This is a genomic window from Streptomyces violaceoruber, from assembly GCF_033406955.1.
GTDB classification, from domain to species: Bacteria; Actinomycetota; Actinomycetes; order Streptomycetales; family Streptomycetaceae; genus Streptomyces; species Streptomyces violaceoruber.
This window is the reverse complement of record NZ_CP137734.1, coordinates 2,345,942-2,403,612: the sequence shown is the minus strand read 5'-3', so window position 1 is coordinate 2,403,612 and position 57,671 is coordinate 2,345,942. Positions and strand designations below refer to the sequence as shown.

Here is a 57,671-nt window from a genome sequence, read left to right as displayed (position 1 = left end):
TTCGCGCTGTCCTTCGACGATTTCATCATCACCAATTTCAACGCGGGTTCGACCGTCACCTTCCCCATGTTCGTATGGGGATCGGCCCAGCGCGGAACGCCCGTTCAGATCAATGTCGTCGGTACGGCCATGTTCGTGATCGCCGTACTGTTCGTCCTGGTCTCCATGGTCCTCGGCAACCGCCGAAATCGCCGCAAGGCATGAAGCACCTCGGTTTGTCTTCGTAGGGAGTTGAAATCATGGCCACTGGTGCCATGAGCCGCAGCAACGACTGGACGAAATCCCTTTCCGACGCCCAGCCGGTCCCGTACTGGCTGGACGACCCCGGCCGTCCCCGCCCCGAGGCCGCCCTCACCGGCACCGAGACCTGCGACCTGCTGGTCGTGGGCGGCGGATACAGCGGGCTGTGGACCGCGCTGATCGCCAAGGAGCGCGACCCGGGACGGGACGTGGTACTGATCGAGGGCCGCGAGGTGGGCTGGGCCGCCTCCGGCCGCAACGGCGGCTTCTGCGCGGCCTCCCTGACCCACGGGCTGTCCAACGGCCTCACCCGCTGGCCGGACGACATCCACCGGCTGGAGGAGCTGGGCGCCCGCAACCTCGACGCGATCGAGGCGGCGGTCGCCCGCCACGGCCTCGACTGCGACTTCGAGCGCACCGGCGAGATCGACGTCGCCACCGAGCCCCACCAGGCCCGGGAGCTGGAGGAGTGGTACGCGGAGATCCGCGCCCGGGGCCTGGCCGAGGGCGTCGAGTACCTGGACGCCGAGGCCGTACGGGAGCAGGTCGACTCACCCACCTTCCGGGCGGGGCTGTGGGACCGGCGGGGCGTCGCGATGGTCAACCCCGCCAAGCTGGCCTGGGGCCTCAAGCGCGCCTGCCTCGCCCTCGGCGTACGCGTCCACGAGCACACCCCGGCGCTCACCCTCAAGCCGTACGGCGCCGGCATGGCCGTCCGCACCCCGTACGGCGCGGTCCGCGCCCGCACGGTCGCGCTCGGCACCAACGTCTTCCCGAACCTGGTCCGGCGGGTGCGCCCGTACACCGTCCCCGTCTACGACTACGCCCTGATGACCGAACCGCTCAGCGACGGGCAGCTCGCCTCCGTCGGCTGGCAGAACCGGCAGGGACTCGGGGACAGCGCCAACCAGTTCCACTACTTCCGCCTCTCCCGCGACAACCGGATCCTGTGGGGCGGCTACGACGCCGTCTACCCGTACGGCGGCCGGGTGCGCGCCGAGTACGACCACCGCCCGGAGACCTACGCCAAGCTCGCCGGACACTTCTTCACCTGCTTCCCGCAGCTGGAGGGCGTCCGCTTCACGCACGCCTGGGGCGGCGCCATCGACACCTGCTCGCGCTTCTCGGCGTTCTTCGGCACCGCGCACCGGGGCAGGGTGGCGTACGCGGCCGGGTACACCGGCCTGGGGGTGGGCGCGACCCGGTTCGGCGCCGAGGTGATGCTCGACCTGCTGTCGGGGGAGCGCACCGAGCGCACGGAGCTGGAGATGGTGCGCACGAAGCCGCTGCCCTTCCCGCCCGAGCCGTTCGCCTGGACCGGCATCGCGCTCACCAAGTGGTCGCTGGCCCGCGCGGACGCGCACGGCGGTCGGCGCAACCTGTGGCTGCGGACGATGGACAGGCTGGGGCTGGGCTTCGACAGCTAGCGACCGCCGCCCATGTGACCCGGTTCACCCCAACGAGGTAGCGCAACCCGCGTAATGCGGCCGGGAGACCTCCCTCTCCCTCGTGACGCATCCCGCGTCGACGAGTGAAAGGGAGGTTTCACATGCCTGGTGCGAAGACGGCGGTCGCATGGCTGGCATCCGTCGCACCGGATCCCGAGTCATGCCGCCGGGACTGGGAGCGCGACCCCTCGGGCGTCGCGGTGCTGCCCGCAGGCAAGGCCTGGGACGTGCTCATCCTGCCGAGCAGGCTCGGCTATCCGACCCTGGACGTGCTCTCCCGCGTCCTGGACCAGCCAGGACCGGTACTCGCCGACTTCGGCGACGCGCGCACGGGCTTCTTCGTGCCGGCCGGCACGGCGGCCCGCTGGCTGGGCACCGGCATCCGGACCGCCGGGCTCGGCACCTGGATCGTGGTGCCCCACCCCGGCGGGCTGTCGTCCGGCGGCACCCGCTGGCTGATCCCGCCGGACGGAACCGGGACCCTCACCGATCCCTCGCTCCTGGAGCTGGCGATGCACGAGGCGGCGGCGGCTCTCGCGGTGGAGGAGAACGGGGGGTAGCGGCTGGTGAAGGACAGGTGAGGCACAGCCGAGGCACCGCCGAGGCACTGGTGAGGTGCGCAAGGGGTTGACAACAGAATTGGTCTGGACCAAATTGGGCGCGCTCCACCCTCCCCATCTCCCCCATGTCCGGAGGCACTTGTGGAACGCGCAGTCGTGCAACGCGCCAGACCTCTCGCCCGCCGCCCCCTCGTCACCCTGCTCACGGCCGCGGCCCTCGCCGCGTCCGGCCTGACCGCGCTCACGTCGGCCGCCCGTGCGGCCGACGCGGACCTCGCCCGCAACGGCGGCTTCGAGTCCGCGCTCGACGGCTGGACCTGTACCGCGGGCACGACCGTGACCTCGCCCGTGCACGGCGGCACGTCGGCCCTGAAGGCCACCCCGGCCGGCGCCGACAACGCCCGCTGCTCGCAGACGGTGTCCGTCAAACCGGACTCCCCGTACACGCTCTCCGGATACGTCCGGGGCACCTACGTCTACCTCGGCGCGAGTGGCACCGGCACCACCGACGTCTCCACCTGGGCCCAGTCCGCCCCCGACTGGCAGCAGCTGACGACCACCTTCCGCACCGGCCCCTCGACCACCAGGGTCACCATCTACACCCACGGCTGGTACGGCACCGGCGCCTACCACGCCGACGACATCTCCCTCACCGGCCCCGGCGGTGAGACGCAGCAGCCCCCGGCAGTCCCCGGCGGCCTGAAGACCGGCTCGGTGACCTCCTCCGCCGTCGCCCTGTCCTGGTCACCGGTGCCGGGCGCGACGGGATACGCCGTCTACCGCGACGGCGCCAAGGTCAGCACGGTCACCGGCACCTCCACCACCGTGACCGGCCTGACCCCGTCGACGGCGTACTCCTTCCAGGTCACGGCGGTCAACGACGCGGGCGAGTCGGCGCGTTCGGCCACGGTCACGGCCACCACCGCCCAGCGCCCGGACGACGGCGGCGGCTCCTCCGACCTCCCGGCCCACGCCCTGGTCGGCTACCTCCACGCCAGCTTCGCCAACGGCTCCGGCTACACCCGCATGGCCGACGTGCCCGACAGCTGGGACGTCATCGACCTGGCCTTCGGCGAGCCCACCTCGGTCACCTCCGGGGACATCCGCTTCGAGCGCTGCCCGGTCGCCGAGTGCCCGAACGTGGAGAGCGACGCCGAGTTCAAGGCGGCGATCAAGGCCAAGCAGGCGGCCGGCAAGAAGGTGCTGATCTCCATCGGCGGCCAGAACGGCCAGGTGCAGCTCACCAGCACCGCCGCCCGCGACAAGTTCGTCTCCTCCGTCTCCGCGATCATCGACGAGTACGGCCTGGACGGCCTCGACATCGACTTCGAGGGTCACTCGCTCTCCCTGAACGCCGACGACACGGACTTCAAGAACCCGAAGACCCCCGTCATCGTCAACCTCGTCTCGGCCGTGAAGACCCTGAAGGCCAAGTACGGCGACGGCTTCGTGCTGACCATGGCGCCCGAGACCTTCTTCGTCCAGCTCGGGTACCAGTACTACGGCACCGGCAAGTGGGGCGGCCAGGACCCGCGGGCCGGGGCCTACCTGCCGGTGATCCACGCCCTGCGCGACGACCTGACCCTGCTGCACGTCCAGGACTACAACTCCGGCTCGATCATGGGCCTCGACAACCAGTACCACTCCATGGGCGGCGCCGACTTCCACATCGCCATGACCGACATGCTGCTCACCGGCTTCCCGGTCGCGGGCGACGCGAACAACGTCTTCCCGCCGCTGCGCCCGGACCAGGTCGCGATCGGCATGCCGGCCTCCACCCAGGCGGGCAACGGCCACGTCTCCCCGGCCGAGGTCACCAAGGCCCTGAACTGCCTGACCAAGAAGACCGACTGCGGCTCGTACGCCACCCACGGCACCTGGCCCGACCTGCGCGGCCTGATGACGTGGTCGATCAACTGGGACCGTTACTCGAACTGGGAGTTCCAGAAGAACTTCGACGCGTACTTCGGCTGACGTCCCGCGGGGTCCGGCCGGGCGGGGTCCGGCGCTCCACCAGCCGGACCCCGGCCAGCAGCACCACTCCCAGGCACCAGCTCGCCACCACGTCCAGGGGCCAGTGATAGCCCCGCCGCACCAGCCCGTAGGAGGTGCCGAGCACCAGCAGGGCGCACAGCACGACCAGCGTCCGGCGTACGGCCGGCGCGCGCAGCCGCCCCAGCAGCAGCACCGTCGCCGCGCCGTACGCGACGACCGCCGTGGCGGTGTGACCCGAGGGGTAGTAGCCGACCGCGGGCGGCACCGCCGGGGTGCCCGGGCGGTCGGTCCACTCCTTCAACGGGGCGACCAGCGCCGGCACCAGCACCATCGCCAGGGCCCCGGCCAGCGGCGGCAGCCACCACAGGCCCACACCCGCGACCCGCCCGTGCCACGCCGCGTACGCCAGCGCCACGACCAGGACCGGCACCGCCACCTGCACGTTGCCGAGGTCGGACAGCAGCTCGGAGAACCGGTCGGGGTGGACGAGCGCCCCGCTCAGCCGCTCGTCCACCCCGGCCAGGGGGCCGTCGGCGACGACCTGCCAGGTGATCAGCGCGAAGAGCAGCACGGGAAGCCCGACGAGGGCGGACAGGGCGCGAGGCGGGGCGGAGACCGGCATGACGCCCAGCTTCGCAGGCCAGGCCTCGCGTAGTCTCACCGCCCGTGACGACCATACGAACGGCACGGGACAGCCAGTGGGGAGAGACCTTCGCCCGGCTGAAGGCGATGACCGGTGAGGGCCGGTACGAGGAGGTCGAGGCCGAGGCCCGGACGCTGGCCGCGCTCCCGCGGCGCCCCTGGCGCAGACGTCCGCCGCACTGGGAGGCGCGGGTGCTGGCCACGGGAGCGGCCGTCATGCACGGCCGGATGGCCGAGGCGCTGGACGAGCTGGACACGCTGATCGCCGAACTGGAGCCGGTCGGCCTCAACTCGCAGATGCTGCGACTGATCGCCCGCAGCAACCGCGTGGTGGCCCTGTCCGGGCTGCGGCGGTACGCCGAGGCGGAGACAGTGGCGAACGGCGTCCTGAGGGAGCTGAACCAGATCGCCCACCGCGCCCCGGTGTCGGGACTGGAGACCAACACCCTCCGGCACCTGGCCACCGTGCTGTGCGGACTGGCCCGCCACGAGGAGGCGGAGGCCGTGGTCCGCGGCAACCTGTCCCGGGCGAACGGACCCGCCGCGGGCGTCCTGCACACCACGCTGGCGCAGAGCCTGAACGGGCAGGGCCGCTACGAGGAGGCGCTGGCGGAGGTCCGCCGGAGCCCGCCCCGGCCGCCCCGCTACGCCGCCGGGCACCCGGACCTGGTCGCCGCCGAGGCCCTGTACGGACTGGGACGCCGCGCCGAGGCGGAGGACGCCGTACGACGGTCGCTGGCCGACTGCGAGCGGTGGCTGCACCCGGCCCATCCGCGCACCGGCGAGGCCCGTGCCCTGCTGGCCCGCGTCACCGGGCCGGAGCCGGGCGAGGAGTCCCGAGGAGAACCGGGGGAGTGAACACCGAAGGGCCGGCACAAGGGGGGGAGTGTGCCGGCCCTTCGGTGAACCACCGTCCCGAGTGCCGAGGCGGCCGTCCTGACCGGAACGCCGCGCGCCCCGGGGGGTTTGGGGCGGGCGACCGTCCGATCGGTGAGGAAGCCGGAGCCCGTGGGCTCCGGTTGTGTGCGCGAGGCACGACCAGGTCGAAGCCGGGGAAGCCTCGTCCTGATGATCCGCCCACAGTCCCCTGTGGGCGGGTGTATCTCTCATCTGCGTAGAACCTACGGCAGGGGGTGCGCTCAGGACAGCTCCATCGGCGTCCTGACATCCACCCCGCACACCTTCTTCACACGCTCTGCCGCTCGCTCCGCCAGGCGTGCGAAACAGGGCTCGGATGCGCGTTCGGTACTCGTGCTCAGACGCGGGTGAACGCCTGCTCGATGATGTCGAGACCCTCGTTCAGCAGGTCCTCCCCGATCACCAGCGGGGGCAGGAAGCGCAGCACGTTGCCGTAGGTGCCACAGGTCAGGACCAGCAGCCCCTCCTGATGGCAGGCCTTGGCGAGCGCGGCCGTCGCCGCCGGGTTCGGCTCCTTGGTCTCGCGGTCCTGGACCAGCTCGATCGCGATCATCGCGCCGCGGCCCCGGACGTCGCCGATGACGTCGAACTTCTCGGCCATGGCGGCCAGGCGGGACTTCATGACCGCCTCGATGTCCTTCGCCCGGGCGTTGAGGTCCAGCTCCTTCATCGTCTCGATGGCACCGAGCGCGCCCGCGCACGCCACCGGGTTGCCGCCGTAGGTGCCGCCGAGGCCGCCGGAGTGCGCGGCGTCCATGATCTCGGCGCGGCCGGTGACGGCGGACAGCGGCAGACCGCCCGCGATGCCCTTCGCCGTCGTGATCAGGTCCGGGACGATGCCCTCGTCCTCGCAGGCGAACCACTGGCCGGTGCGGCAGAAGCCGGACTGGATCTCGTCGGCGACGAAGACGATGCCGTTGTCCGAGGCGAACTCCCGGATCGCGGGCAGGAAGCCCTTGGCCGGCTCGATGAAGCCGCCCTCGCCGAGCACCGGCTCGATGATGATCGCGGCCACGTTCTCGGCACCGACCTGCTTGCTGATCTGGTCGATCGCCTGCGCGGCGGCCTCCGGACCGGCGTTCTCCGCACCCGTGGGCCAGCGGTAGCCGTAGGCGACCGGCACCCGGTACACCTCGGGCGCGAACGGACCGAAGCCGTGCTTGTACGGCATGTTCTTCGCGGTCAGCGCCATGGTCAGGTTGGTCCGGCCGTGGTACCCGTGGTCGAAGACGACCACGGCCTGCCGCTTGGTGTACGCACGGGCGATCTTGACGGCGTTCTCGACGGCCTCGGCGCCGCTGTTGAACAGCGCCGACTTCTTGGCGTGGTCGCCCGGGGTCAGCTCGGCCAGCGCCTCGGCGACGGCGACGTAGCCCTCGTACGGCGTGACCATGAAACAGGTGTGGGTGAAGTCGGCGAGCTGCGCGGACGCCTTGCGCACGACGGCCTCGGCGGAGGCGCCGACGGAGGTCACCGCGATGCCGGAACCGAAGTCGATCAGGCGGTTGCCGTCGACGTCCTCGATGACACCGCCGCCGGCGCGCGCGACGAAGACGGGCAGCGTGGAGCCCACACCCTGCGCGACCACGGCCGTACGGCGGGCCTGCAGCTCCTGCGACTTCGGGCCGGGAATGGCGGTGACGACGCGGCGCTCCTGCGGAAGTGCGGTCATGGGGGGCTCCTGGGGTCGTGCGGGCGAACGCTTGACTTCTTTTCTCGCAGGCTAGGACCGGCGCCGTGGGGTGGGCATGCTCCATGTGGGCGTTGTCCGCGCGGGCGGTTGTCCGACATGGACAGGTGCCGGGAACGGCGACATATGGACACGTCGGCGCGGGCCCGGCCGCGTAAGCGGTGAACTCCCCTTGGGAGGGCGTTAGATTGGCTCGCTGATGGTGGACGGAGCGGCAGGTCAGGGGGCAAGGGCGATGGACGGCGACGGGACCCGGGACGCGCGGGGCACGCATGCGAATCCGGTGCCGCGTCCGGCGGGTCCCCCGGAGGTGCCCGCGAAGCCCCCCGAGGCCCCCGCGGTGCCGCCCCGGCCTGCGCGGGCGCCCGGGGCCTCGGACGGTTCGGCCTTCCTGACCTGGCTGCGCACCCCGCGCCCCCAGGCCCTGCCGGGCGTGTGGCGGTTCGGACACCGGCCGCGGCCCGAGGAGGAGGCCGAGCGGGTGCCGGGCCGGCAGCTGCTGAGCGGCGCGGTGATCGCCTTCCTGGTCGGCTGGCTGATCTGGTCGCTGCTCTGGAACGGCTACCTGGGCGGCTGGTGGCTGCTGCCCCTCTACGCGATGATCCCGGACTCCTGGGCCGAGCCCCACAGCTTCGCCTCGGTCGTGGTCGTCTACGCCTACTACGTCCTGATCGCCGGCATCATCATGGTCGGCGTCGGGCGGCTCGGCCGCTGGGGCGAGATCTGGCGGCGCTACGGCCCGCCCGCCTGGCGCCGTGCCGTCCCCGGCGCGGTCCCCCCGCCCGCCCCCGAGGAGGACCCCGCCGCCTGGCCCGCGCTCCGTGCGGCCGGTGCCCACGACGCCGCCGAGCGGCTCGCCGCCGACGCCCGCTCCGGACTCATGCGGGACGTGGACCACGCCCGCATCGCCCGCGCCTGGCAGGGCGTGCAGCGCGGTCGGCACAGCCTCGCCACCTTCACCGGAGCCGTGCTCAGCCACGGCTCCGCCGCCTGCCCGCACCCCTCCGGCGCCCGCGACCTGCCCGTCCGGCAGGCCCGGCACGACCTCGTCACCGGCCAGGTGCGCATCGGCACGGCCGCCGACGACGCTCGCAACCCCTACGCCTACCGCGGCACCGGCCTCGCCCTCGGCCCCGACCTGCTCGGCACGTCCCTGCTCGCCGTCGGACCCGCGGGCTCCGGCAAGACCGGCAGCGTGGTGCGTCCGCTCTCCGAGTCGCTGTGCCTGCACGCGCTCGCCGGGCGCGCCGCGGTCGTCGTGGTCGGCGCGGCGGGCGCGGACCTCGGCCCGGCCGACGCCTACGACGTCGTCGTCCGGATCGGCAACCCCGACTCCGTGTACGACCTCGACCTGTACGGCGGCACCACCGACCCCGACGAGGCCGCCGTCATCCTCGCGGAGGCACTGGCCGGCGACCTCACCGACCAGCACCAGGGCGGCGACACCCGGCGCTCCACCACCGTCCTCGCCCAGTTGCTCGGCCCCTTCCGCGCGGTCCACGGCCGCTTCCCCGGCGTGCCCGAACTGCGGCAGCTGCTGGACGGCGCGCCCGGACCGCTGGCCGAGCTGCGTGCGGGGCTGCGGGCGGCCGGGCAGGAGTCCCTGCTGCGCGAGCTGGACGCGCGCGAGCGGCAGCAGGGCCGGCCCGGCGACGTGGGCGGCGTCCTGGCCGACCGGGTGGCGCTCCTGGACCGCCCCGCCTTCGCCCCGTTCTTCGACACCTCCGGACAGTCCCGGCCGTTCTCCCTCAAGGCCCTCGACCACCCGGTGCGGGTCCGCATCGACCTGCCCCAGCGCGGTCACGCCGACGCCTCCCGGATGCTGGCCCGGCTGGTGCTCGCCCAGTTCACGGCGAGCGTCTCGGTGCGGGAGGACCGGTCGCTGTTCGCCTGCCTGGTGCTGGACGACGCGAGCGGCGTGGTCACGCCGGAGGCGGTACGGGGCGTGCAGCGGCTGCGTTCGGCCGGTGCCGGCGTGGTCCTGACCCTGCGCACTCTGGACGACGTACCGCGCCCGTTGCGCGGGCCGCTGCTCGGGGCCATCGGATGCCGGATGGCGCTGTCCGGGCTCACCCCCTGGGACGGGCAGGACTTCGCCGAGGTGTGGGGCAAGGAGTGGACCGAGGCCCGCGACGTCACCGACCGGCAGATCATCGCCGAGACCCCGGCCGGCAAGGCCGTGCACATGCTCCGCCGGGTGATCACCGGCAAGGCGCCCACCGCGCGCGCGGTGACCGTCCGCCAGGTCGAGCGGGAACGCTGGTCGGCCTCCGAGCTGGCGCACGCCGTGCCGGCCGGGCACGCGGTGCTGTCGCTGACCAGCGTCAAGGGGGAGCACGCGCCGCCGCTGCTGGTCGATCTGCGCGGGTGAGCCGTACGGGACCACGGGCGGGCACGCGGGATCGTACAGTGAGGCAGAATCGACACAGGTCGTTCATACGCGGCGGCCAAAAGATCACAGAGACTCCACACCGGGCCGCGGACACCGCGCGGCCGCCCCGCACCCCGACGCAGACCCCGAAGGCCCAGGCCACATGCCCCCCACGCTCGCCTCGCTCGTCCACCACTCGGCGCTCAAGCTGACCGTGCGCGCCGGCGAGGACCGCCTCGACGTGCCGGTGCGCTGGGCCCACGTCAGCGAACTCGCCGACCCCGTGCCCTACATGGAGGGCGGGGAGCTGCTGCTGATCACCGCCCTCAAGCTGGACGCCGAGGACCCCGAGGCGATGCGCCGGTACGTGAAGCGGCTGGCGGGCGCGGGAGTGGTGGGCCTCGGCTTCGCCGTCGGGGTCAACTACGACGACGTCCCCGAGGCGCTGGTGGACGCCGCCCGGCAGGAGGGTCTGCCGCTGCTCGAGGTACCGCGCCGCACCCCCTTCCTCGCCATCAGCAAGGCCGTCTCCGCCGCCATCGCCGCCGACCAGTACCGCGCGGTCACGGCCGGCTTCGCCGCCCAGCGGGAGCTGACCCGGCGGACCCTCACCGACGGCCCGGAGGGGCTGCTGGCCGCGCTCGCCGCGCAGGTCGACGGCTGGGCGGCGCTGTACGACGCCTCGGGCGCCGTCGTCGCCTCGGCACCGGAGTGGGCGGGGCGCCGGGCCGCCCGGCTCACCGCGGACGTGCAGCGGCTGCGCGAGCGCCCCGCGCCCGCCTCGTCGGTGGTCGGCGGTGCGGGGAACACCGGGCACTCCGAGAACGCCGACCGGGTCGAGCTGCACTCCCTGGGCACCTCCCGCAGGCCCCGCGCCGCGCTCGCCGTCGGCACCGCCGCCGCCCTCGGCACCGCCGAGCGGTACGCCGTCCACTCCGCCATCGCCCTGCTCACCCTCACCACGGAACGCTCCCGCTCCCTGCACGAGGCCGGGCTGCGCATCGACGCGGCCGTGCTGCGCATGCTGCTCGCCGGCGAACCCGACCACGCGCGCACGGTCGCCGGGGACCTGTACGGCGGGCTGCTGGACGCGCCGTTCCGGGTGATCGTCGCCGAGTCGGGGGCGGCCAGGAACAGGGGCCCCACGGCCGCGCACACCGCGGCTGGGGCGGGCGGCGACCCCGGCGGCGACCCGCTCGGCACACTCGGCACACTCGGCACACTCGGCGCGCTCGCCGAGGCGGCGGAGTCCGCGGCGGCCCGCGCCGGCGAGGCGGTGCTGGCCGTCCCCGACGGGGAACGCCTGGTGGTGCTGGCCACCGACGGGGGCGCGGCCGTCGCCGCCTGCGTCGAGCACGCGTCCGCGCTGGAGGCCGCCCGCCCGGCCGCCGAGCCCCTCGCGGGCGGCGACGAGGAGAGCCTGGTCGTCGGAGTCTCGGCACCGTCCGGGCCCATCGCCGCGTCCGCCGCCTACAAGCAGGCCCAGCAGGCTCTCTCGGTGGCCCGCCGGCGCGGCCGCGTCTGCGTGGAGCACGAGCACGTGGCGGCCGGCTCGGTCCTGCCGCTGCTCGCCGACGACGCGGTGCGCGCCTTCGCCGACGGCCTCCTGCGGGCGCTGCGCGACCACGACGCCACCGGCCGGGGCGACCTGGTCGCCTCCGTGCGCGCCTGGCTGTCCCGCCACGGCCAGTGGGACGCGGCCGCCGCCGACCTCGGCGTCCACCGCCACACCCTGCGCTACCGGATGCGCCGGGTGGAGGAGATCCTCGGCCGCTCCCTGGACGACCCGGACGTCCGCATGGAGCTGTGGCTGGCCCTGAAGGCGACGGCGCCGGAGTAACGCCCCCACCTGGCCGCCACGTCGAACACCGCCCACCCACCACTACACCCTGGACAAGCACCCGCCGCCCCGCCCCGCCCTACCGTGGACCCCGCACGGCGCACACCCCACCACCCCCAACGCGGAAGGGCCGGGACTCGACAATGACTTCCACCCACGCCTTCTGGCTCGCCGGCCGCCAGGCCACCGGCGAGTCCGGCTTCGACGTCACGTCCCCCTGGGACGGCACCACCGTCGGCACGGTGAGCCTGCCCACCGACGCCCAGGTCGAGGAGGCGGTGGCCGCCGCGTACGCCGTACGGGACGAGTTCGCCGCCACCCCCGCCCACGTACGGGCCGCCGCCCTCGACCACGTCGGCCGCCGCCTGGCCGAGCGCACCGAGGAGATCGCCCGCCTGATCTCCGCCGAGAACGGCAAGCCCGTCAAGTGGGCCCGCGGCGAGGTCGGCCGCGCCGTCTCCGTGTTCCGCTTCGCCGCCGAGGAGGCCCGCCGTTTCAACGGCGGCGAGGCCCAGCGCCTGGACACCGACGCCGGCGGCCAGGGGCGCCTGGCCCTCACCCGCCGCTTCCCCAAGGGCGTGGTCCTCGGCATCGCGCCCTTCAACTTCCCCCTCAACCTGTGCGCCCACAAGATCGCCCCCGCGATCGCCGCCGGCGCGCCCCTCATCCTCAAGCCGGCCCCCGCCACCCCCCTGTCCGGCCTGATCCTCGGCGAACTCCTCGCCGAGACCGACCTGCCCGCCGGCTCCTGGAGCATCCTCCCGGTCCCGAACGACAAGATGCCCGCCCTCGTCCAGGACGAGCGCCTGCCGGTCATCTCCTTCACCGGCTCCGAGACCGTCGGCTACGCGATCATGGACTCGGTGCCCCGCAAGCACTGCACGCTGGAACTGGGCGGCAACGGCGCGGCCGTCGTCCTCGCCGACTGGGCGAACGACGAGGACCTCGACCGGGCCGCGGCGCGCATCGCCACCTTCTCCAACTACCAGGGCGGCCAGTCCTGCATCTCCGTGCAGCGCGTGATCGCCGACGCCGCCGTCTACGACCGCCTGTTGCCCCGCATCGTCGCCGCCGTCGAGGCCCAGGTCACCGGCGACCCGAACGACGACGCGACGGACGTCGGCCCGCTGGTCAGCGAGGCCGCCGCCGAGCGCGTGGAGGCCTGGGTGCGGGAGGCCGTCGACGCGGGCGCGAAGCTCCTCACCGGCGGCAAGCGCGACGGCGCCTCCTACGCCCCGACCGTCCTCACCGAGCTGCCCGCCGACACCACCCTCGCCCGCGAGGAGGTCTTCGGCCCCGTCCTCAGCGTGCAGCGGGTGACCGGTGAGGCCGAGGCCTTCGCCGCCGTCAACGACTCCAAGTACGGCCTTCAGGCAGGCGTGTTCACCCACGACCTCCAGGCCGCCTTCCGCGCCCACCGCGCCCTGGAGGTCGGCGGCGTCGTCATCGGCGACGTCCCCTCCTACCGCGCCGACCAGATGCCGTACGGCGGGGCCAAGCAGTCCGGCGTCGGCCGCGAGGGCGTGAAGTTCGCGATGGACGACTACACCTACGAGCGGGTGCTGGTCCTCACCGGACTCGCGCTCTGACGTCCGGTCTCACCCGGCGTCGAGCTGGTGGTCCGCCCAGACGTACGTCTCGGGCAGCAGGTCGGTGACGGGAACCGCACGGACGCGGTCCCCGTCACCGACGATCACCTCCAGCCCGGGGAAGTAGTCGAGCAGGACCTGACGGCACCGGCCGCACGGCGGGACGACTCCGCGCTCGCGGTCGCCGACGGCGACGATCGTCTCCAGCTCGTACACGCCCTGGGCCGCCGCCGCGCCGACGACGACCAGCTCGGCGCAGGGGCCGCCGGTGAAGTGGTAGGCGTTGACCGCCGTGACGATCCGCCCGTCCCGGGCGCGGGCCGCGGCGGCCATGGTGTGGTTGTCGCCCCGGCACCGGGTACGGGCCACGTGCGCCGCGGCCTCGATGAGTTCGTGGTCGACGGGGTTCGTCTGCGAGGTCATCGTCTCTGCCTTGTCAGGTGTGGTGTCAGGTGTCGGCCGGTCCCACTGTGCGGCAGCCCGCCGTCCGACCCGACAGCAGGTCCCGCAGCGTCGCGTACGAGTGGTCCCAGGACCATGCCGTACGCACCCAGTCGCGACCCGCGCCGCCCATGGCGCGGGCGAGCCGGGGATCGCGCAGGAGCCTGATCAGCCGGTCCGCCGTCGCCGCGACCGAGCGGCCGTCGACGACATGCCCCGTCTCACCCTCGCGTACCGCGTCCGGCGCCCCGCCCGAGTCGCCCGCGACGACCGGCAGTCCGGACGCGGCGGCCTCCAGATACACGATGCCGAGGCCCTCCAGCTCCAGACCGCCCTTGCGGGTACGGCAGGGCATCGCGAAGGCGTCCGCGGCGGCGTAGAAGGCCGGGAGCGCGTGGTGGGGATGGCCGCCGGCGAAGTGGACCGAGTCCATGACGCCCTCGCGCAGGGCCAGTTGCCGCAGCCCGGCCGCGTGAGGGCCGTCGCCGACCAGGAGCAGTACGGCGTCCGGGACCGCCCTGCGCACCCAGGGCAGCGCCCTGATCAGGGTGTCCTGACCCTTGCGCGGGACCAGCCGGGCCGCGCACAGGATCACGGGGCGGTGGCCCAGGCCGTACCTCGTCCTGACCCGGGTGCCGTCGGCAGCGGGGTGGAAGGTCCCGGTGTCCACGCCGGGGACCAGCCGGGCGGTCCGGGTGCCGGCGGCGAGGGCCGCCTCGATCGGGGCCCGGGTGCGCTCGCCCAGCCAGGTCAGCGTGTCCACCTGGGAGCCGATGCGGCGCAACAGCGCGCGGGGCCCCGGGGTGCGGGCCCACCAGACCTCGTGGCCGTGGGTGGAGGCGACGGCGGTGCCGATCCCCGCCGTGCGCCGCAGCCGCCCCGCCATCAACGCGAGGGGCGCCGCCGCGCCGAACCACACCCGGTCGCAGCCGTACCGGCGGGCCACCGCCGCGGCGTGCGCGGTCGCCCCGGGAGTCGGCAGGAGGGTGCGGACCGGGTGGCGGACCACCGGGTACGGGAAGGACTCGCCGGACCCCGGCGCGGCCGTGGGCGCGGAGGTGAGGACGACCACCTCGTCGGGCGGAAAGCGGTCGGCCAGTTCACGGACGAAGGTCTCGATGCCGCCCTGCCGGGGCGGGAAATCGTTGGTGACGATCAGCGTGCGGGCGCGGGAGTCACTCATCGTGCGAGGGTCCTCTCCACGGGACGGCCGGTGACCTCCGGGTCGCGCCGCGCCGCCCCGTGCGCCAGAGCGGCCAGGAGCAACGGGTAGACCAGGTAGCCGAAGCGTGTCGCCGGCATCAGGGCCGTCGCGAGGCCCAGGCCGAGCGCGAGCCGGCCGGCCGCCGCCCGCAGGGTCTCCGGAGGGCGTACCGCGAGCGAGGCACCGGTCAGCAGCGCGCCGACCGTCAGGAGCGCGAGCGCGATCACCGTGCCGCCGGGAACGTGCGCCGCGAGCAGGCGGCCGGGCAGCGGACTGCCGGCGGGCGAGTCGGTGGCGGTGAGCCCGAAGGGGAACGCGACGACGTTCCGGAAGAAGCCGGCGGGGTCGGTGAGAGCGAAGGGCAGGACCACCGCCGTCCCGGTGCCCAGGCCCACGCCCGCGCACCGCAGCGCGGGCCGGCCGCCCTGCCGTACGGCGACCAGGGCCAGCGCCACCGGCAGCGCCGGCCAGGCGGTCCACTTGAGGGCGGCGGCGGCCCCGAGCGCCAGACCGGCGCCACCCGGACGGCCCCGCCCGGCCAGCGCGAGACCGAGGCACATCAGACCGGCCACCGGCAGGTCGACGCCGCCCACCGCGAGGGGCAGCGCGACCAGGGGGCACGCGAGCAGCAGTGCGGGGCTGCGCAACCCGGCGGCGCCGAGGGACGCGACGAACACGCCGCCCAGCCACCAGCGGGGATCTCCCGGCAGCAGGCCGAAGAGCGCCATCCCCGGCAGGTAGGGATTGAAGTCGCCCACGGCCGAGGGGGCCGTGACGTACGGGCTCCCGGTGGCGGCCAGCAGCCGCCCCGACCGTTCGATCACGGCGACCTCGGACTGCCCGAGCCCCGTCACCACCAGGCCGACGAGCGGCGCCACGACGGCCCCCGCCACAGCGGCCGCCCGGGCGGCCGGGCGCGGCACGGCCCCCGACGCCAGGAACGCCGCGAGGGTGTACCCCGCCGCGGCCGCCCACCCCCACACCCGGTGTGTCACCAGGTCCGACACCTGCGCGAACCCCGCCACCGCCACCGCGCACCCGGCCCACGCATACCGTTCGACGGGCCACCCGGCGTCTGTCGCGACCCGGTCCCCAAAGGTCTTCCTCATGTCCGTCGACGCTAGGAATCCGCGGGTCGAAGAGCGTCAACCGAGGCTCCACACTCGGGAGTCAACCCGTGGTACGACTTCGGCCCGCGGACTCCACCCGGGCGGTGACGCGCGCTGCCGCCCCGCCCGGAATCATGGAGGGATGAGTACGTCGCCCCCACAGCGGCTGCGCGACTGGATCGCCGCTCCCGCCTATCCCTGGATCACCGGTGGTGCCGTGACGGCCGGCGCGGTCGTGGAGCTGATCGTCATTCCCGGCGGCGTGACGACCACGGTCGGAGTGCTGGTGTCCGCCGTCTCACTGATGTGGCGGCGCTCCTTCCCGCCCGTCGCGGTGCTCACGGTCGCGGCGGGCCTGATCGGCTTCGCCGGGGACGTCAACCTGTACCTCGCCATCATGGTCAGCGGGCTGACCGGCTGCTACTCGCTGGGCCGCAACCGGGTGCTGCACCCCGCCCTCACCGTCACCGGTGGCGCGCTCGGCGCGCTGTGCGTGAACCTGGTGCACATCAACACCTGGTCGCGGATGGACCTGCCGGTGCCCGCACTGTGGGAGCGGGGCTCGCTCAGCCTGTTCGCCGAGTCCTTCCTGGTGACCGTGGTCGTCTTCGGGGCGGTGATGATGGGGGACGCGGTCCGCTCCCGCGAGGAGACCCGCACCGAACGGAGCCTGGCGCAGGCTCAGTTGATCGCGATGGAGCGACAGCAGGCCGCCGAGGCGGAACGCGCCGCGATCGCCCGTGAACTGCACGACATCGTCTCGCACTCGGTGTCGATGATCGCCGTCCAGGCCGAGAGCGCCACGTACACCACGCCCGGGCTCACTCCCGAGGCCCGCGACGGCTTCCAGCAGATCGCCGCCACCGCCCGCTCCTCGATGGCCGAACTGCGCCGCCTGCTCGGGGTCCTGCGCACCCCCCAGGGCGAGAGCGCCCTCACCTCTCCGCAGCCCACCCTCGACCACCTGGCCGAACTGGTCGACCAGCACCGGGCGGTGGGCGGTACGGCCGAGCTGCGGATCACCGGGGAGCGGGTGGCGCTGCCCGCCGCGTGGGAGCTGTCCGCCTACCGGATCGCGCAGGAGGCGCTGACCAACGCGCGCAAGCACGCCCCCGGCGCCCGTACTGTGGTCGAAGTGGACTACGGCGCCGACCGGCTGCTCACCCTCCGCGTCCAGGACGACGGTCCCGGCACCGACTCCCGCCCAGGTGCGGGCGCGGGGCACGGTCTGACCGGGATGCGGGAGCGGGCCGCGCTGGTCGGGGGCCGGCTCAGCGCGGGGGCCGGTCCGGACGGCGGGTTCCTGGTGGAGGCGGAGCTTCCGTGGGGGAGCGGATGAGGCCCGCGGAACCAGCGAAGGAGCCGCGCGTGATCAGGACACTGGTCGCCGACGACCAGGCGGTGGTCCGCACCGGGTTCGTGAACCTCCTGAACACCCAGGAGGACATCGAGGTCGTCGCCGAGGCGGAGGACGGTGCGCAGGCGGTGCTGTCGGCCGGTGAGACCCGGCCCGACCTGGCGCTCCTGGACATCCGGATGCCGCACAAGAACGGCATCGAGGCGGCCCGGGAGATCCTGGCCGCCTCCGGCGGCGCCACGAAGATCCTGATGCTGACGACCTTCGGCCTCGACGAGTACGTGTACGACGCGCTCGCGGCCGGGGCGGGCGGCTTCCTGCTCAAGGACGCCACCTTCCCCGAACTGCTGCATGCGGTACGGGTGGTGGCCGGCGGCAACGCCCTGCTGTCGCCCGAGATCACCAAGCGGCTGATCGCCGAGTTCGTGCACGCGCGCGGTTCGCGGCTGCCCGTCCCCGCCGCGGGTGACCTGACGGCCCGGGAGACGGAAGTGCTGACCCTGATCGCGCGGGGGCTGTCCAACGCGGAGATCGCGGGGCGCCTCACCATCACCGACCACACCGTGAAGACCCACATCAACCGGCTGTTCGCCAAGCTGGAGCTGCGCGACCGGGCCCAGGCGGTCATCGTCGCCTACGAACTGGGCCTGGTCCGCGCGGGCGGCGAGTCGGGTGGGGCCCGGCACCGGTAGACACCGGCGCCGGGCCCCGCCCTCCTGCCTCCTCCGGACCCTCAGCCGGAGAAGCCGACGTGCGCGAGCCGCAGTGCGCCGCGCAGTGTGACGCGGAGGTCGTGGACGCCCTCGGCGGTGAAGGCGCTCGCCAGCTCCACGTAGTCGTACGGCCCCGCGGTGGGCGCGTCCGGCGACAGGACCGCCACCGCCGGGCCGCCGTCCAGGGCGACCTCGACCGAGCCCGCACCCGCGACCGACACGGTCACCCCGGCCGCCCCGGCACCGAAGTCGCAGTCCCGGTAGAGCAGTTCGCCCGTTCGTCCGGAGACCGCCGCCACCGCGTCGCCCGCCGCCTTCGTCCGGTCGACGATCTCCGTGCCGCTCTGCTCGTCGAAGTCGACGGCCTGCACGCCCCGTGCGCCGACCGGGCGCGGCACGGCGGGCTCGCCGTCGATCGTGACGGTCGTCGTCAGGCGCACGTCCTCGCTGGAGGCGCCCACCAGCAGCGCGTACGGCCCCGGCTCCAGGCGCCAACGGTCGTGCGCGACGTCCCAGAACGCGAGGGCGGACAGCGGGACCTCGAAGGAGACCCGGTCCGACGCTCCCGGGGCCAGGGTGAGCCGGCGGTGGGCCAGCAGTTCGCGGCGCGGGCGCGGAACCGACGGGGCCTCGGCACGGACGTAGAGCTGGGCCACCTCGTCGGCGGAGACCTCCCCGGTGTTGGTGACCGTGAAGGACACGGCCACCGCCCCGTCCCGCACCTGAGCCGTCAGGTCCCCGTACCCGAACGACGCGTAGGACAGGCCGTGCCCGAAGGGGAACAGCGGCGTCCCCTCGAAGTACAGGTAGGTCTGGCGGCCGCCGATCACGTCGTAGTCGAGCAGGCCGGGCAGGTCGGCGTCGTCGGCGTACCAGGTCTGCGGGAGCCGGCCCGCGGGGGAGACGTCCCCGGCGAGGATCCGGGCCAGCGCGGTGCCGGCCGCCTGCCCGCCGTGCGCGGTCCACAGCACCGCCGGGAGCGTCTCGACGCCGACCGCGTACGGATAGGCGGACACCAGCGCCAGCACGGTCGCCGGGTTGGCGGCGCGGGCCGCGCGCAGCAGCCGTTCCTGCTGCGCGGGCAGCCGCAGCGTCGTACGGTCCTCGGTCTCCCGGCCGTTGATGTGCGGGTCGTTGCCCGCCACCACGACGACCACGTCCGCCCCCGCCGCCACCCGCGTCACCGCGTCCTCGCCGCGCTCGACGACGACCAGTTCGAAGACCTCGGCGTCCGCACTGCCCGCACTGCCCGCGGCGGCCCCAGCGGCCGCGTCCGGCGCGGCAACCTTCACGCCGTCGGCGGCGACCTGGACGGGACGACCCGTTCCCGTGTGCCGCAGGAGGTGACCGTCGTCATGGGGTTCCAGCCGGAAGGTCTCCTGCACGACCCAGCCCCCGGGCTGGTCGGCGGAGGCGCGCACGAAGCCGTCCTCGGCGACGGACAGGTACCGGCCGTCGGGCGCGCGCAGCGTGAGTACGCCCTCGCCCCAGTCGATGAGCGCCAGTTCGGTGCCGACGGCGTCGGTGGTCAGGGGCGGCAGATCGGTGCGGCCGGCGAGCAGGGCCGGGTCCAGGGCGCCCTCCGTGCCGGGTGCCTCGGCGGAGGCGTCGTCGGCCGGGAGGACGTGCAGGAACCTGCCGTCGGCCGTGCGCAGCCGGACCCGGTCCACGCCCTCCGCGAAGCTCACGCGATCGGCGCCGAACCGCTCGTACAGCCCCTCCAGCGGGGTGGAGCGGTGGATGAGCGTGCCGCTGTACCAGTCGAGCTTGCACTCGTCGGCGAGCAGCCCGACGACGGCGACGCGGGTCTCGGGGGCCATCGGCAGCACCCCGTCGTTCTTCAGCAGGACCACCGCCTGCTCGGCCGCCTCCCGCGCGAGCGCCCGGTGCTCCGGCGTGTCGAAGTCCGCGCCGGTGTCCGCCGCGCCCGCGTACGGGTCGTGCTCCGGGTCGAACTCGCCCAGCCGGAAACGGACCGACAGCTGACGGCGCACGGCCGCGTCCACGTCCGCCTCCGTCAGCAGGCCCGCGTCCAGGGCGCCCCGGACGCGGGCGACGATCTTCGAGGAGTCCGTCCCGTGGTCGGTGAAGCTGTCCACCCCGGCCCGCAGCGCGGCGGCGGTCGCCTCCTCGTGGGTGTCGAAGTAGTGCTCCGAGTCGACCAGGTTGGAGGGCGCGCCGGCGTCCGAGCAGACCAGGAGATCCTCCTGCGTCCAGGTGCGCAGGTGCCGGCCGAGGTGCGGGGAGAGGTGGTTGGGGCGGCCGTTGACCAGGTTGTAGGCCGGCATCACCCCGGCCACGGCGCCCGCCTCGACCGTGTCGCGGAAGGCCCGCAGGTCGTACTCGTGGAGGACCCGCGGTCGGACGGAGGACGAGGAGGTGTCCCGGTCGGTCTCGTTGTTGTGCGCGAGCCAGTGCTTGAGGACGGGCGCGGTGCGCCAGTACGCCGGGTGGTCGCCGCGCAGGCCCCGGGTGTAGGCGGTGGCGACGGCCGAGGTGAGCCTCGGGTCCTCGGAGTAGCCCTCCTCGTTGCGGCCCCACAGTGGGTGGCGCAGCAGGTTCACGGTCGGGGACCAGACGTTGAGACCGACGCGGTCGTCCCGCGCGCGCATCGCCCTGGCCTCCTTGGACACCGCCTCGCCGACCCGTCGCACCAGCTCCTCGTTCCAGGTGGCGCCCAGGCCCACGGCCTGCGGGAACACGGTCGCCGGGCCCATCCAGGCCACGCCGTGCAGCGCCTCCTGGCCGGTGCGGAAGGGGGCGATGCCGAGCCGCTCGACGGCGGGCGCGAACTGGTGCAGGAAGGCGGTCTTCTCGTCGAGCGTGAGCCGCGACATCAGGTCGTCGACGCGCTTCGCGAACGGCAGTTGCGGATCACGGAACGGCGGCGTGGCTGCGGACACGTGAGGGTCCCCTTGGGATGGAGCGGGCAGGACGTCGAAGCGCTTCGATGCTCCGTGCAGTCCCGCTTGGGTGTCAAGACGCGCAGCAATCTTGGGAACGACCCTTGTGTGCCCCGGGGGGTTAACTTAACCTCGCTGCAACATCGAAGCGCTTCGACACGGGCTGAGTTCAGTTCCCTCACGACACCGCAGCCGACGGCCACCGTCGGGTGTTTTGGTGTGCCACGAAGGCACGAAGGGTTGACGCACATGACGCCGAACGCCGCCTCCGGTCCCAGCCGGAGAAGTTTCCTCGCCTCCACGGCGGTCGCCACCGCGGCCGTGGCGGGAGGGGTGCCGCTGCTCTCCGCCTGCGGCGGTTCCGACGGAGGCTCGCGCGACGGCACCACGTCGGGCAAGGACGCCGCGAAGCTGCTGCCGTCCTACGTGGCGGCGAGCGTGGTCACGCCCGACATCCCGAGCAAGAACGGCTCCGCGGTCGGCTTCACCGGCAAGCTCGACCTCGCGGACCTGAAGACCTCGGTGCCCGAGACGCTCGGCAAGGGCGGCCGGGTCACCGTCATGTCGCCGTTCTGGGGGTCCCCGCCCAAGGAGGACAACGCCTACTACAAGGCGATGAACGACCTCATCGGCGTCGACGTGGTCTGGCAGAACCAGGACGGCAACACCTACGACCAGAAGCTCGGCGCGGTCCTCGCCTCCAGCGAGGTGCCCGACGTCGTGGTCGTCCCCGGCTGGAACATGACCGGCAAGATACCCAGCGCCATCATCGGCAAGTTTGCCGACCTCGGCCCCTACCTGTCCGGCGACGCGGTCAAGGAGTACCCGAACCTCGCCGCGATCCCCACCGACGCCTGGCAGCGCTCCATCTTCGGCGGCAAGCTGCTCGGCCTGCCGATGCCGTCCTCGTACGTGTCCGGCATCGTGCCGCTGTACCGGCAGGACGTCTTCGAGAAGGAGGGCTACGAAGTCCCGCGCTCCTGCGACGAGTTCATGGCGATGGCCAAGGACGCCACCAACGCCAGGGCCAAGCGCTGGGCCTGCCTGGACATGAAGTGGACCGCCTTCAACGCCTTCGGTGTGCTCTCCGGCAACGAGAAGTCGCTCGGCTGGAACCAGGTCGACGGCAAGCTGGTCTACCGCGCCGAGACGGACGAGTACCTCGAGGCGCTGGAGTGGACGCGCAAGCTGTTCGCCGCCGGGGTCGTGCACCCCGACGCCAAGCTCGGCAAGTCCAACGCCGCCGACCCGGGACCCAAGTTCGCCGCCGGCGAGTTCCTCGTCTACAACCAGGACATCTCCCAGTGGTGGAGCCGCACCGCGGAACAGGCCACCCAGAATCCCGGGTTCAGGATCTGGGGCATGGACTTCTTCGGGCACGACGGCGGTGCCCCCACGCTGTGGGCGCAGAACCCGGCCAGCATCTTCGCCTTCGTCAACAAGAAGGCGTCCAAGTCCGTGATCCGCGACGTGCTGGCCGTCGCCAACGTCACCGCGGCGCCGTACGGGACCAAGGAGTACATGGCCACCAACTACGGCGTCGAGGGCACCCACTACACCGTCAAGGACGGCGTGCCCACCAAGACCGACCAGGGCAACATCGACGTGATGAACGCCTACGTGATGGTGGCGAGCCCCGCGGCGACCATCGCCCACCCCGACTTCCCCGAGGTCGCCAAGGGCCAGGTCGAGTGGCAGCAGCGGACGGGCGCCGTCACCAGGAAGCCCACGTTCTACGGCATGCAGATCGTCGAGCCCGCCCGCTACACCAACCTCTCCAACGACTTCGAGCAGCTGGAGGACGACATCGTCCGCGGCCGCAAGAAGATCGGCGACATGCAGCAGGCCGTCTCCGACTGGAGGAACAAGGGCGGGGACAAGCTGCGCGACTGGTACCGGAAGCTCCTCGACGAGAACGGTCCGGCGGCCGGCTGACCAGGTACCGAGGCAAGGAGAACCACCGTGTCCCACAGCACGGTGCCTCGGACCAGGGCCGAGGCCGATGCGACGAAGAAGACCCCGGCGGCGTCCGGCGACGCCACCGGCCCCGACGGCGGGAGGCGGCAGCCGGGGAAGCCGCCGAGCCTGCGGCTGCGGTTCCGCCGCGACCGCGTACTGCTGCTGATGACGCTGCCGGCCGTGCTGCTGGTACTGCTCTTCAACTACGTGCCGATCCTCGGCAACGTCGTCGCCTTCCAGGAGTACGACCCCTACCTCAGCGACAACGGGATCGTCTCCATCCTGCACAGCCCCTGGGTGGGCCTGGAGAACTTCCAGCGGATCTTCGAGGACTCCGCCTTCTGGAACTCGGTGCGCAACACCCTCGTGCTCTTCCTGCTCCAGCTCGTGCTCTACTTCCCGATCCCCATCGCCCTCGCGCTGCTCATCAACAGCGTGGTCAGGCCCCGGGTACGGGCGATCTCGCAGGCCATCCTCTACCTGCCGCACTTCTTCTCGTGGGTGCTGGTGATCGCCGTCTTCCAGCAACTGCTCGGCGGCGCAGGGCTGCTGTCCCAGCTGCTGCGCGACCACGGGTACGACGGGCTCGGCGTCATGACCGACCCGGACACCTTCAAGTTCCTGGTCACCGCGCAGAGCGTGTGGAAGGACGCCGGCTGGGGGATCATCGTCTTCCTCGCCGCCCTCGCCTCGGTCAGTCCCGACCTGTACGAGGCCGCCGCGATGGACGGCGCGAACCGCTGGCGCCGCATGTGGCACGTCACGCTGCCCGCGCTGCGTCCGGTGATCGCCCTGCTGCTGGTGCTGCGCGTCGGCGACGCCCTGACGGTGGGCTTCGAACAGATCCTGCTGCAACGCGACGCCGTGGGACCGGGCGCGGCGGAGGTCCTCGACACCTTCGTGTGGTGGAACGGCGTGCGCAACCAGGACTTCGGTTACGCGGCCGCCGCGGGGCTCGTCAAGGGCGTCATCAGCCTCGGCCTGGTGCTGGTGGCCAACAAGGTGGCCCACCTCATGGGCGAGCAGGGGGTGTACAAGAAGTGACCGCCGTACCCGAAGCGACAGCCGTACGGGACACGACCGCCGCGAGCGGCACGCTGCCACGCCGGCCCCGCCCGTGGGAGGCCCCGCCCCGCCCCGTGTGGGAGGAGAAGCCCAGCCGGGCCGGACTCGCCGGCAAGGGACTCGTGCTGCTCCTGGCCTGCCTGGGCATCCTCTTCCCGCTGTGGATCGTCGTCGTCACCAGCCTCTCCAGCCGCAGGTCCATCGACGAGGCGGGCGGCCTGGTGATGATCCCCAAGGACATCACCTTCGTCGCCTACCAGGAGCTGCTCAGCGGCGGCCAGGTCACCCGCGCCGCCCTCGTCAGCATCGGCGTCACACTCGTCGGCACCCTGTTCTCCATGGCCGTGTCCGTGCTGTGCGCCTACGGGCTCTCCCGCAGCGGCTCGCTGGGCCACCGCTGGATCCTCATGGTGCTGCTCGCCACGATGTTCTTCAGCGCCGGTCTCATCCCCACCTACCTGCTGGTGCAGTCCCTGGGCCTGACCGACAGCTACCTCGCGCTGATCCTGCCCAGCGCGATCAGCGTCTTCAACATCCTGGTGCTGCGCGGCTTCTTCATGGGCATCTCCCAGGAACTGATCGACAGCGCCCGCATCGACGGCGCCGGGGACCTGCGCATCCTGTGGCGGATCGTCCTGCCGCTGTCCCGCGCGGTCGTCGCGGTCATCACCCTCTTCTACGCCGTCGGCTACTGGAGCGCCTGGTTCAACGCCTCCCTCTACCTGAACGACCAGGACATGCTGCCCCTGCAGAACGTCATGATCCAGCTGGTGCAGAAGCAGGAGGCACCGGTCGGCCTCGGCCAGGCGATCAAGACCGGTGAACTGTCCGGGCTGGCCGTGCAGATGGCCGTGATGGTCATGGCCCTGCTGCCGGTGGCCGTCCTGTCGCCCTTCGTCCAGCGCCACTTCAGGAAGGGCATGCTCACCGGGGCGGTGAAGGGCTGATGCCGGGCCTGTCCGACGCCACCCGCCGGCGCATCCTCTTCGGCGGCGACTACAACCCCGAGCAGTGGCCCGAGGAGACCTGGCCCGAGGACGTACGCCTGATGAAGACCGCCGGCGTCAACTCCGTCACCCTCGGCGTCTTCTCCTGGTCGAAGCTCGAACCACGCCCCGGCGTCCACGACTTCGGCTGGCTGGACCGGCTCATGGACCTGCTGCACGAAGGCGGCATCGGCGTCGTCCTCGCCACCCCCACCGCCTCGCCCCCGCCCTGGCTGGGGCACCTGCACCCCGACACCCTGCCGCGCGACGCCGACGGCCGCACCGAGTGGTGGGGCGGCCGACAGCACTTCTCGCACTCCAGCACCGCCTACCGCCGACACGCCGCCGCCATCACCGAGGCACTGGCCGCGCGGTACGGGGGCCACCCCGCGCTCACCATGTGGCACATCAACAACGAGTACTGCACCTACGACCACGGCGACGAGGCCGCCACCCGCTTCCGCCGCTGGCTCCGGGACCGCTACGGCACCCTCGACGCCCTCAACACCGCCTGGGGCACCGCCTTCTGGAGCCAGGGCTACGGCGACTGGGCCGAGGTCGTCCCGCCCCGCCGCGCCCACTACCTGAGGAACCCCACGCAGGTCCTGGACTTCCGGCGCTTCACCTCCGACATGCTCCTGGAGTGCTGCACCGCCGAGCGCGACATCGTCCGCCGCCACACCCCGCACATCCCGGTCACCACCAACTTCATGCCGCTGTGGTCGGGCCAGGACGCCTGGCGCTGGGCCGAGGAGGAGGACGTCGTCTCCGTCGACCTCTACCCCGACCCGCGCGACCCGTTCGGCGCCCAGGAGGGTGCCCTGGTCCAGGACATGACCCGCTCCCAGGCCCGCGGCCCGTGGATGCTCATGGAGCAGGCGGCCGGTGCCGTCAACTGGCGCGGCGTGAACCACCCCAAGCCGCGCGGCCTCAACCGCCTCTGGTCGCTCCAGGCGGTGGCCCGCGGCGCGGACGCCGTCTGCTACTTCCAGTGGCGCCAGTCGCGGCAGGGTGCCGAGAAGTTCCACTCCGGGATGGTCTCCCACGCGGGGGAGCGAGGGCGTACCTACCAGGAGGTCAAGCAGCTCGGCGCGGACCTGGCCCGGATCGCGCCGCACGTCACCGGCGGTGCGGTCGCCGCCGACGTGGCCGTCCTGCACGACTGGCACTCCTGGTGGGCCGGCGACCAGGAGGCCCGGCCCTCCCGAGAGGTCGACTACCCCGACGTCCTGCGCGCCTGGCACCGCGCGCTCTGGCAGGCCGGTCTCACCACCGACTTCGCCCGCCCCGACCACGACCTGACCGGCTACCGGCTCGTGGTCGTCCCGCAGCTCTACCTCCTCACCGACGCGGCCGTCGACAACCTCGTCGCCCACGTGCGTGGCGGCGCCACCCTCGTCTGCGGCTTCCTGACCGGGGTCGCCGACCAGGACGACCGGATACGGCCCGGTGCCATGGACGTCCGGCTGCGCGAGCTGTTCGGCATCCGCACCCTGCACGAGTGGTGGCCGCTGCGGCCGGGAGAGAGAGCCGAGTGCGAGGGCGGCCTGCGCGGCACCCTGTGGTCCGAGGAACTCGAGCCCGACGGCACCGCCGACGAGACGATCGCCTACCGGGGCGGGGAACTCGACGGACTGCCGGCCGTCCTGCGCAAGGGCCGCGCCTGGTACCTCTCCACGCTCCCCGAGCCGGACCGGCTGCGCGCGCTGCTGGCCCGCGCCGCCGCCGACGCGGGCGTCCGGCCGGTGCTCGACGGGCTCCCGGACGGCGTCGAGGCGGTCCGGCGCGGTGACCTGCTGTTCCTGCTCAACCACGGCCGCGAACCGGTCACCGTCGACCTCCCGGGCACCCACCACGACCTGCTGACGCAGACGACGGCCACCGACCGGATCACCCTCGGCCGCTACGGCGCGGCGGTGCTGAAGCCATGAGCGCCACGCCCGTCCACGGCACCTGGGAGCCGGAACCCGCCGCCCGCTGGGAGGACGCCTTCCTGAGCGGCAACGGCCACCACGGCGTCCTCGTGTCCGGCGATCCGGACGCCGACCGGGTGATCGTCACCCACCACACCCTCGTCCGCCCCGACGGCGACGACGGACACCGCCGCCCGCCCGCGCTCGCCGCCGGGCTCACCGCCCTCCAGGACCGGCTGCTGGCCGGGGACGCCACCGCCGCCGAGGACTTCACCGACGGCCGCCCGCTGCAGTGGGTGCGCCCCTTCCACCCGGCCTTCCAACTGCGCCTGAACCGACCACCGGGCGACGACACCCACCATCCGCACGACACCCGCCGCTCCCACGCCCCGTACCGCCGTGCCGTCGACTTCACCACCGGCGAGACCACGGCCGCCCGCGGCGACTGGACCAGCCGCGTCTTCGTCTCCCGCGCCGACGACGTGATCGTCCAGCGCGTCACCGCACCGCGCCTCACCCTCGACCTCTCCCTCGACCCCCGCCTCCCCGGCGCCCCCGCCGGACTCCGCATCGGCCACGGCGCCGTCCTCGCCCCCGAGGGCGCCCTGCTCACCCTGCGCGCCCGCTACCCCGGCAGCGACCTCGCCTACACCGGCGTCACCCTCGTCGCCGTCACCGGCGGCACGGTGAGGCTGGTCCCGCCGGGCGTCCTCGTCGAGGGCGCCACCGAGGTACTGCTCCTCACCCGGGTGCGCCGCCACACCGGCGAGCTGGACACGGTCGCCGAGAGCCGCGCCCTGCGCGACCTGCTGGACGGCACCTCGCACGCGGCCCCGTACGACGGCCTCCTCGCCCGGCACCTGACCCGGCACCGCACCGCGTACGACCGCGTCACCCTCGACCTCGCCGCCGACCCCGCCGAACGCGCCCTGCCCGGCTCGGAACTGCTCGCCCGGCCCGGCGGCCCCGCCCTGCTCGAGCGGCTCTTCGCCGCCGGCCGCTACCACCTGTTGTCGGCGAGCGGCCTGCTCCCGCCCCGCCTCACCGGCCTGTGGACCGGCGACTGGAACACCGCCTGGTCCGGCGCCTTCACCACCAACGCCAACCTCAACCTCCAGACCGCCTCCGCCGCGGCCGCCGCCCTCCCCGAGGTCACCGAGGCCCACGCCGCGCTGGTCCACCGGCAACTGCCCGACTGGCGGGACAACGCCCGCGAGATCTTCGGCACCCGGGGCGTGGTCGCGCCCTCGCACACCGACGGCGAGTGCGGCCACACCCACCACTTCAGCCGCGAGTACCCGCTGCACCTGTGGACCGCGGGCGCCGACTGGCTGCTCAAGCCCCTCGTCGACCACGACGAGACCCGGGACGCCCACGACCCGCGCACCACCGCCGCCCTGGCCGAAGCCGCCCTCTTCTACGAGGACTTCCTCCACCGCACCGACGAACACGGCCACCTGGCCGTCGTGCCCTCCTACTCGCCCGAGAACCGCCCGGCGAACGCGAGCTGGGGCACCCTGAACGCGGCGATGGACCTCTCCGCCGCCCGGCACGCCCTGCTGACCGCCGCCGACCGCCACCCCGAGCACGCCGACCGCTGGCGCGCCCTCGCCGACCGCCTCCCCGCGCACCGGGTCAACGCCGACGGCGCGCTCGCCGAGTGGGCGTGGCCCGGCCTGACGGACACCTACGACCACCGCCACCTCAGCCACCTCTACGGCGTCTGGCCGCTGGACGAGATCAACCCGTACGACACCCCCGACCTCGCCGAGGCCGCCCACCGCGCCCTCGAACTGCGCGGCGCCGAGAACGACTCCGCCCACGGCCACCTCCACCACGCCCTGGTCGCGGCCAGGCTCCGCGACGGCGACCGGGTCGCCCACGCGCTCGGCCGGATCCTGGACGGCGACTACTTCCACGCGTCCCTGATGAGCGCGCACTACCCCCACCGCGACGTCTACAACGCGGACGCCGCGCACGCCCTGCCCGCCGTGCTCATCGAGATGCTGGTGCAGTCCACCCCCGGCCGACTGGTCCTGCTGCCCGCCCTGCCCGCCTCCTGCCCGCAGGGCGAACTCAGAGGCGTACGCACCCGGTTCGGGGCCGTACTCGACCTCACCTGGAGGCCCGACGGCAGCGCGACGGCCGTCCTGCGCCCGGACCGCACCCGCCGCATCGAACTCAGGACCCCCTCCGGCGCCGAACCGCTCGACCTCGTCGCCGGGGAGGACCGCGCCATCAGCGTCCCGGCGCGGTAACACCAGCGCACGTCCCCCCCACCCATGGAAGGAAACGCCATGGCACCACGCACGCGCCCCACCCGCACCCGCGCCCGCACGCGCACCCTGACCGCCCTCCTCGCCCCGGCCCTCGCGCTCGGCGCCACCGTCGGACTCGCCGCCGCCCCCGCCCAGGCCGCCGTCTGGAACTCCTGCGACCAGTGGGGCAACACGAGCCTGAACGGCTACACCCTCTACAACAACATCTGGGGCTCCGGCGCCGGCAGCCAGTGCGTGTGGGCCAACTCCGGCACCGACTGGGGCGTCTGGGCCGACCACCCCAACACCGGCGGCATCAAGTCCTACCCGAACGCCAAGAAGGTGATCAACAAGCCGATCACCTCCCTCTCCTCGCTCACCAGCAGCTACAACGTCACGGTTCCGTCGTCCGGGGCGTACAACACCTCGTACGACATCTGGGACACGGACTACGACTACGAGATCATGCTCTGGGTCAATCACCACGGCGCCGTCGGCCCCCTCGGCACCTTCCAGGGATCCGTCGGCCTCGGCGGCCACACCTGGGACGTCTACAAGGGGAACAACGGCGCCAACGAGGTCTTCTCGTTCCTGCGCACCTCGGACTCGAACTCCGGCACCGTGAACATCCTCCCGATCCTGAAATGGATCAAGGACACCAAGGGCTGGATGGGCAACGAGACCATCGGCGACGTGCAGTTCGGCTACGAGATCACCTCGTCCGCCGGCGGCCTCGACTTCCGTACCAACAACCTGACGGTCAGCGGCGGCTGACCACGGCACCCGTGCGCCGTCCCGGGGAGGGCTGGGCGAAGCCGACCCGGGACGGTGTCCGGGCAGGCCGGGGCACGAGGCACACGCCCGGGAGAGTCCTTGCGGGGTCCGGGAGTGCCGGTGCGCGGGGCAAAGCCGCTCCTACGGCCGGACGGGCGCCGGTCCCGAGCTGGCCCGGACGGTCAGTTCCGGCGCGAGCAGCACGACCTCGTCGCTGCCGCGGCCGTCGAGCTTGGCGACCAGCTGTTCCACGGCCCGCCGGCCCATCTCCTGCGCGGGCACCGCGACCGAGGTGAGCCGCACCGAGGCCTGGGTGGCGACCTGCTCCGGGCAGACCGCCACCACCGACACGTCCTCCGGCACCGCCCGGCCCTGCTGGCGCAGCAGGGCGAGCAACGGCTCGACCGCCGACTCGTTCTGCACGACGAAGCCCGTGGTGTCCGGACGTTCGTCGAAGACGCGGGCCAGCGTCGCGGACATCGCGTCGTACCCGCCCTCGCAGGGCCGGTGCAGCAGCCGCAGACCCAGCTCGCGGGCGCGCGTGCGCAGCCCGTCGAGGGTGCGCTCGGCGAATCCGGTGTGCCGTTCGTAGACGGCGGCGGCCTCGCCTATGACGGCGATGTCGCGGTGCCCCAGCTGCGCCAGGTGCTCCACGCACAGCGCGCCGGTCGCCCGGAAGTCCAGGTCGACGCAGGTGAGGCCCTCGGTGTCGGCGGGGAGTCCGATCAGGACGGACGGCTGGTGGGTGTCGCGCAGCAGCGGGAGCCGCTCGTCGTCGAGCTCGACGTCCATGAGGATCATCGCGTCGGCGAGCCCGCTGCCGGTGACCCGGCGCACCGCGTCGGGGCCCTCCTCACCGGTGAGCAGCAGGATGTCGTACCCGTGGGTGCGCGCACCGGCCGCGACCGCGATGGCGATCTCCATCATCACCGGTACGTACATGTCGGTGCGCAGCGGGATCATGAGGGCGATGATGTTCGACCGGCTGCTGGCCAGTGCGCGGGCACCGGCGTTCGGGTGGTAGCCGAGCTTCCGGATGCTCTCCTCGACCCGCTGCCGGGTGGTGGTGGAGATGGACCGCTTGCCGCTGAGGACATAGCTCACCGTGCTCGCCGAGACTCCGGCGTGCTGGGCGACCTCGGCGAGGGTGACCATCCGGCCCTCCAAGTGTTGTGAAGCGCTTCGACAGCGCGTGGGACCAGTAGGAATGGGGCGAGGGTGGTTCGACAGTAGCCGCAGTGTGGATGGGTGTCCATAGTCCGTCGAAGCGCTTCGACTCGCTCGTCCGCCACGTTTCCCTCTCCGGCCTTCCCCCGCAGTATCGGCCGAACGGCCGCACGAAGGGTGGCCGGGTCGCCCCGGATCGGGTACATACGATCGGGTAGCACCGACTAGGTAACGTACGTCCGCAAGTTCGTGCAGGACGAATCGTGGCGAGGTGAGCCTCATGTCCGCACCACCCACCCCCTCCTCTTCTCCCCCCTCCCGCCCCACCGTCACCGAACGTGAGGCCCGCCAGGTAGCGGAGGCGGCCCGGGAACAGGACTGGCGCAAGCCCAGCTTCGCCAAGGAGCTGTTCCTCGGCCGCTTCCGTCTCGACCTCCTCCACCCCCACCCGCTCCCGGCCGACCAGGACGTACAGCGCGGCGAGGAGTTCCTCGCCAAGCTGCGCGACTTCTGCGAGACGAAGATCGACGGGGCGGTGATCGAGCGCGACGCGCGGATCCCCGACGACGTGATCACCGGGCTGAAGGAGCTGGGCGCCTTCGGCATGAAGATCGACACCAAGTACGGCGGCCTCGGCCTGACCCAGGTCTACTACAACAAGGCCCTCGCCCTGGTCGGATCCGCGAACCCCGCGATCGGCGCGCTGCTCTCCGCCCACCAGTCGATCGGCGTGCCGCAGCCGCTGAAGATGTTCGGCACCCAGGAGCAGAAGGACACCTTCCTGCCCCGCTGCGCCCGCACCGACATCTCGGCCTTCCTGCTGACCGAACCGGACGTCGGCTCCGACCCGGCGCGCCTGGCCACCACGGCCGTCCGGGACGGCGACGGCTACGTCCTGGACGGCGTGAAACTGTGGACCACCAACGGCGTGGTCGCCGACCTGCTCGTGGTCATGGCCCGCGTCCCGAAGCCCGAGGGCGGCAAGGACGCGGCGGGCGGCATGGGCGGCATCACCGCGTTCGTGGTCGAGGCCGCCTCCGAGGGCATCACGGTGGAGAACCGCAACGCCTTCATGGGCCTGCGCGGCCTCGAGAACGGCGTCACCCGCTTCCACCGCGTCCGCGTCCCGGCGGCCAACCGCATCGGCCCCGAGGGCGCCGGCCTGAAGATCGCTCTGACCACCCTCAACACCGGCCGCCTCTCCCTCCCCGCGATGTGCGTCGGCGCGGGCAAGTGGTGCCTGAAGATCGCCCGCGAGTGGTCGGCGGTGCGCGAGCAGTGGGGCAAGCCGGTCGCGCTGCACGAGGCGGTCGGCTCCAAGATCTCCTTCATCGCGGCGACGACCTTCGCGCTGGAGGCCGTCCTGGACCTCTCCTCCCAGATGGCCGACGAGGACCGCAACGACATCCGCATCGAGGCCGCCCTGGCCAAGCTCTACGGCTCCGAGATGGCCTGCCTGATGGCCGACGAACTGGTCCAGATCCGCGGCGGCCGGGGCTTCGAGACCGCGGCCTCCCTCGAAGCCCGGGGCGAGCGCGCGGTCCCCGCCGAGCAGCTCCTGCGGGACCTGCGCATCAACCGCATCTTCGAGGGCTCCACCGAGATCATGCACCTGCTGATCGCGCGCGAGGCGGTCGACGCCCACCTCTCGGTCGCCGGCGACCTGATCGACCCCGACAAGACCCTCTCCGACAAGGCGAGGGCGGGCGCGCAGGCCGGCGTCTTCTACGCCAAGTGGCTGCCGAAGCTCGTCGCGGGCCCCGGCCAACTCCCGCGCTCGTACGCGGATTTCCACCCCTCGGGCCACCCCGACCTCTCCTCCCACCTGCGCTACGCCGAGCGCACCGCCCGCAAGCTCGCCCGCTCCACCTTCTACGCCATGTCCCGCTGGCAGGGCCGGATGGAGACCAAGCAGGGCTTCCTGGGCCGGATCGTCGACATCGGCGCGGAGCTGTTCGCGATGAGCGCCGCGTGCGTGCGCGCCGAGCACCTGCGCGTGAAGGACGACCACGGCCGCGAGGCGTACCAGCTCGCCGACGCCTTCTGCCGCCAGTCCCGCATCCGCGTCGAGGAACTCTTCGGCCGCCTGTGGAGCAACACCGACGACCTGGACCGCAAGGTCGTCAAGGGCGTGCTCGGAGGTGCCTACGAGTGGCTGGAGGAGGGCGTCGTCGACCCGTCGGGCACCGGCCCCTGGATCGCGGAAGCGGCGCCGGGCCCGTCCCGGCGGGAGAACGTCCGCCGCGCCATCGGCTGACCGGGGGCCCCGGCCGGACGGAACGCCCGCGCGGGAGAGACGCCTCGGCGATCTCCCGCGCGGGCCCGCGACACCCGACCGAGGGACGCGCTGTCCTCCCGGAGGGCCGATGCGGACACAATGGGGGGATGAGCGACAGTCCAGCCCCACTCGCCGACCCCCACCTCGTCTACGACCCGGTGGCGGGCGACGGCCCGAAGGACGTGGTGGTCCTCGGGTCCACCGGGTCGATCGGGACCCAGGCCATCGACCTCGTGCTGCGCAACCCGGACCGCTTCCGGGTCACCGCCCTGTCCGCCAACGGCGGCCGGGTCGCCCTCCTCGCCGAGCAGGCGTACCGGCTGAAGGCGCGGACCGTCGCCGTCGCCCGCGAGGACGTCGTACCGGCGCTCCGGGAGGCGCTCACCGCCCAGTACGGCACGGGCGAGCCGCTCCCCGAGATCCTCGCCGGGCCGGAGGCGGCCACCCAGCTCGCCGCCTCCGACTGCCACACCGTGCTCAACGGCATCACCGGCTCCATCGGACTCGCGCCCACGCTCGCCGCCCTGGAGGCGGGCCGCACCCTCGCGCTGGCCAACAAGGAGTCGCTCATCATCGGCGGCCCGCTGGTCAAGGCGCTGGCCAAGCCGGGCCAGATCATCCCGGTCGACTCCGAGCACGCCGCCCTCTTCCAGGCGCTGGCCGCCGGCACCCGCGCCGACGTGCGCAAGCTGGTCGTCACCGCCTCCGGCGGCCCGTTCCGGGGCCGTACCAGGGACGAGCTGGCGGCCGTCACCGTCGAGGACGCCCTCGCCCACCCCACCTGGGCCATGGGCCCGGTGATCACGATCAACTCCGCGACGCTCGTCAACAAGGGCCTGGAGGTGATCGAGGCCCACCTGCTCTACGACATTCCCTTCGACCGCATTGAGGTGGTCGTGCACCCGCAGTCGTATGTCCACTCGATGGTTGAGTACACGGACGGATCGACCCTGGCCCACGCCACGCCCCCCGACATGGGCGGGCCCATCGCCGTGGGCCTCGGCTGGCCCGAACGCGTCCCCGACGCCGCCCCCGCCTTCGACTGGAGCAAGGCCTCGACCTGGGAGTTCTTCCCGCTCGACAACGAGGCCTTCCCCTCCGTCGACCTGGCCAGGCACGTCGGACAGCTCGCGGGCACGGCCCCGGCGGTGTTCAATGCCGCCAATGAGGAGTGCGTCGAGGCGTTCCGCTCCGGCGCGCTGCCGTTTCTCGGGATCATGGAAACCGTCACGCGGGTGGTCGAGGAGCACGGCACCCCCCGTACGGGAACCTCGCTCACCGTCGCGGACGTCCTCGAAGCGGAGACCTGGGCACGCGCCCGGGCCCGGCAACTGGCGGCACAGACGGCGGAGGCCCGTGCATGACGACCCTGATGTTCATCCTCGGCATAGTCCTCTTCGCCGTCGGCCTGCTGTTCTCCATCGCCTGGCACGAGCTGGGCCACCTGTCCACCGCCAAGATGTTCGGCATCCGGGTGCCGCAGTACATGGTGGGCTTCGGACCGACGCTCTTCTCGAAGAAGAAGGGCGACACCGAGTACGGCGTCAAGGCCATCCCCTTCGGCGGCTACATCCGCATGATCGGCATGTTCCCGCCCGGCCCCGACGGCCGCATGGAGGCACGCTCCACCTCGCCCTGGCGCGGGATGATAGAGGACGCCCGCTCGGCCGCCTTCGAGGAACTTCAGCCCGGTGACGAGAAGCGCCTCTTCTACACGCGCAAGCCGTGGAAGCGCGTCATCGTGATGTTCGCCGGCCCGTTCATGAACCTGATCCTCGCCGTGGTGCTCTTCCTCACGGTGCTGATGGGCTTCGGCATCTCCCAGCAGACCACCACCGTCAGCTCGGTCTCCCAGTGCGTCATCTCGCAGAGCGAGAACCGCGACGACTGCGCCAAGTCCGACCCGGCCTCCCCGGCCGCGGCGGCGGGCCTGCGGGCCGGGGACAAGATCCTCGCCTTCGACGGCGTACGCACCGACGACTGGGACAAGCTGTCCGACCTGATCCGCGCCAACCCCGGCGAGGACGTGCCGGTCGTCGTCGAGCGCAAGGGCGAGGAGATCACCCTCCACGCGACCATCGCCACCAACAAGGTCGCCAAGAAGGACTCCAACGGACAGATCGTCCAGGGCGAGTACGTCACGGCGGGCTTCCTCGGCTTCAGCTCCGCCACCGGCGTGGTGAAACAGGACTTCGGCCAGTCCGTGACCTGGATGGGCGACCGGATCGGCGACGCCGTCGACAACCTCGCCGCCCTGCCCGCCAAGATCCCCGCCCTGTGGGACGCGGCCTTCGGCGACGGACCCCGCGAGGCCGACTCCCCGATGGGTGTCGTCGGCGCCGCCCGCGTCGGCGGCGAGATCGCCACCCTGGACATCCCGCCCACCCAGCAGCTCGCCATGTTCGTCATGCTGGTGGCCGGCTTCAACCTCTCCCTGTTCCTCTTCAACATGCTCCCGCTGCTGCCGCTCGACGGCGGTCACATCGCGGGCGCGCTGTGGGAGTCGCTGCGCCGGGCCACCGCCAAGGTGCTGCGCAGGCCCGACCCCGGGCCCTTCGACGTGGCGAAGCTGATGCCGGTGGCCTACGTGGTGGCGGGCGTCTTCGTCTGCTTCACGCTGCTCGTGCTGGTCGCGGACGTCGTCAACCCGGTCCGCATCACCTGACGACGAGAAGCCCGATCCGGAGAGCCTGTCCCTCCGGACCGGGCTTCACTCACCTCGCCCGGCAGATGGACGCCATAGGGTGCATCTCCCGTACGCCGCGTACCCGGCGTTCATGTCGGTGCCGTAATCTCGAAGGCCGGAGCCCGCCGCTGAACGGGGCCGGACCTTGATCCACGACTTGGGGTTGCACAGCAGATGACTGCGATTTCTCTCGGCATGCCGGACGTTCCGACCAGGCTCGCGGAGCGCCGCAAGAGCCGGCAGATCCAGGTCGGGCCCGTGGCGGTGGGCGGCGACGCCCCCGTGTCGGTGCAGTCCATGACCACGACCCGCACCTCCGACATCGGGGCCACGCTCCAGCAGATCGCCGAGCTGACGGCGTCCGGCTGCCAGATCGTCCGGGTGGCCTGCCCCACCCAGGACGACGCCGACGCGCTGCCCGTCATCGCGAGGAAGTCGCAGATCCCGGTGATCGCGGACATCCACTTCCAGCCCAAGTACGTCTTCGCCGCGATCGAGGCCGGCTGCGCGGCGGTCCGGGTGAACCCGGGCAACATCAAGCAGTTCGACGACAAGGTCAAGGAGATCGCCAAGGCGGCGAAGGACCACGGCACGCCCATCCGCATCGGCGTGAACGCCGGCTCCCTCGACCGCCGCCTGCTCCAGAAGTACGGCAAGGCGACCCCCGAGGCCCTCGCCGAGTCCGCCCTCTGGGAGGCGTCGCTCTTCGAGGAGCACGACTTCCGCGACATCAAGATCTCGGTCAAGCACAACGACCCGGTCGTCATGGTCGAGGCCTACCGCCAGCTCGCCGCCCAGTGCGACTATCCCCTCCACCTCGGCGTCACCGAGGCGGGCCCGGCGTTCCAGGGCACCATCAAGTCGGCGGTCGCCTTCGGCGCACTCCTCTCCCAGGGCATCGGCGACACCATCCGCGTCTCCCTCTCCGCCCCGCCGGTCGAGGAGATCAAGGTCGGCATCCAGATCCTGGAGTCGCTGAACCTGCGCCAGCGCGGCCTGGAGATCGTCTCCTGCCCGTCCTGCGGCCGCGCCCAGGTCGACGTCTACAAGCTGGCCGAGGAGGTCACCGCCGGTCTGGAAGGCATGGAGGTCCCCCTCCGCGTCGCCGTCATGGGCTGCGTCGTCAACGGCCCCGGCGAGGCCCGCGAGGCCGACCTCGGCGTCGCCTCCGGCAATGGCAAGGGACAGATCTTCGTCAAGGGCGAGGTCATCAAGACCGTCCCCGAGTCCAAGATCGTGGAGACCCTCATCGACGAGGCCATGAAGATCGCCGAGCAGATGGAGAAGGACGGCGTGACCTCCGGCGAACCCTCCGTCTCCGTCGCGGGCTGATCCACCCCTCAGGGGGTGTCGTTTGGATCTTGCCGGGGTCGCGGGGTCTGGCACGCACATCTGCGGCGTTGTCGTCGGTTGCCAGGGCTCCGCGTTGTCGCCCTCCTCCGCCTTGCAGCTGCACGCGCCAGACCCCGCTCGGGTCGGCCACAAGGCACCGTCGGCCGCGGCCGGCCTGATCCAAACGGCACCCCCTAGTGCCGCGTCGCCCCAGGGGGCGGCGCGGCATATTCATGGCAGGTACAGTGCGGGGACCAGCAGATCTCAGGGTGAGGCCCCCGCACGTGTTGACGCAGACCACCTCCCGCGTGCTCGAACCGAGCGACCTGGACGCCGCGCTCGCCATCCTCGACCGCGACCCGGTCGCGAACGCCTTCGTGACCGCCCGCGTGCAGATCGCCGGTCTCGACCCGTGGCGCCTCGGCGGCGAGATGTGGGGCTGGTACGAGCACGGCATGCTCACCTCCCTGTGCTACGCGGGCGCCAACCTCGTGCCCATCTGCGCCACCCAGCGCGCCGTCCGCGCCTTCGCCGACCGCGCCCGCCGGGCCGGCCGCCGCTGCTCCTCGATCGTCGGCCCGGCCGGTCCGACCGCCCAGCTGTGGCGGCTGCTCGAACCGGGCTGGGGCCCGGCCCGCGAGGTCCGCACCCACCAGCCCCTCATGGTCGCCGACCGCCTCCCCGACGACATGGCCCCGGACCCCTACGTCCGCCGCGTCCGCAAGGACGAGGTGGAGCGGATCATGCCGGCCTGCGTGGCGATGTTCACCGAGGAGGTCGGCATCTCCCCGATGGCCGGCGACGGCGGCCTGCTCTATCAGGCCCGGGTCGCCGAACTCGTCGGCTCCGGCCGCTCCTTCGCCCGCTTCGACGCCGACGGCAAGGTCGTCTTCAAGGCCGAGATCGGCGCCGCCACCGACCGCGCCTGCCAGATCCAGGGCGTGTGGGTGGCCCCCGAGTACCGCGGCAAGGGCCTGGCCGCCCCCGGCATGGCGGCGGTCCTGCGCTACGCCCTCACGGACGTCGCCCCGGTGGCGAGCCTCTACGTCAACGACTTCAACACCGCGGCGCGACGGACCTACCTCCGGGTCGGCTTCCAGGAGGTGGGCGCCTTCATGAGCGTCCTCTTCTGAACCTCCACCGCACACCTGCACCGGCACCCCCCGGCACCACCCCCTGTAGGCTCCCGGCATGGACCTCGTGATCGGCCCACTGGACCTCTCCGCGCACGTGGACGAGGCCCTGGCCGTCCAAGCCGCCGCCTTCGGCCTCGGCCCCGACGAGGTGGCCGTCCGCCGTCAGATCGTCCTGCGCCACATGACCCACCCGGGAGCCAGAGCCCTCGGCGCCACCGTCCGGGGCCGTCTCGTCGGCTTCGTCTACGGCATGCCCAACGACCGCACCCACTGGTGGTCCACGGTCGTCGAGCCGTACCTCCGCGCCCAGGGCACCGACGCCTGGCTCGACGACTCCTTCGTCATCACGGAGCTGCACGTCCACCCCTCCCACCAGAACCGCGGCGCGGGCCGCTCCTTGATCACCACGATCACCGACGCCGCCACCGAGCCCCGCTCGATCCTCTCCGCGATCGACACCGAGAGCCCCGCGCGCGGCCTCTACCGCTCCCTCGGCTACCAGGACCTCGCCCGCCGGGTCCTCTTCCCCAGCGCACCCAAGCCGTACGCGGTCATGGGCGCCACGCTCCCCCTGCTGAGGCGCACCCCCGGTCAATAACCGATTTCCACCCCACCGGACCACCCGGCTAACCTCCTAGCACCACCCTTACGCAGCAGGAGACACGAGAACCATGGCCAACGCACCGGTCCAGCGCATGTCGAAGTTGATGGCGAAGACGCTGCGCGACGACCCGGCGGACGCCGAGGTCCTCAGCCACAAGCTGCTGGTCCGCGCCGGCTACGTGCGCCGCACCGCCGCCGGCCTGTGGAGCTGGCTGCCGCTCGGCAAGAAGGTCCTCGGCAACATCGAGCGCATCGTCCGCGAGGAGATGGACGCCATCGGCGCCCAGGAGGTCCAGCTCCCCGCCCTCCTGCCGCGCGAGCCGTACGAGGCCACGGGCCGCTGGCAGGAGTACGGCCCCGAACTCTTCCGCCTCCAGGACCGCAAGGGCGGCGACTACCTCCTCGGCCCCACCCACGAGGAGATCTTCACCCTCCTCGTCAAGGACCAGGCGTCCTCCTACAAGGACCTGCCGGTCATCCTCTACCAGATCCAGAACAAGTACCGCGACGAGGCCCGCCCCCGGGCCGGCATCCTGCGCGGCCGCGAGTTCCTCATGAAGGACTCCTACTCCTTCGACGTGGCCGACGAGGGCCTCGCCGAGTCCTACGCCCTGCACCGCGCCGCCTACCAGCGCATCTTCGAGCGCCTGGGCCTCGACTACCGCATCGTCGCGGCCACCGCCGGCGCCATGGGCGGTTCCAAGTCCGAGGAGTTCCTGGCCCCCGCGGAGGCCGGCGAGGACACCTTCGCGGACTGCCCGAACTGCGACTACGCCGCCAACACCGAGGCGATCACCTTCCGGCTCACGCCGGTCGACGCGACGGACGTCCCCGCCGCCGAGGACATCCCGACCCCCGACACCCCCACCATCGAGACGCTGGCCGCCTCCCTCGGCGTAGAGGCCTCCGCCACCCTCAAGAACCTCCTCGTCAAGGTGGACGGCGAGATCGTCGCCGTGGGCGTGCCGGGCGACCGCGAGGTCGACATGGACAAGGTCGAGGCCCACTTCGCCCCCGCCGCCGTCGAACTGGTCACCGCCGAGGACTTCGTCGGCCGCCCCGACCTGGTCCGCGGCTACGTCGGCCCGCAGGGCCTGGGCGAGAAGGTCACGTACATCGCCGACCCCCGCGTCGCGCCGGGCACCGCGTGGATCACGGGCGCCAACAAGGCCGACACCCACGCCAAGAACGTCGTGGCGGGCCGCGACTTCGAGGTCGACACCTACGTCGACGTCGTGGTCGTCCGCGAGGGCGACCCCTGCCCCAACTGCGGCACCGGCCTCAAGCTGGACCGCGCCATCGAGATCGGCCACATCTTCCAGCTGGGCCGCAAGTACGCCGACGCCCTCAAGCTCGACGTCCTCGGCCAGAACGGCAAGCCGGCCCGCGTCACCATGGGCTCCTACGGCATCGGCGTCTCCCGCGCGGTGGCCGCCCTCGCCGAGCAGCACGCCGACGACAAGGGCCTCGTCTGGTCCAAGGAGGTCGCCCCGGCCGACGTCCACGTGGTCGCCGCGGGCAAGGCGCTGCAGACCGAGCTGGCCCTGGAGGTCTCCGACAAGCTGGCCGCGGCCGGCGTCCGCGTCCTGGTGGACGACCGGGCGGGGGTCTCTCCCGGCGTGAAGTTCACCGACGCCGAACTCATCGGCGTCCCCCAGATCCTGGTGGCCGGCCGCCGCTCCGGCGAGGGCGTCGTCGAACTGAAGGACCGCCGCACGGGCGAGCGCGAGGAAGTAACGGTCGAGGAGGCCCTCACCCGCCTCACGAGCTGACACCCGGGGGCCACCCCGGGGTCGGTGGGTGACACGACCCGGCGTGGTCCTGGCACCCGGGGTGGATGCGGGCGCGAGGGGGAGCGAGGCCCGGCGTTGCGGGGTGCCTCCCCCCGTGCCTGAACGGCCTGGGAGGTACCCCCACCGCCCACCCCGCCCCAACGGCACGACTGCCCGCAGCTGCGGCGGCGCGCAGCTGCCGCGGCGTGGCGGATACGCGCGGCGGGGACGGGCGGTCAGCCGCGTACGGCGGGGCGAGGGACGCGGAGCGAGGGCGGCCCGCAGCCGCGTACGGCGTGGCGGCTGCTCGCAGCGACGGCGGGGGAGCCGCGTACGGCGGGGCGGGGGACGCGGAGCGTGGGCGGGGAGAGCCGCGTACGGCGAGAAGGGGCCGTGTCGGGGGGTGTCCGCCCGCAGCGGTTGGCGCGTCAACGCCCCGAGCCTTTTCAAGCGACCGATTCCGCGCCGTTCCGAGGACGGACACCCCCCGGCGCGGCCCCGACCCACCACCGCACGCACCGCGCTACGCGCACCCCCACCGCACCCGCACAGGCGCCGCAGGCACCCGCACCGTCACAACCAGCCCGCGAACTCCAACAACAGCTCCGCGTCCCGCTCCCGCCCCACCCGCCGGGCCCGCACCCCCGACTCCACCGCCCGGAACAGCGTCCACCCCCGCAGCCGCTCCTGATCGACCTCCAGCGACTCCGCCAGCCGCTTGATCCGCCGCCGAGTCGTCGACGCCCCCGACGGCTGCGCGATCAGATCCTCCACCCGGTCCCGCACCAGCCGCGCCAGATCGAACGCACTCTCCCCGACCACCGGATCGGGCCCCACCGCCAGCCACGGCATCCGATCCCCGGCGAGCACCTTGCTCTGCCGGAACGTCCCGTGCAGCAGCCGCTGCTCCGACGGCCCGCCCAACAGCTCCGCACGCGCCGCGAGCGCCGCGTCCACCAACGGCGCCACCTGCGCGTCCGCCGCCGCTCCCGCCCGCATCGCCTCCGCCTGCCGCCCCGTCCGCTCGGCCACCGTCTCGAACGGATGGGAGCCCGGCGGCTCCACCCACAGCCGCCGCAGCGTCCCCGCCGCCTCCAGCAACGCCTTCGCCTCCGGCAACGACCGCACCGACACGTCCGGATGCAGCCGCTCGAGCAGCAGCACGCCCTCCTCGTCCCCCTCCTCCCGCACCTGCACGGCACCCCGCCCACCCCAGTGCGCGAGCGCCGCCCGCTCGCTCTCCGGCCGCGCCCGGCGCGGGGCGAGTTTCAGCACCGCCGGCGCCCCCTCGGCCGTCCGCACCAGCACCACCAGGCTGCTGCGCCCCCCGGGCACCTGCACCCGCTCCACCGTCAACCCCCGCCGCGCCACCGCCCGCTCCGCCACTTCGGGCAGCGTCGCCAACCAGTCGTCACCCTCCGGTGCCGTCTCGCCGAACGCCCTGACCAAACGCCGCGGCGGTTCGAAAGCCATGCGCGAGCCGTTCCCTTCCCGTACGGAAAGCCGTACGCGTTACGCAGTCGGTGAGGCCGTCGCCGTCGCCGTGTCGGAGGCACCCGGAGCGGCACTCCGCCCGGCCGGCGTGCCGACCCGCTCGGCGAGCCCAGGGAAGGCTACGCTCCCGCCCCGCCAGCGCACCGCGCGGACCGCCGCCTCGCGCAGCGCCCCGGCCGCCGAGGTCCGCCCGCCGCCCTCGGCCGCCCGCACCAGGTCGGAGTAGACCCCGGCCAGCCGGTCCTCCAGTTCCGCCGCCAGCCGCACGGCCGCCGCCGAGTCCGGCACCGAGAAGGGGAGCGCGTACCCCGCCGCCGCGGCGACCGGTTCGCCTCCCAGGTCCCGCACCTCGCGCGCCAGCGCGTCCCGCCGCGCCCGGTGCGCGTCATACGCCGTCCGCGCCTCGGCACGCCGATCCTCAGCGATCCGCCCGCCGACGACGCCGTAGCCGTACACGGCCGCGTGCTCCGCGGCCAGCGCTGCCTGGAGGGCGTCCAGCCGCCCGTTGCCCGCCTTGCCCACCCGTCAGCCCTCCGTCAGTAGAAACACGTGCGCCGCCCCGGCCGCCGCGACGGAGGCCAGCAGCCGCGCCTGCTCACCCGGCACATCGAGCAGCGCCTCGGTCCGTCGGCCGGCCAGCTTCCGCTCGGCCCCGGCGAGCAGGGCCAGGGCCCCCTTCTCGTCCGCCGGCACGGCATCGGAGCCGTCGGAGTCGTTCGCCGGCCCGGCAGCCCGGACGGAGGCCGAAGGGGACGCCGCCGTACCCGCCGCGGTACCCGACGCCGTCGGCGAGGCCGCCCGCACCCCGCCGAACGCCTCCGCGTGCCGCACGACCTCTTCCCGCAGCGGCCGCAGCCGCTCCGCCAGCCCCGGATGTGCCGCGATCACGGCCGCGTACCGCGCGGCCAGTTCCTCACTGTCCCGGGCCGCACGCGCGCGTGCCCGCTCGACAGCCGAGGGCCCGGCCCCCGCCTCGCCGGAGCCCGGCCCTCCGGTACAGCCGGCGAGCAGGGCGGCCCCGGCGGCCGACGCGAGCAGGCTCCTTCTGCGCGGCCCCCTGGGCAGACGCGGCGATGGGGAAAGCGACACGGCAGACGTCCTCGACAGGCTCGTACGGAAACGACGACAAGACGACAAAGCGACGACAAACGAGAAGCAGACCAACAATCAACGAGCAGCGGACCACCGACGAACGAGAGGCGGACCACCGACGAACGAGCAGCGGACCACCGACGAACGAGCAGCAGACCGACGATCACCGAGACGGAAACCCGCAATCCCACCGCCCGTGATCACGGTACCCGTGCCCCGCCCGCCCACCACTCACCGGCACCGCCGGACCCGGGTGGACGGCAACACCCCCCGCGACCGGATACCCTTTGACCAGACACGCGCACCGACCCACAACAGCACACGCGGCCGAGGAGTCACCCGGATGAGCACCACCCAGAGCGAGAGGCTGCGAGAGCTGCTTGAGCCGCTCGTCGCCTCCCAGGGACTGGACCTCGAAGAGATCGCGGTGGACTCGGTCGGCCGCAGGCGTGTGCTGAGCGTGGTCGTGGACTCCGACACCGGAGCGGACCTCGACCGGATCGCCGATGTGAGCCGCGCGCTCTCGGCGAAGCTCGACGAGACCGACGCGATGGGTGAGGGGGAGTACACCCTCGAGGTCGGCACCCCCGGCGCCGAGCGCTCCCTCACCCAGCACCGCCACTACGTGCGCGCCACGGACCGCCTGGTCCGCTTCCAGCTGCGCGAGGGCGGCGAACTGGTCGCCCGCATCCTCGCCGTGGACGAGGACGGGCTCGACCTCGAGGTGCCAGGAGTGAAGGGCCGCAGGCCCACCACCCGCAGACTGCCCTTCGGCGACATCGACAAGGCACGCGTCCAGGTCGAGTTCAACCGCAAGGACACCAAGAACGACAACCAGACGGAACACGACAACAAGACGGAAGAGGAGGAGGCGTAGCCGTGGACATCGACATGAGCGCCCTGCGGGGCTTGGTACGGGAGAAGGAGATCTCCTTCGACCTGCTGGTCGAAGCGATCGAGTCGGCCCTCCTCATCGCCTACCACCGCACCGAGGGAAGCCGCCGGCACGCGCGCGTGGAGCTCGACCGGAACACCGGCCATGTGACCGTGTGGGCGAAGGAGGACCCCGACGACCTCGAGGAGGGCCAGGCGGCCCGCGAGTTCGACGACACCCCGTCCGACTTCGGCCGCATCGCCGCCACCACCGCCAAGCAGGTCATCCTGCAGCGGCTGCGCGACGCCGAGGACGACGCGACCCTCGGCGAGTACGCCGGCCGTGAGGGCGACATCGTCACCGGCGTGGTCCAGCAGGGCCGCGACCCGAAGAACGTGCTGGTGGACATCGGCAAGCTGGAGGCCATCCTGCCGGTGCAGGAGCAGGTGCCGGGCGAGACCTACCCGCACGGCGCGCGTCTGCGCTCGTACGTCGTCCGGGTGGCCAAGGGCGTCCGGGGCCCCTCCGTGACGCTCTCCCGCACGCACCCCAACCTGGTGAAGAAGCTGTTCGCCCTGGAGGTGCCGGAGATCGCCGACGGATCCGTCGAGATCTCCGCGATCGCCCGCGAGGCCGGCCACCGCACCAAGATCGCCGTGCGCTCCACCCGCTCGGGCCTGAACGCCAAGGGCGCCTGCATCGGCCCCATGGGCGGCCGGGTGCGCAACGTCATGGGCGAGCTGAACGGCGAGAAGATCGACATCGTCGACTGGTCGGACGACCCGGCCGAGATGGTGGCGAACGCGCTCTCCCCGGCCCGCGTCTCCAAGGTGGAGGTCGTGGATCTGGCGGCCCGCTCCGCACGCGTGATCGTGCCCGACTACCAGCTCTCGCTGGCCATCGGCAAGGAGGGCCAGAACGCCCGTCTCGCGGCCCGGCTGACCGGCTGGCGGATCGACATCCGCCCGGACACCGAGCAGCCCTCCGACGCGTCGCCGGAGCAGTCGTCCGGCGGCCGCGGGGAATAGATCCAAGCCGCACGCCGCTGAGATCACGACAGCTTTGCGTGCGGCACGTGTTCGATTCTTACCCCGAAGGGGTGAGGTCGGTCCGGGGAGGTAGACTTAGGAGTGTCTGGCCGGACACGTACCCGAGCATGCCCGGAGCGCACCTGCGTGGGGTGCCGGGAGCGAGCGGTCAAGAGCGAGCTGCTGCGCACCGTGGCGGTCGAGGGTCATTGCACCCCTGATCCACGCGGTACGCTGCCCGGCCGGGGTGCGTACGTACACCCCGCGCCGGACTGTGTCGACCAGGCGGTGCGCCGCAAGGCGTTTCCGCGGGCGCTCCGCGTCCCGGGTCCGCTCGACGTAAAGGCGTTGCGCCACTACGTCGAGCAGGCAGAAGGTTGCAGCAAGGTTGCTGAAAGCAGCATGTGAGCAACGTGGTAAGGAAGACATGCCGCGCGGAACCCCGCGCAGCTTGGTACCTCGCGAGTCGAAAGCAGGTCGAGATTGCGATGAGCACTCGATGAGTACGCGATGAGTACGCCCATGAACTAGCGACGGTCCGGACGCAACCCGGACCTCAGAGGAGCGAAGTGGCTAAGGTCCGGGTCTACGAACTCGCCAAGGAGTTCGGTGTCGAGAGCAAGGTCGTCATGGCCAAGCTCCAGGAACTCGGTGAATTCGTCCGTTCGGCGTCTTCGACCATCGAAGCGCCCGTAGTACGCAAGCTGACAGACGCATTCCAGCAGGGTGGCGGCAACGGCCGTTCCGCCGGCCGCCCCGCGGCCCCCAAGAAGGCCGCCCCCAGGCCGTCGGCGCCGTCCCCGGCGCAGGCCGGTCCCTCCCAGGCCGCCCCGGCGGCGGGGGACCGTGCGGCCGCCCCGCGGCCGTCGGCCGCACCCAAGGCGCCGGCTGCCCAGCAGCCCGCGGCTCCGTCGGCCCCCGCGCCGGCTCCGTCGCAGGGGCCGCGTCCGACGCCGGGCCCCAAGCCCGCGCCGCGTCCGGCCCCGGCCGCGCCGGAGTTCACCGCTCCGCCGGCGGCTCCCGCCGCTCCGTCGACTCCGGCCCCGGCTCCGTCCGGTCCGAAGCCCGGCGGTGCGCGTCCCGGTGCCCCCAAGCCCGGCGGCGCCCGTCCGTCCGGTCCGGGTCAGGACCGTGGCCAGCAGGGCGGCCAGGGCCGTCCCGGCGGTCAGCGTCCCGGTGCCCCGGCGCAGCGTCCCGGCGGCCGTCCCGGCGGTCCGCGTCCGGGTAACAACCCCTTCACCTCCGGCGGCAACGCCGGCATGGCGCGCCCGTCGGCGCCCCGTCCGCAGGGCGGTCCCCGCCCGGGCGGTCCCGGTGGTGCTCCCGGCGGCGGTCCCCGTCCGCAGGGTCCCGGCGGTCAGGGCGGCGGTCCCCGCCCCCAGGCTCCGGGCGGCAACCGTCCGAGCCCGGGCTCGATGCCTCGTCCGCAGGGCGGCGGCGCAGGCCCCCGTCCCGGCGGCGGCCCGCGTCCGAACCCCGGCATGATGCCGCAGCGTCCCGCTGCCGGCCCGCGTCCCGGCCCCGGTGGCGGCGGTCGCGGTCCCGGCGGTGCCGGTCGTCCCGGTGGCGGCGGCGGTCGTCCCGGTGGCGGCGGCTTCGCCGGTCGTCCCGGTGGCGGCGGTGGCGGTCGTCCGGGTGGCGGCGGCGGTTTCGCCGGTCGTCCCGGCGGTGGCGGCGGCTTCGGCGGCGGCGGTGGCCGTCCCGGCTTCGGCGGTCGTCCCGGCGGCCCCGGTGGCCGTGGTGGCACGCAGGGCGCCTTCGGCCGTCCCGGCGGTCCCGCGCGTCGCGGTCGCAAGTCGAAGCGGCAGAGGCGCCAGGAGTACGAGGCCATGCAGGCCCCGTCGGTCGGCGGCGTGATGCTGCCCCGCGGCAACGGCGAGACCATTCGCCTGTCGCGCGGTGCGTCGCTCACCGACTTCGCGGAGAAGATCAACGCCAACCCGGCGTCGCTCGTCGCGGTCATGATGAACCTCGGCGAGATGGTCACCGCGACCCAGTCCGTCTCCGACGAGACGCTCCACCTCCTCGCCGGCGAGATGAACTACACGGTTCAGATCGTCAGCCCGGAGGAGGAGGACCGCGAGCTGCTCGAGTCCTTCGACCTGGAGTTCGGCGAGGACGAGGGGTCCGAAGAGGACCTGGTCGTCCGTCCTCCGGTGGTCACGGTCATGGGTCACGTCGACCACGGCAAGACCCGACTGCTCGACGCCATCCGCAAGACGAACGTCATCGCGGGCGAGGCCGGCGGCATCACCCAGCACATCGGTGCCTACCAGGTCGCGACCGAGGTCAACGACGAAGAGCGCAAGATCACCTTCATCGACACCCCGGGTCACGAGGCGTTCACCGCCATGCGTGCCCGCGGTGCCCGGTCGACCGACATCGCGATCCTGGTCGTCGCGGCCAACGACGGCGTCATGCCGCAGACGGTCGAGGCGCTCAACCACGCCAAGGCGGCCGAGGTCCCGATCGTCGTCGCGGTCAACAAGATCGACGTCGAGGGTGCCGACCCGACCAAGGTGCGCGGTCAGCTGACCGAGTACGGCCTGGTGGCCGAGGAGTACGGCGGCGACACCATGTTCGTCGACATCTCCGCCAAGCAGGGTCTGCACATCGACTCCCTGCTGGAGGCCGTGGTCCTCACCGCGGACGCCTCGCTCGACCTGCGGGCCAACCCGGTCCAGGACGCGCAGGGCATCTCGATCGAGTCCCGTCTCGACCGCGGCCGCGGTGCCGTGGCGACGGTCCTCGTGCAGCGAGGCACCCTGCGGGTCGGCGACACGATGGTGGTGGGCGACGCCTACGGCCGCGTCCGCGCCATGCTCGACGACAACGGCAACAACGTCGCCGAGGCGGGTCCGTCCACGCCGGTCCAGGTGCTGGGTCTGACCAACGTCCCGGGCGCCGGTGACAACTTCATCGTGGTCGAGGAGGACCGTACGGCCCGCCAGATCGCGGAGAAGCGCGCCGCCCGCGAGCGCAACGCCGCGTTCGCCAAGCGCACGCGCCGCGTGTCGCTGGAGGACCTGGACAAGGTGCTGAAGGCCGGCGAGGTCCAGCAGCTCAACCTGATCATCAAGGGCGACGCGTCCGGATCGGTCGAGGCGCTGGAATCCTCCCTGCTCCAGCTGGACGTCGGCGAAGAGGTCGACATCCGCGTCCTGCACCGCGGCGTCGGTGCGGTCACGGAGTCCGACATCGACCTGGCGATGGGCTCCGACGCCATCGTGATCGGCTTCAACGTGCGCGCCGCCGGGCGTGCCGCGCAGATGGCCGAGCGCGAAGGCGTGGACGTCCGGTACTACTCGGTCATCTACCAGGCGATCGAGGAGATCGAGGCGGCCCTCAAGGGCATGCTCAAGCCGGAGTACGAAGAGGTCGAGCTGGGCACGGCGGAGATCCGCGAGGTCTTCCGCTCCTCCAAGCTGGGCAACATCGCGGGTGTTCTCATCCGCTCCGGCGAGGTCAAGCGCAACACCAAGGCGCGCCTCCTGCGCGATGGCAAGGTCATCGCGGAGAACCTCAACATCGAGGGTCTGCGTCGCTTCAAGGACGACGTCACCGAGATCCGCGAAGGCTTCGAGGGCGGTATCAACCTCGGAAACTTCAACGACATCAAGGTCGACGACGTCATCGCGACGTACGAGATGCGCGAGAAGCCGCGGGTGTAAGTACCGCGACTTCCGGGAGTGACCGGTCCGGGGCCGGTCGGCGGAGCACAATTCCGTCGATCGGCCCCGGCCGTTCGTTGTACGGTTCAGATGTCCCCGCCCGTTCGCGGCGGGGCCATCGATCCCGGACCGGCGGGTGAACCGGCTGCACATGTATGTGGGGACGCTGTCCTTCGACCTCCTCCTCGGCGACGTACATTCGCTGAAGGAGAAGCGCTCCGTCGTCCGCCCGATCGTCGCCGAACTCCAGCGGAAGTACGCGGTGAGCGCGGCGGAGGTGGAGCACATGAACCTCCATCGCCGGGCCGTCGTCGGCCTGGCCCTGGTGTCCGGCGACGCGGGCCACCTCAGCGACGTGCTCGACCGGTGCGAGCGGCTGGTGGCCGGCCGTCCCGAGGTGGAGCTGCTGTCGGTGAGGCGGCGCTTCCACGGCGACGACGACTGACCGGATCGGGCAGAAGACCGGATCGACCGGATCGGGCAAGAGAAGCCGGATCGGGCAAGAGAAGAAAGAACGGGAGACGGACCAGTGGCCGACAACGCGCGGGCGAAAAGGCTGGCGGACCTCATCCGAGAGGTGGTGGCCCAGAAGCTGCAGCGCGGGATCAAGGACCCGCGGCTCGGCTCGCACGTCACCATCACGGACACGCGGGTCACCGGTGACCTGCGGGAGGCGACCGTCTTCTACACGGTCTACGGGGACGACGAGGAGCGGAAGGCCGCCACGGCGGGCCTGGAGAGCGCCAAGGGCATCCTGCGCTCCGAGGTGGGCAAGGCGGCCGGCGTGAAGTTCACGCCGACCCTGGCCTTCGTCATGGACGCCCTGCCGGACACCGCCCGCAACATCGAGGACCTCCTCGACAAGGCGCGGCAGTCCGACGAGAAGGTGCGCGAGGCGTCCGCGGGCGCCACGTACGCGGGCGAGGCGGACCCGTACCGCAAGCCGGACGAGGACGAGACCGACACCGAAGGCGCAGTCGAGGCCGACGAGACGGACGACACCGCTAAATGACCGAGAAGCACACCACGCCCGACGGCCTTGTCATCGTCGACAAGCCGTCGGGCTTCACTTCGCACGACGTCGTCGCCAAGATGCGGGGCATCGCCCGCACCCGGCGCGTCGGGCACGCCGGCACGCTCGACCCGATGGCGACGGGCGTCCTGGTCCTCGGGGTGGAGCGGGCGACCAAGCTCCTCGGGCACCTCGCCCTCACCGAGAAGGAGTACCTGGGCACGATCAGGCTCGGTCAGACGACGCTCACCGACGACGCCGAGGGCGAGATCACGGGGTCGCGGGACGCCTCGAAGGTCACCCGGGAGGCGATCGACGCCGGCGTGGCCGAGCTGAGCGGCGACATCATGCAGGTGCCGTCCAAGGTCAGCGCCATCAAGATCAAGGGCGTGCGCTCCTACAAGCGGGCGCGCGAGGGCGAGGAGTTCGAGATCCCCGCCCGTCCCGTCACCGTCTCCTCCTTCGCGGTGTACGACGTCCGGGACGCCGTCGCCGACGACGGCACCCCGGTCCTGGACCTGGTGGTCTCGGTGACCTGCTCGTCCGGCACCTACATCCGGGCGCTGGCCCGCGACCTGGGCGCCGGACTCGGCGTCGGCGGGCACCTCACGGCGCTGCGCCGCACCCGCGTCGGGCCCTACAAGCTGGACGGCGCCCGGACCCTGGACCAGCTCCAGCAGGAGCTCACCGTCATGCCCGTCGCGGACGCGGCCGGCGCCGCCTTCCCGCGCTGGGGGGTGGACGCCAGGCGGGCCAGGCTGCTCGCCAACGGCGTACGGCTGGAGATGCCCGAGGAGTACATGGGCGTCGGAGCCGTCGCCGTCTTCGATCCCGAGGGGCGCCTCCTCGCCCTCGTCGAGGAGCACAAGGGCAAGGCGAAGAGCCTGGCCGTCTTCGGCTGAGCCCACACACCGTCAGGTCCGCCCGTGGAGCGGCGCACACGGGGACTGCCACCGTCGCCGCTCCACGGTCCCCCCTCGGTTCCCCCACCCCCTAGGGTGTATCCAACCAACCCCTTCTGTTCACCCGTCCGGGCAGGCGCTCGGAGTGAACCGGGGGAGTGGAAGGGGGCGCGTTCGCCAGGAGCCCTGTCCCGCTGATCATCACGCGCCTACCGTCGAACACACAGCACGGGTGTACGGCGGGGAGGTTCGACGATGGCGTCGCGGAACCGGTCCCGGGAGGCGACGGGCGGCAGGGCGGGGGAGCGGCCCGGGGACGGCTCCCGGGAGGCGCGAGGCGGGCCCCCGGCAGTGCGGGCGGCCGACCCGGCGGAGCACGGCGCACCCGACGCCGCCCTCGTCCGCGTCCACGACCTCGCCGGCCGCCCGCGCGGCACGGGATTCCTCGCCGACCACCACGGCACGGTGCTCACCAGCCACGAAGCGGTCGACGGCCTGACCCGGCTGGTCCTGAGCACCGCCGGGGGCCGCCGCCGCGTCGTGGCCGCCGCCGACGTCGTCCCGCTGCCCGCCCTCGGCCTGGCCCTCGTGCGCGCCGAGGGCCTCGGCGCCGCACCGCTGCCGCTGAGCACGCGGGACCGCGTCGAGGCCGGGACCTACGTACGCATCGCCGCCGGGGGCTGGCGCGAGGCCCGGGTGCTGGGCGCCACCGACGTCACCTACACCGCCACCGACCGCTTCCACCTCCTCGGCGACGCCCTGGAGCTGGCCGTCGGCACCTGCGGGCGCGACGCGCTCCGGCTGGGCGGGGGAGCGGCCGGCGGGCCCGTGCTCGACGTGGCCACCGGCGCCGTCCTCGGGGTCCTCGGTACCGCCCTCAGCTCCGGCCACAGCGACGTCGGCTTCGCCGTGCCGCTGCGCCGCGCGGCCGCGGGCCCGCTCGCCGACCTCCTCGCCGAGAACGCGGCCACGGTCCCGGCCTACGGCGCCGACCTCAACCTGGCCGGCGTACTCGCCCTCACGGCGACGTCGGTCACGGAAGCCGTGCCGGACGGCGGACCGGATGCCCGGGGACCGGTCGAACGGGCGGGGGTGACACGCGAGTTCGCCGCCTTCGACGCGAGCGGCGCCCGCGTGCTGGGCCTGGTCGGCGCGCCGGGCAGCGGCCGTACGACCGAGCTGGCGGCCCTCGCCGCCCGCCGTTCCGGCGGGCCGGCGGCGGCCCCCACGCTGTGGCTGCGCGGGGCCGATCTGCACGACGACGACATGTCGCTGGCGGACGCGGCCCGCCGGACGCTGGACCGGGCCGCCCGCATCGTCGCCGCCCCGGACCCGGACCGCCCGGGCCCCGTCGGCCTCGGCGACGTCACCCCCGAACGCCTCGCCCACCTGGCCCGCACCGCCGGTCGGCCCCTCCTGGTCGCCCTGGACGGCCCGGAGGAGATGCCGCCCGTCCTGGCCCACCGCCTCCCCGAGTGGACCGAGCGCACGGCCGCCTGGCTCCGGGAGACGGACACACGGCTCGTGGTGGCCTGCCGCGCGGAGTACTGGGAGCACGCGGGGGCGGAGTTCCCGAGGGAACTGCTGCACGACCCGGACCCCGGGGCGCCGTCGCCCGGCCCGACCGGGGCCGGTGCGGCGCGACGACCCACGTGGGCGACGGAGGCCCCGTCACCCCCGGCGTCCACCGCTCCGGAGCCTTGGCCCGGTCCGGGCGGTGCGGTGGGGGAGGCCGGTGGCGTGTCCTCGCCCGGGACCGGCCTGCGGGGGTCGGGGACGGGGGCTGCTGGGGGTGTGCCGCTGTTCGGTGCGAGGGGCGGGGTGTCCGGCGCGGCGGGGGGAGTGCCGTTGCCCACGGTGTTCACGGCTTCGGAGCCTCGGCCCGGTCCGGGGGGCGGGCTGCCGCCCGGGGCAGAGGTCGCCGTGCCGGGGCGGGGCCCGGAGGCGGCCGGTGGCGGTTCGTCGCAGGGTATTGGCGTGTGGGAGCCGGGGGCGGGGGCTGCGGGAGGTGCGCCGGTGTTCGGTGCGAGGGGTGTGGCCTTCGGCGCGGCGGCGTGGCCGCGTCGTACCGGTGGCGCCGTCGGGCCGCGGCCTGCGCCCGGGACGGCCGCAGGGCCGTCGGACGGGACGGACGCCGTCGAAGGCGGGCCCGCGTCCGCACGGCGGGTGACCGCGGGCGGCGCCCGGGGGCGCGGGCAGGACGGGCTTTTGCCCTGCGTCCGCCTCGGCGACCTGCGCGACGACGAGGCCCGGGAGGCGCGCGCCCGCCACGGCGTGCCGGACGGCGCCCTGGCCGACCCGGACGCCGGGCACCCCCTCACGATCCGCCTGCTCTCGGAGGTCCGGGCCGCCCTCCCCGGCCCCCCGGCCCCCGTGCCCGTCACCCGGGACGCGGTCTTCACGGCGTACCTGGACCTGATGTGCCTGCGCGTGGCCACCCGCCTGGCCGACGAGAACGGCCTGCGCGGCACCGCCGTACGCCGACTCGCCGCGAAGGTCTCCGGGCAGGTCCACGAGGCCGCCCGGCGCAGTCTCGGACCCGGGCAGGGCGGGCTGGACCGGGAGTCCTTCGAGACACTGTTCCCGTGCGGGCCGGCCCCGGCCAGGCTGGGCGGCGGCACCGGCTGGGCACCGGCCGTGCTCGCCGAAGGCCTCTTCGTACCCACGGGCAGCGGCTACCGCTTCGCGCACGAAGAGCTCGCCGACTGGATCCAGGGCACCCACCTCGACCTGGGCGAGGCCCTGCGCGCCCTCGTCCACCGGCGCGACACCCCGCTCGGCACCCACACCCACACCCGCGCCCTCCCCGTCCCGCACCACCGCATCGGCTCCGTCGTCGAGGCGCTGCTGCTCCTCGCCCGTCAGCACGGCGTCCCCCAGCTCGCCCTGACCCTGGAGGAGCTGGTGCACGCCCTGGACCGCGACCCGCACTCCTGGTGGGCGGCCAGGCTGCTCGCCGAGGCGCTGACCCGCGTGCCCGACGCGACGCCGTACACCGACGTGCTGCGGCTCCTCGCCGACGGCATCGCGGAACGGGCCGGGGACGGGCAGCCGACGCCCCAGGTCTTCGGGCCCGCATTCTGGACGGCGCCGCGCGTGCCCGCGGCCACCCGCCTGGACCTGCTGCGCCGCCTCGTCCTCGCGGACGGCCCGCCGCACGAACCCGGCCCCCGCCACCTGGACACCGCGGCCGGGCTGCTCGTCGCCGACCCCAGGACCGTACAGCCGCTCCTCGTCCGGTGGTTCGACGACGAACGGCCGCTGCCCGCCACCCCGCACGCCACCGTGGCGACGGCCGCCCAGGCGCTGCTGCACACCCACCGCCACCGAGGCCTGGACGGACTCACCGAGGTGCTCGTCGACAGCACCCACCGCCGCGCCGACGAACTGCTCGCCGTCCTGGCCGAGGAGGAGCCGTCCGCGCTCTGCCGAGCGGTGGAGCGGTGGGCGCGCGACGAACGCCCAGCGCGGCACCGCGCGGCGGTCACCCACGGCCTGCGCACCGCCCCGCACGCACGCCCCGGCGCCGACCGCACCCTGCTCCGCCACGCCGCCCTGGTGCTGCTCGCCGGACCTTCGGACAGCCCGCTGCGCGGCGGCGCGCTCGCCCTGCTCGTCCAGGACCCGGACTGCCGCGACCGCCACCTCCCCGCGGCCCTCGACCTCTTCGCCGCCTGCGATCCGTACCTACCGCCGAGCGCGGTGGCCGCCGCGCTGCCGACCCACCCCGAACCCGTCCTCGAGGCCTTCCGGGCCCGACTGCTCGGCCCGGACGCCGGTGAGGCGCTGCGCAGGCTCGCCGACGCCACCACCCCCGCGCTGACCCACCGGGTGGCCGCCCTCGTCGGCCGGACCGTGACCGAGCGCCCCGAGACCGCCGGACACCTGGCCGCGTACGTCGACCGGCGCCTCGACCGGGACCCGGCACCCCGCGCCGTACTCCTTCCCCTGGTCACCCGCCTCCTGGACGACGGTCCCGAGCCGGCGCGGGCCGCGCTCGCCGGAGTCCTCGCCGCCGACGGGGCGACGGCGAGCGCCCCGCTCCGCCGCACGCTGCGGGAGCACCTCTACGCCCACGAGCACGAACCCGCCGTCCTGGACGCCCTGCTGCACGCCGCCGCCCGGTGCGACGGAGCGGAGCTGCGGGCCCTCGTGCACCGCACCGGGCTGCTCCTCGTCCGCACCCCCGAGGGCGCCACCCGCTACGACCGGGGCCTCGTCGACCTGGCCCGGCACCTCCCGGGATTCGCCCCCCGGCTGACCGGCTGGCTCACCGACGCGCCCGAGGACTGGGCCGCGCTGGTGGGCCCCAGCACCCGCCGCACGATCGAGCACCTGGCGGGCGTCCGCGTCCCCGCCTGACCCGCCCCCGCGCGGCGTGGGGTGCACCGGGTCACAGCACCGATGCCGATGCCGACCGGAGCCGGACGGCATGGCACCCTTAGACCTGCGTAAGGGTCACCACGGAACCATGGACACCACGGAAGCACCGAGGAGCGGACACAGTGCAGCGCTGGCGTGGCTTGGAGGACATCCCCGAGGACTGGGGACGCAGCGTCGTCACCATCGGCTCCTACGACGGTGTCCACCGCGGACACCAGCTGATCATCAGGCACGCCGTGGACCGCGCCCGCGAGCTGGGCGTCCCCGCCGTCGTCGTCACCTTCGACCCGCACCCCAGCGAGGTCGTCCGCCCCGGCAGCCACCCGCCGCTGCTCGCCCCGCACCACCGCAGGGCCGAACTGATGGCGGACCTGGGGGTGGACGCCGTGCTGATCCTCCCCTTCACCAAGGAGTTCTCGAAGCTCTCCGCCGCCGACTTCGTGGTCAAGGTCCTGGTCGACCGGCTGCGCGCCAAGGCCGTCGTCGAGGGCCCCAACTTCCGCTTCGGCCACAAGGCCGCCGGGAACGTGGACTTCCTCATCGAGCAGGGGAAGGTCTACGACTTCGAGGTCGAGGTCGTCGACCTGTACGTCACCGGCGACGCGGGCGGCGGCGAGCCGTTCTCCTCCACCCTGACCCGCCGCCTGGTGGCCGAGGGCGACGTGGCGGGCGCCGCGGAGATCCTGGGCCGCCCGCACCGCGTCGAGGGCGTCGTCGTGCGGGGCGCCCAGCGCGGCCGCGAGATGGGCTTCCCCACGGCCAACGTCGAGACGCTCCCGCACACCGCGATCCCGGCCGACGGCGTCTACGCCGGCTGGCTGCACGCCCAGGGCGAGGCGATGCCGGCCGCGATCTCCGTCGGCACCAACCCGCAGTTCGAGGGCACCGAGCGCACGGTCGAGGCGTACGCCATCGACCGCGTGGGCCTCGAGCTGTACGGCCTGCACGTCGCCGTGGACTTCGTGGCCTTCGTACGCGGACAGGCGAAGTTCGAGACGCTGGACGCGCTCCTCGAGCAGATGGCCGTGGACGTGGACAGGTGCCGCGAGATCACCGCGACGGACGCCCCCAGGCCCTGAGGACGTCCTCCCCTCGTCTGCGTCTGCGTCTGCGTCGGCGGCGGCCCGCCCGTCCCGGCGGCGGCCCGCCCGTCGCCGTCGGCGTGTCCCTCGGCGTGCCCGTCGGCGTCAGCCCGCCCGTTCGGCGACGGGCCGCTCCGCCCGGGCCCAATGGCAGGCGACCTGGGACTCGTCGCCGCCGCGCAGGATCTCCAGCTCTTCGTTCCGGCAGGCGTCCGCGACGCCGGCCCGTACGGCCTCGCCGCTCGCCAGCACCGGGCAGCGGACGTGGAAGCGGCAGCCGCCGGGGATGTACGACGGGTCCGGCGGCTCGCCGGTGAGCACGACCGGGGCTCCGGGCGCCTCCGGGAGCACGGACAGCAGGGCCTGGGTGTAGGGGTGCCGCGGGGCCGTCAGCACCTGCTCCACCGCGCCCGTCTCGACGATCCGGCCGAGGTACATCACCGCGACCCGGTCGGCGATGTTCCAGGCCAGGCCGAGGTCGTGGGTCACCACCAGCGCGGACAGGCCCAGCTCGGTGCGCAGCCGCAGCAGCAGCGCGAGGATCTCGCCGCGCACCGACGCGTCGAGGGAGGCCACCGGCTCGTCGGCGACGAGGAGTTCCGGCTGGAGGACCAGCGCGCCCGCGATGACGACCCGCTGGCGCTGGCCGCCGGACAGCTCGTGCGGGTAGCGCAGGAAGAACCGCTCCGGCGGCCGCAGCCCGGCCCGCGACAGCGCCTCGGCGACCGCCGTCCGCTCGTCCCCGGCGTGGCCGTGGATGCGCAGGCCCTCGGCGACGATGTCGTACACCGTGTGCCGCGGGTTCAGTGAGCCGCTCGGATCCTGGAGGACCAGCTGCGCCCGCCTGCGGTACGCCTTGAGCGCCCGGGCGGAGTACCCGAGAGGGGCACCGTCGAAGGTGACACGTCCCCCGGTGGGCCTGACCAGGCCCAGCAGCGAACGGGCGAGGGTCGTCTTGCCGCAGCCCGACTCGCCGACCAGCGCGACGATCTCACCGCGCCGGATGTCGAGGTCGACCCCGTCCACGGCTCGCGCTGCGGCGGCCCCGCGCCGGCCGGGGAAGGTGACGTGCAGCCCCCGGACGCTCAGCAACGGGGGTGCGGAGTCGGGTGCGGCGCGGGGTGCGGTGTCGGGTACGGCGCCGGGTGCCTCGTCGGGTGCGCCGTCAGGCAGGGTGCTGCTCA

At 73.2% G+C, this 57,671-nt stretch carries 44 protein-coding genes (3 of these 44 only partly in view); 32 read left to right on the top strand and 12 right to left on the bottom strand.

The window, feature by feature from the left end; all coding sequences use genetic code 11:
* The 4 genes from R2E43_RS10300 to R2E43_RS10285 form a co-directional block, all read left to right on the top strand.
* Window positions 1–204, top strand: partial view of an ABC transporter permease gene (locus tag R2E43_RS10300; RefSeq protein ID WP_003973355.1) — the final stretch only. It extends 597 nt beyond the left edge of the window; only the last 204 of its 801 coding nucleotides appear in the window; its start codon lies beyond the left edge, outside the window; the stop codon is at window positions 202–204.
* 35 nt (window positions 205–239) lie between these two features.
* Complete coding sequence (locus R2E43_RS10295) at window positions 240–1,667, top strand: NAD(P)/FAD-dependent oxidoreductase (protein ID WP_136207685.1); 1,428 nt, start codon at window positions 240–242, stop codon at window positions 1,665–1,667.
* Window positions 1,668–1,789: 122 nt separating this feature from the next.
* Entirely contained in the window at window positions 1,790–2,248 is a 459-nt protein-coding gene (locus R2E43_RS10290; protein ID WP_332056136.1) for a hypothetical protein, read from the top strand.
* Between the two features lie 156 nt (window positions 2,249–2,404).
* Window positions 2,405–4,222: a chitinase gene (locus tag R2E43_RS10285; RefSeq protein ID WP_003973352.1), complete on the top strand. Its 1,818-nt coding sequence runs from the start codon at window positions 2,405–2,407 to the stop codon at window positions 4,220–4,222.
* Here the strand turns inward: R2E43_RS10285 and R2E43_RS10280 are convergent.
* The gene (locus R2E43_RS10280; RefSeq protein ID WP_046247811.1) at window positions 4,161–4,865 is read right to left on the bottom strand and encodes a phosphatase PAP2 family protein; all 705 of its coding nucleotides are present in this window, start codon (window positions 4,863–4,865) and stop codon (window positions 4,161–4,163) included. The genes R2E43_RS10285 and R2E43_RS10280 overlap by 62 nt on opposite strands.
* A gap of 44 nt (window positions 4,866–4,909) precedes the next feature.
* Between R2E43_RS10280 and R2E43_RS10275 the strand changes: the two genes are divergently transcribed.
* A complete protein-coding gene (locus R2E43_RS10275; protein WP_016327384.1) occupies window positions 4,910–5,743 on the top strand; it encodes a tetratricopeptide repeat protein in 834 nt (277 codons plus the stop codon).
* Window positions 5,744–6,140: 397 nt separating this feature from the next.
* Here R2E43_RS10275 and gabT read toward each other — a convergent pair whose 3' ends face one another.
* Window positions 6,141–7,475 (bottom strand): 4-aminobutyrate--2-oxoglutarate transaminase, encoded by a 1,335-nt coding sequence (gene gabT, locus R2E43_RS10270; protein WP_332056135.1) that lies wholly within the window; start codon window positions 7,473–7,475, stop codon window positions 6,141–6,143.
* Window positions 7,476–7,728: 253 nt separating this feature from the next.
* On the opposite strand from gabT, the gene R2E43_RS10265 reads away from it, so the two are divergent.
* The 3 genes from R2E43_RS10265 to R2E43_RS10255 all read left to right on the top strand — a co-directional run bounded on the left by R2E43_RS10265 (window position 7,729) and on the right by R2E43_RS10255 (window position 13,293).
* Entirely contained in the window at window positions 7,729–9,864 is a 2,136-nt protein-coding gene (locus R2E43_RS10265; protein WP_030872333.1) for an ATP-binding protein, read from the top strand.
* A 163-nt stretch (window positions 9,865–10,027) separates the two neighbouring features.
* On the top strand, window positions 10,028–11,704 hold the full coding sequence (locus tag R2E43_RS10260) for a PucR family transcriptional regulator (RefSeq protein WP_319218609.1): 1,677 nt from the start codon (window positions 10,028–10,030) through the stop codon (window positions 11,702–11,704).
* Between the two features lie 143 nt (window positions 11,705–11,847).
* Window positions 11,848–13,293, top strand: a complete 1,446-nt coding sequence (locus R2E43_RS10255) for an aldehyde dehydrogenase family protein (protein ID WP_319349580.1) — start codon at window positions 11,848–11,850, stop codon at window positions 13,291–13,293.
* Window positions 13,294–13,302: 9 nt separating this feature from the next.
* Here the strand turns inward: R2E43_RS10255 and R2E43_RS10250 are convergent, their stop codons facing one another.
* Genes R2E43_RS10250 through R2E43_RS10240 form a run of 3 tightly spaced genes read right to left on the bottom strand, consistent with a single transcriptional unit; the run spans window position 13,303 to window position 16,047 of the window.
* Window positions 13,303–13,716: a cytidine/deoxycytidylate deaminase family protein gene (locus R2E43_RS10250; RefSeq protein WP_016327388.1), complete on the bottom strand. Its 414-nt coding sequence runs from the start codon at window positions 13,714–13,716 to the stop codon at window positions 13,303–13,305.
* 25 nt (window positions 13,717–13,741) lie between these two features.
* Window positions 13,742–14,917, bottom strand: a complete 1,176-nt coding sequence (locus tag R2E43_RS10245; protein WP_011030386.1) for a glycosyltransferase family 4 protein — start codon at window positions 14,915–14,917, stop codon at window positions 13,742–13,744.
* Window positions 14,914–16,047, bottom strand: a complete 1,134-nt coding sequence (locus R2E43_RS10240; RefSeq protein WP_011030387.1) for a glycosyltransferase 87 family protein — start codon at window positions 16,045–16,047, stop codon at window positions 14,914–14,916. Before R2E43_RS10240 ends, R2E43_RS10245 begins: the two co-directional genes overlap by 4 nt.
* Window positions 16,048–16,189: 142 nt before the next feature.
* On the opposite strand from R2E43_RS10240, the gene R2E43_RS10235 reads away from it, so the two are divergent.
* The gene (locus tag R2E43_RS10235; RefSeq protein ID WP_011030388.1) at window positions 16,190–17,386 is read left to right on the top strand and encodes a sensor histidine kinase; all 1,197 of its coding nucleotides are present in this window, start codon (window positions 16,190–16,192) and stop codon (window positions 17,384–17,386) included.
* Complete coding sequence (locus R2E43_RS10230; protein WP_011030389.1) at window positions 17,383–18,096, top strand: response regulator; 714 nt, start codon at window positions 17,383–17,385, stop codon at window positions 18,094–18,096. The genes R2E43_RS10235 and R2E43_RS10230 overlap by 4 nt, the downstream gene beginning before the upstream one ends.
* A gap of 41 nt (window positions 18,097–18,137) precedes the next feature.
* On the opposite strand, the gene R2E43_RS10225 is transcribed toward R2E43_RS10230, so the two are convergent.
* Window positions 18,138–21,020, bottom strand: coding sequence for a glycoside hydrolase family 3 C-terminal domain-containing protein (locus R2E43_RS10225; protein ID WP_106517481.1), 2,883 nt, complete (start codon window positions 21,018–21,020; stop codon window positions 18,138–18,140).
* 249 nt (window positions 21,021–21,269) lie between these two features.
* On the opposite strand from R2E43_RS10225, the gene R2E43_RS10220 reads away from it, so the two are divergent.
* Genes R2E43_RS10220 through R2E43_RS10195 form a run of 6 tightly spaced genes read left to right on the top strand, consistent with a single transcriptional unit; the run spans window position 21,270 to window position 29,975 of the window.
* Window positions 21,270–22,955, top strand: coding sequence for an extracellular solute-binding protein (locus tag R2E43_RS10220; RefSeq protein WP_332056134.1), 1,686 nt, complete (start codon window positions 21,270–21,272; stop codon window positions 22,953–22,955).
* Window positions 22,956–22,982: 27 nt separating this feature from the next.
* Window positions 22,983–24,023 carry an ABC transporter permease gene (locus R2E43_RS10215; protein WP_011030392.1) on the top strand — a complete coding sequence of 347 codons (1,041 nt, stop codon included), beginning with the start codon at window positions 22,983–22,985 and terminating at the stop codon, window positions 24,021–24,023.
* A 53-nt stretch (window positions 24,024–24,076) separates the two neighbouring features.
* Window positions 24,077–24,991: a carbohydrate ABC transporter permease gene (locus R2E43_RS10210; protein ID WP_161270559.1), complete on the top strand. Its 915-nt coding sequence runs from the start codon at window positions 24,077–24,079 to the stop codon at window positions 24,989–24,991.
* Window positions 24,991–26,961 (top strand): beta-galactosidase, encoded by a 1,971-nt coding sequence (locus R2E43_RS10205; RefSeq protein WP_011030394.1) that lies wholly within the window; start codon window positions 24,991–24,993, stop codon window positions 26,959–26,961. Before R2E43_RS10210 ends, R2E43_RS10205 begins: the two co-directional genes overlap by 1 nt.
* Window positions 26,958–29,201 carry a glycosyl hydrolase family 95 catalytic domain-containing protein gene (locus tag R2E43_RS10200; RefSeq protein ID WP_332056133.1) on the top strand — a complete coding sequence of 748 codons (2,244 nt, stop codon included), beginning with the start codon at window positions 26,958–26,960 and terminating at the stop codon, window positions 29,199–29,201. Before R2E43_RS10205 ends, R2E43_RS10200 begins: the two co-directional genes overlap by 4 nt.
* Window positions 29,202–29,240: 39 nt before the next feature.
* The gene (locus R2E43_RS10195) at window positions 29,241–29,975 is read left to right on the top strand and encodes a glycoside hydrolase family 12 protein (RefSeq protein WP_106517478.1); all 735 of its coding nucleotides are present in this window, start codon (window positions 29,241–29,243) and stop codon (window positions 29,973–29,975) included.
* Between the two features lie 141 nt (window positions 29,976–30,116).
* Here the strand turns inward: R2E43_RS10195 and R2E43_RS10190 are convergent, their stop codons facing one another.
* Entirely contained in the window at window positions 30,117–31,130 is a 1,014-nt protein-coding gene (locus R2E43_RS10190; protein WP_003973334.1) for a LacI family DNA-binding transcriptional regulator, read from the bottom strand.
* A gap of 292 nt (window positions 31,131–31,422) precedes the next feature.
* Here R2E43_RS10190 and R2E43_RS10185 point away from each other — a divergent pair, with 292 nt between their 5' ends.
* From R2E43_RS10185 to R2E43_RS10155, 7 genes are all read left to right on the top strand, one after another.
* Window positions 31,423–33,399 carry an acyl-CoA dehydrogenase family protein gene (locus tag R2E43_RS10185; RefSeq protein WP_106517477.1) on the top strand — a complete coding sequence of 659 codons (1,977 nt, stop codon included), beginning with the start codon at window positions 31,423–31,425 and terminating at the stop codon, window positions 33,397–33,399.
* A gap of 128 nt (window positions 33,400–33,527) precedes the next feature.
* Window positions 33,528–34,784: a 1-deoxy-D-xylulose-5-phosphate reductoisomerase gene (gene dxr, locus R2E43_RS10180; protein ID WP_106517476.1), complete on the top strand. Its 1,257-nt coding sequence runs from the start codon at window positions 33,528–33,530 to the stop codon at window positions 34,782–34,784.
* 8 nt (window positions 34,785–34,792) lie between these two features.
* On the top strand, window positions 34,793–36,085 hold the full coding sequence (locus R2E43_RS10175) for a M50 family metallopeptidase (RefSeq protein WP_003973331.1): 1,293 nt from the start codon (window positions 34,793–34,795) through the stop codon (window positions 36,083–36,085).
* A 195-nt stretch (window positions 36,086–36,280) separates the two neighbouring features.
* The gene (gene ispG, locus R2E43_RS10170) at window positions 36,281–37,438 is read left to right on the top strand and encodes a flavodoxin-dependent (E)-4-hydroxy-3-methylbut-2-enyl-diphosphate synthase (RefSeq protein WP_087806966.1); all 1,158 of its coding nucleotides are present in this window, start codon (window positions 36,281–36,283) and stop codon (window positions 37,436–37,438) included.
* 284 nt (window positions 37,439–37,722) lie between these two features.
* Window positions 37,723–38,571, top strand: a complete 849-nt coding sequence (locus R2E43_RS10165; RefSeq protein ID WP_030873433.1) for a GNAT family N-acetyltransferase — start codon at window positions 37,723–37,725, stop codon at window positions 38,569–38,571.
* 58 nt (window positions 38,572–38,629) lie between these two features.
* A complete protein-coding gene (locus tag R2E43_RS10160; protein ID WP_003973328.1) occupies window positions 38,630–39,172 on the top strand; it encodes a GNAT family N-acetyltransferase in 543 nt (180 codons plus the stop codon).
* 73 nt (window positions 39,173–39,245) lie between these two features.
* Complete coding sequence (locus R2E43_RS10155) at window positions 39,246–40,949, top strand: proline--tRNA ligase (RefSeq protein ID WP_003973327.1); 1,704 nt, start codon at window positions 39,246–39,248, stop codon at window positions 40,947–40,949.
* A gap of 573 nt (window positions 40,950–41,522) precedes the next feature.
* Here the strand turns inward: R2E43_RS10155 and R2E43_RS10150 are convergent.
* Genes R2E43_RS10150 through R2E43_RS10140 form a run of 3 tightly spaced genes read right to left on the bottom strand, consistent with a single transcriptional unit; the run spans window position 41,523 to window position 43,532 of the window.
* Entirely contained in the window at window positions 41,523–42,422 is a 900-nt protein-coding gene (locus R2E43_RS10150) for an aminoglycoside phosphotransferase family protein (RefSeq protein WP_030872274.1), read from the bottom strand.
* Between the two features lie 39 nt (window positions 42,423–42,461).
* Window positions 42,462–42,965 carry a ferritin-like domain-containing protein gene (locus R2E43_RS10145; RefSeq protein ID WP_011030399.1) on the bottom strand — a complete coding sequence of 168 codons (504 nt, stop codon included), beginning with the start codon at window positions 42,963–42,965 and terminating at the stop codon, window positions 42,462–42,464.
* Between the two features lie 3 nt (window positions 42,966–42,968).
* Window positions 42,969–43,532 (bottom strand): hypothetical protein, encoded by a 564-nt coding sequence (locus R2E43_RS10140; RefSeq protein WP_106518899.1) that lies wholly within the window; start codon window positions 43,530–43,532, stop codon window positions 42,969–42,971.
* A gap of 346 nt (window positions 43,533–43,878) precedes the next feature.
* Between R2E43_RS10140 and rimP the strand changes: the two genes are divergently transcribed.
* From rimP to R2E43_RS10095, 9 genes are all read left to right on the top strand, one after another.
* Complete coding sequence (gene rimP, locus R2E43_RS10135) at window positions 43,879–44,412, top strand: ribosome maturation factor RimP (RefSeq protein ID WP_003973323.1); 534 nt, start codon at window positions 43,879–43,881, stop codon at window positions 44,410–44,412.
* A 2-nt stretch (window positions 44,413–44,414) separates the two neighbouring features.
* Window positions 44,415–45,437, top strand: coding sequence for a transcription termination factor NusA (gene nusA, locus R2E43_RS10130; protein ID WP_011030401.1), 1,023 nt, complete (start codon window positions 44,415–44,417; stop codon window positions 45,435–45,437).
* A 102-nt stretch (window positions 45,438–45,539) separates the two neighbouring features.
* On the top strand, window positions 45,540–45,845 hold the full coding sequence (locus tag R2E43_RS10125; protein WP_003973321.1) for a YlxR family protein: 306 nt from the start codon (window positions 45,540–45,542) through the stop codon (window positions 45,843–45,845).
* Window positions 45,846–46,006: 161 nt separating this feature from the next.
* A complete protein-coding gene (infB, locus tag R2E43_RS10120; protein WP_011030402.1) occupies window positions 46,007–49,108 on the top strand; it encodes a translation initiation factor IF-2 in 3,102 nt (1,033 codons plus the stop codon).
* Window positions 49,109–49,259: 151 nt separating this feature from the next.
* Window positions 49,260–49,553, top strand: coding sequence for a DUF503 domain-containing protein (locus tag R2E43_RS10115; RefSeq protein ID WP_003973319.1), 294 nt, complete (start codon window positions 49,260–49,262; stop codon window positions 49,551–49,553).
* Between the two features lie 84 nt (window positions 49,554–49,637).
* The gene (rbfA, locus tag R2E43_RS10110) at window positions 49,638–50,120 is read left to right on the top strand and encodes a 30S ribosome-binding factor RbfA (RefSeq protein ID WP_191851178.1); all 483 of its coding nucleotides are present in this window, start codon (window positions 49,638–49,640) and stop codon (window positions 50,118–50,120) included.
* Window positions 50,117–51,022 (top strand): tRNA pseudouridine(55) synthase TruB, encoded by a 906-nt coding sequence (gene truB / locus R2E43_RS10105; protein WP_191851177.1) that lies wholly within the window; start codon window positions 50,117–50,119, stop codon window positions 51,020–51,022. The genes rbfA and truB overlap by 4 nt, the downstream gene beginning before the upstream one ends.
* Before the next feature lie 255 nt (window positions 51,023–51,277).
* Entirely contained in the window at window positions 51,278–55,384 is a 4,107-nt protein-coding gene (locus R2E43_RS10100; protein WP_332056132.1) for a trypsin-like peptidase domain-containing protein, read from the top strand.
* A gap of 143 nt (window positions 55,385–55,527) precedes the next feature.
* The gene (locus R2E43_RS10095) at window positions 55,528–56,484 is read left to right on the top strand and encodes a bifunctional riboflavin kinase/FAD synthetase (protein WP_003973315.1); all 957 of its coding nucleotides are present in this window, start codon (window positions 55,528–55,530) and stop codon (window positions 56,482–56,484) included.
* Between the two features lie 108 nt (window positions 56,485–56,592).
* Here R2E43_RS10095 and R2E43_RS10090 read toward each other — a convergent pair whose 3' ends face one another.
* Window positions 56,593–57,671: the 3' portion of an ABC transporter ATP-binding protein gene (locus tag R2E43_RS10090; protein WP_332056131.1), read on the bottom strand. 1 nt of this gene lie beyond the right edge of the window; 1,079 of the gene's 1,080 nt are visible here — the last part of the coding sequence; its start codon straddles the right edge of the window (only 2 of its three bases are visible, at window positions 57,670–57,671); it ends in the stop codon at window positions 56,593–56,595.
* A protein-coding gene (locus R2E43_RS10085) for an ABC transporter ATP-binding protein (RefSeq protein ID WP_332056130.1) crosses the window boundary here: on the bottom strand, window positions 57,669–57,671 show its 3' end. Its footprint extends 1,194 nt past the window's final position; only the last 3 of its 1,197 coding nucleotides appear in the window; its start codon lies off the right edge, out of view; its stop codon occupies window positions 57,669–57,671. Before R2E43_RS10085 ends, R2E43_RS10090 begins: the two co-directional genes overlap by 4 nt.

What these genes read in the sequence shown, in the direction of transcription:
- R2E43_RS10250 (WP_016327388.1), bottom strand. Translation starts at nt 13,716, where the DNA reads ATGACCTCGCAGACGAACCCCGTCGACCACGAACTCATCGAGGCCGCG.
- dxr (WP_106517476.1), top strand. Translation starts at nt 33,528, where the DNA reads ATGAGCGACAGTCCAGCCCCACTCGCCGACCCCCACCTCGTCTACGAC.
- R2E43_RS10295 (WP_136207685.1), top strand. Translation starts at nt 240, where the DNA reads ATGGCCACTGGTGCCATGAGCCGCAGCAACGACTGGACGAAATCCCTT.
- R2E43_RS10205 (WP_011030394.1), top strand. Translation starts at nt 24,991, where the DNA reads ATGCCGGGCCTGTCCGACGCCACCCGCCGGCGCATCCTCTTCGGCGGC.
- gabT (WP_332056135.1), bottom strand. Translation starts at nt 7,475, where the DNA reads ATGACCGCACTTCCGCAGGAGCGCCGCGTCGTCACCGCCATTCCCGGC.
- R2E43_RS10230 (WP_011030389.1), top strand. Translation starts at nt 17,383, where the DNA reads ATGAGGCCCGCGGAACCAGCGAAGGAGCCGCGCGTGATCAGGACACTG.
- R2E43_RS10220 (WP_332056134.1), top strand. Translation starts at nt 21,270, where the DNA reads ATGACGCCGAACGCCGCCTCCGGTCCCAGCCGGAGAAGTTTCCTCGCC.
- R2E43_RS10150 (WP_030872274.1), bottom strand. Translation starts at nt 42,422, where the DNA reads ATGGCTTTCGAACCGCCGCGGCGTTTGGTCAGGGCGTTCGGCGAGACG.
- R2E43_RS10160 (WP_003973328.1), top strand. Translation starts at nt 38,630, where the DNA reads ATGGACCTCGTGATCGGCCCACTGGACCTCTCCGCGCACGTGGACGAG.
- R2E43_RS10245 (WP_011030386.1), bottom strand. Translation starts at nt 14,917, where the DNA reads ATGAGTGACTCCCGCGCCCGCACGCTGATCGTCACCAACGATTTCCCG.
- R2E43_RS10185 (WP_106517477.1), top strand. Translation starts at nt 31,423, where the DNA reads ATGTCCGCACCACCCACCCCCTCCTCTTCTCCCCCCTCCCGCCCCACC.
- R2E43_RS10100 (WP_332056132.1), top strand. Translation starts at nt 51,278, where the DNA reads ATGGCGTCGCGGAACCGGTCCCGGGAGGCGACGGGCGGCAGGGCGGGG.
- R2E43_RS10260 (WP_319218609.1), top strand. Translation starts at nt 10,028, where the DNA reads ATGCCCCCCACGCTCGCCTCGCTCGTCCACCACTCGGCGCTCAAGCTG.
- R2E43_RS10280 (WP_046247811.1), bottom strand. Translation starts at nt 4,865, where the DNA reads ATGCCGGTCTCCGCCCCGCCTCGCGCCCTGTCCGCCCTCGTCGGGCTT.
- R2E43_RS10195 (WP_106517478.1), top strand. Translation starts at nt 29,241, where the DNA reads ATGGCACCACGCACGCGCCCCACCCGCACCCGCGCCCGCACGCGCACC.
- R2E43_RS10240 (WP_011030387.1), bottom strand. Translation starts at nt 16,047, where the DNA reads ATGAGGAAGACCTTTGGGGACCGGGTCGCGACAGACGCCGGGTGGCCC.
- R2E43_RS10155 (WP_003973327.1), top strand. Translation starts at nt 39,246, where the DNA reads ATGGCCAACGCACCGGTCCAGCGCATGTCGAAGTTGATGGCGAAGACG.
- R2E43_RS10190 (WP_003973334.1), bottom strand. Translation starts at nt 31,130, where the DNA reads ATGGTCACCCTCGCCGAGGTCGCCCAGCACGCCGGAGTCTCGGCGAGC.
- R2E43_RS10265 (WP_030872333.1), top strand. Translation starts at nt 7,729, where the DNA reads ATGGACGGCGACGGGACCCGGGACGCGCGGGGCACGCATGCGAATCCG.
- truB (WP_191851177.1), top strand. Translation starts at nt 50,117, where the DNA reads ATGACCGAGAAGCACACCACGCCCGACGGCCTTGTCATCGTCGACAAG.
- R2E43_RS10115 (WP_003973319.1), top strand. Translation starts at nt 49,260, where the DNA reads ATGTATGTGGGGACGCTGTCCTTCGACCTCCTCCTCGGCGACGTACAT.
- R2E43_RS10255 (WP_319349580.1), top strand. Translation starts at nt 11,848, where the DNA reads ATGACTTCCACCCACGCCTTCTGGCTCGCCGGCCGCCAGGCCACCGGC.
- ispG (WP_087806966.1), top strand. Translation starts at nt 36,281, where the DNA reads ATGACTGCGATTTCTCTCGGCATGCCGGACGTTCCGACCAGGCTCGCG.
- R2E43_RS10175 (WP_003973331.1), top strand. Translation starts at nt 34,793, where the DNA reads ATGTTCATCCTCGGCATAGTCCTCTTCGCCGTCGGCCTGCTGTTCTCC.
- R2E43_RS10235 (WP_011030388.1), top strand. Translation starts at nt 16,190, where the DNA reads ATGAGTACGTCGCCCCCACAGCGGCTGCGCGACTGGATCGCCGCTCCC.
- R2E43_RS10290 (WP_332056136.1), top strand. Translation starts at nt 1,790, where the DNA reads ATGCCTGGTGCGAAGACGGCGGTCGCATGGCTGGCATCCGTCGCACCG.
- rimP (WP_003973323.1), top strand. Translation starts at nt 43,879, where the DNA reads ATGAGCACCACCCAGAGCGAGAGGCTGCGAGAGCTGCTTGAGCCGCTC.
- R2E43_RS10200 (WP_332056133.1), top strand. Translation starts at nt 26,958, where the DNA reads ATGAGCGCCACGCCCGTCCACGGCACCTGGGAGCCGGAACCCGCCGCC.